Below are 47,978 nucleotides of genomic sequence, written 5' to 3' on the forward strand. Positions count from 1 at the left end.
GGCCCATCTTGGCCAGCAGGGAGGTGATGTGGTTCTTGACCGTCTTCTCGGCGACCCCGAGGCGCTCACCGATCTCCCGGTTGGACAGGCCGTCGCCGATGAGGTCGAGCACCTTGCGCTCGGCGTTGGTCAGGTCGGCGGTGGGGTCGTCGTGGTCGGCCCGGCGACGTGTGACGGTGCGCTCGTCGAGCAGGACGCGACCGGAGGCAACGGCCCGCACGACATCACTGATCTCCGCGCCGTGGACGGTCTTGAGCAGGTAGGCCCGGGCCCCGGCGGCCAGCGCCTCGGCCAGGGCCTCATCGTCGTCGAAGGAGGTCAGCACGATGGGCAGGGCCTGGGGCACCGACTCGCGCAGCTCCTGCATGAGCTCGATGCCCGTGCCATCGGGCAGCTGGAGGTCCACGAGGATGACATCGGGGCGAACCAGCTCGGCCCGACGTACCGCCTCCGCTCGAGAGCCCGCCTCGGCAACGACGTCGAGCCCGTCAGCACGGTCGATGATCTCGGCGATGCCGCGGCGGACGATCTCGTGGTCGTCCACGATCATGACGCGGACGATCTCCGAGGCGGGGGTGTGTGACATGCTCACGACATTACCAGGGGACGGGGACCTACGTCACACGGAGTGCTGCGTTGTGGCGCTGTGCTCGTGGGTTGCGTGGCACGCTGCCGGTGCACCCCGGGCTCTTCCTCACCGGGAGCGGCGCGGTCGGGTCTGGCAACGGGGGCAGTACGTGTGGGAGCGTCCGCCCAGGACCTCGCGGAGCATGCCGGTCCCGCAGCGGCGGCAGTCCTGCCCCTGGCGCCCGTAGGCCCGGAGCTCACGGGCGAAGAAGCCGGAGGCGCCCTCGACATCGACGTAGAGGGCATCGAAACTCGTGCCGCCGGCCTGCAGTGCCCGGCGCATGACCTCGGCCGTGGTCTCAAGGATCCGGGCCACGACTCGGGGGCCGAGCGCCGTCCCCGGACGCAGGCCGTGCACCCCAGCCTCCCACAGGCCCTCGTCGGCATAGATGTTGCCGACGCCGGAGACGAGCCCCTGATCGAGCAGGAGGGTCTTGATGGCGCGCTGTGAGGCGCGCACCTTGCTGACGACCCCGTCGGGCCCCGTTCGCTTCAGGGCGGGATCGAGCAGGTCACGGGCGATATGGGTGGCGTCGGCGGGCAGCAGCGGCTCCGGGCTGCCCATACCGCCGGGGGCTCCGTCGGCGGTGGGAACCAGGTCGACGACGTGCAGACCACCGAGCATGCGCTGGTCGACCAGGTCGAGAACCGCTCCGTCGTCGAGGCCCGGGTCCGGAACGGCTCCACCCCCGCCGTCAGTGCCCGGGTAGGTGCTGAGATGGAGCCGCACACGCAGGTGGCGCGGGGACGTCGACAGGTCCCGCACGTAGCGGGGCTGCTCAGTGACGCTCAGGTCCACCGAGCGCCCGCCGGTCAGCGCATTCGGGTCGGTCCGAAGGGCCGCGCCGCTCACCCGCTCATGGACGGGACCGGAGTCGGCGGCGGGGGCGGTGCCGCGTACGAGCAGCTGGCCGCTCATGCCCAGGTGAGCCGACAGGGCACGCCCATCGTCCAAGGGCAGCCACAGGAACTTTCCCCGCCGGACGACCGCGGTGAGGGTGCGCCCGGTGAGCTGGTCGACGAAGGCCTGCACCCCGCCGTCCTGGCGGCGCAGGGGGCGGGGGTCAAGGACCTCAACACTGGTGACCGTGCGTCTGGCCACGTGCCTGGCGAGCCCGGCACGCACGACCTCCACCTCGGGCAGCTCGGGCATCAGCTCTTCTGCGAGCGCTGGGTGAGCAGGTCGGCACGCAGGGCCTCGTTGACGCCGGGCAGGTCGAGTCCGCCGTCACCGCGGGCGGCCAGGATGGCTGCGTAGGCGGCCTCGGCGGCGTCGTGCTCGGCGATCTTCTTCGAGCTGCCCGTACCCTGCCCCATGACCTCGCCGTCGACGATGGCGCTGGCGGTGAAGACCCGCTGGTGGTCCGGGCCGGTGCCGGTCACCTCGTAGCCGGGGTTGCCGAGCTGGTGGGCGGCGGTGAGCTCCTGCAGACTGGTCTTCCAGTCCAGGCCGGCACCGCGGGTGCGGGCCGAGTCCAGGAAGCGTGAGACGAGCCGGGTGACGACTGTGCGGGTCTCCTCCAGGCCGTGGGTGAGGTAGGTGGCGCCGATGAGGGCCTCGACCGTGTCGGACAGGATGGAGTCCTTGTCACGCCCTCCCGAGAGTGCCTCGCCGTTGCCGAGCTTGATGAACTCCCCCAGCCCCAGGTCACGGGCGACGGCGGCCAAAGCCGGCTCGGAGACCGTGGCTGCGCGCATCTTGGCAAGCTGTCCCTCGGGAACGGACGCATGGGTGCGGTAAAGGTGCTCGGTGACGATGATGCCCAGTACCGAGTCTCCCAGGAACTCCAGACGCTCGTTGGTGGGCAGTCCGCCATTCTCGTGGGCGTAGGAGCGGTGGGTCAGTGCCAGGTCGAGAAGCCCGGCATCAATACCGGACCCCCAGCGGTAAACGAGTGCCTCAGTATCGGTACGGGCGGGCGGGGCGCTACGACGTCGGGACATCAGGCCTGATCCCCCTCCGCGCCCTCCTCGTCTGTGGGCGAGCCCAAGCCGTCCTCCCGATCGGTCCCGGTTCCCAGCAAACCGGCCAGCGCGGACCAGCGCGGATCGAGAACCTCGTGGTGGTGGTCGGCGGGCAGCTCCTCGAGCCGCTGCCCGCAGTCGGGGCACAGACCGGGGCAGTCGGGGCGGCACAGGGGCTGGAAGGGCAGTGTGGGCACCAGGGCGTCGCGCAGGGCGGGCTCGAGGTCCAGGGTGGTCTCCCCGACTGCCAGGAGGTCGGCGGCCTCCTCGTCGCCCTGGGCCCGCTGGGTCTCGATGGCCTCGGGGAAGAGGTAGAGCTCATCGATCCTCACGGTGCGGTTCTCATCGAGGTCGCGCAGGCAGCGCACGCACTCGCCGTGGATGTGGAGGTCGGCGTCGACGCGCGCCAGGACGCCGTCGTCCATGGAGGTCAAGGTGACGTCGAGGGTGAGTTCACTGCCCTCGGGCACGCCGATGATCCCGGTGCCAAGATCGGCGGGGGCGGGGGTACGGATCTGCAGGCTCTTGACCGAGCCGGTGGCGCGAGGAAGGTCGACGATATCGACGACGAGTCCTGACATGGTTTCCTCCACAGCGGGTTGACCGTGCCGCGTCCAGCTGTGACCGCTACGGGCATGGCAATGAATGAGGTGATGGATGAGGTCTCTGCGCGAGCGTACCCCGCAGTTCCAGCAGCCCCGACTCAGCGGGCAGAGGGGTCCACGGACCAGCCGGAGCGGCGACGAACGGGCTCCTGGACCTCCACCGACTGGTCCGTGCCGTCGCCCAGACGCCCGGCCAGGACCTCGCGGCCGGCGCGGATCTGCTCGGTGATCTTGGCGACCTCGGCCTCCAGGGAGGCCAGGGCCCGGTCGGAGTACTCGTCCGCCCCGTGACGCAGGGAGGCGGCCCTGTCCTCGGCGGCCGCCACGATGCTGTCGGCCCGGTCGTTGGCCATGCGCACGATGTTCTCCCCGGCCACCAAGCGCTCGGACTCCTCCTGGGCGTACTGGACGAGCCGCTCGGACTCGGCCCGTCCCTGGGCCAGAACAGCATCGGCATCGGCGACGATCTTCTCAGCGCGGTGAACGGCTGTGGGGACTGCGTCACGGGCTCGCTCGATGAGGTGCCGGGCGGCCTCCCGGTTGACGATCGCGGAGGCACTCATCGGCATGGAGCGGGCATTGGCAATGAGCTCATCGAGCTCATCGAGGATGTGCAGCAGATCGTCTCCGGCATCGCGGCTGGTTGTCACGGTAGGTCCTCTCTGTCTGGTCGGCGCCGACATAGCGGCCTGGCGGGGCTCCAGGCGGGACGGGGCCCGGCACACCGCCCTGCTGGCTGACCTGTCGGCCGGGGCCGCTAGCCGGGCTGCGGCATCTCGGTGGTGAATCGGGTTTTCAGGGCATGGGCGACGGCAGGTGGGACGAGCCCGGAGACGTCCCGGCCATAGCCGGCGACATCCTTGACGAGGGAGGAAGAGATGTGGGCATGGGCGGGAGACGCCGTCAGGAAGACCGTCTCAGGCGCACCTAGATCCCGGTTGAGCAGCGCCATGGGCAGTTCGACATCCAGGTCGCTGCCGTTGCGCAGACCCTTGATGATGGCTCTCGCACCACGCCGGCGGCAGTAGTCGGCCAGGAGACCGGGGACGAGGTCCACCTCGACACCGGGCAGGCGGGAGGTGGAGGCCCGGGCCAGGGACAGGCGTTCCTCGGCATCGAGCAGGTGGCGCCCAACCTTGGCGGCGTTGTGGGCGATCCCGATGACGACGATGTCGAAGAGCGCGGCCGCGCGGGCGGCGATGTCGACGTGCCCCAGGGTGAGAGGGTCGAAGCTTCCGGGGTAGACGGCCAGGCTCATGCGGCCACGCTACTGGCTGGGCGTGCCACAGTGCGGGACGCGCGCCGCGGCGGTCTCCTTCAGGGCCGGCGCAGGCCAACAACGAGCACCTTCCTCCCATGCACCCGTTTAGCGCTCTGCAGCACGCATCTTCTCCCGAGCCCGCCGTCCGCCGGCATCCGGGAGCGGCGCACAGGCGCTGCTATATTCTCCCTCGTGCCCACACGCGTTACCCTCAGTGACGTGGCCGACGCGGTCGGAGTCTCGCCTCAGACCGTCTCCCGCGTGCTCAACCACCACCCATCGGTCCGCCCCGAGACGCGTCAGAAGGTTCTAGCGGCTGTTCAGGCACTGGGTTACGAGCCCAATCTTGCGGCTCGCCTGCTGGCATCGGGCTCCTCTGGAGCCGTCGGGATCCTTCTGACCGCCGGACTGTCCCACGGCATGGCCTCCACCTTCTCCGCAATCGCCAGGGCCGTTCGCGAACGGGGGGACACATTCGTCCTGGCCACTGCTGATGGCGACGCACCGGAATCGGTCAAGGAGGCCCTGGCTCACCTGCACGGCCATCGCGTCGCCGCCATCGTCGTCCTCGCCCAGCGCGCCGACGTCCTCGCCATCCTGTCGTCTCAACGCCACCGAGGCCCCGTCATTGCCATCATCTCCGGTCAGCACGAGTTCTCCACACTGTCAACCGTCTCCATCAACCAGGCGCTGGGAGCCAGGCTGGCGACGGAGCACCTTCTCGCTCAGGGACGCACGCGACCACTCCACGTCACCGGGGACCTGACGTGGCAAGACGCCTCCGAGCGCCTTGCCGCCTACCAGTCGACCTGTTCCGAGGCGGGGATTCCTGGTCGCTGGGTCGGAACCGACTCCTGGACGGGAGAGGCCGGAGCCAAAGTCGCTCGGCGTCTGCTTGAGAGCGGACTGCCCGATGCCATCTTCGCCGGCAACGATGACATCGCCCTGGGTCTGTGTCACGAGCTGCTCGCCGCCGGTGTCCGGATTCCTGACGACGTCGCCGTCATTGGCTTCGACGACATCCCCCTGGCGCGTTGGGCGACCCCGTCCCTGTCCAGCATCACGCAGGACTTCGACGCCCTGGGGCGAGCCTCCCTGAGCCTGACCGATGAGCTCGTCGAGGGCGCCCCTGCGCACAACGTCTCCCTGGAGCCGCGGCTGGTCGTCAGGTCGTCAACAGCCAATTCCTAGGGGCCCGTTGCCGAATACTGTCGGACTCTAGGGTGTCCGCGACGAGCCGAGCACTTCGCCGGGCGGACTCACTGAGTCCTTCATCGTTGTCTCCTCCCACGTAGTACGTGGGACGAGACAACGATGACATTGGAGTCCTCCAGAGCGCCGTCAGGCCGCACTGATGGGCCTTGGCGAGCGCAGTGTGTAGAGTCCGTAGGCGGCCACCACCAGGAAGCACCCGGCAACCGTGACGTAGGACACCGCGGGAGACGTGTGATCCATGATGGCGCTTTGCACCAGGGGCATGGTGGCTCCGCCGATGATGGCCATGACCAGCCCCGCGGCCCCGTACTTGGTGTCCTCCCCCAACCCCATCAGGGCCTCTCCGTAGATGGTGGGAAACAACAGGGAGATGCACGCGGACAGGGAGATGATGGCGAGTACCCCCAGAATGTTCACACTCACCATCGCGAACAGGGACAGGGCGACCCCGAGGGAGCACATGACCAGAAGCAGCTTGCGTGCGTCATACCTGCCCATGAGACCCACCATGAGGAAACGGAAGACCAGGAAGACGATCAGACTGGTCTGAAGCCAGTAACCGGCCACCTTATCCGAGACGCCCAAGGCACTGGTGACGTAGTGCAGGGTGTAGGTCCAGATGCAGGTCTGAGCGGACACGTTGAAGTACTGCGCCACCACCCCGAAGCTGTAGCGCTTGTTTCGAAGCAGGCGCATGAGCCTGCCCGGCCCACCGCTCTCACCCGCTGCGGACTCCACCGGCCGCTCCGCGACCTTGACCCGGCCGATCATGACGGCCAGCAGGATGTAGAGGAGTCCGAGGACGACATAGGGGCCCATCACGGCCTTGAGCTCAGAGCTCTGGGTGGCCAGCAGGGCCTCATGACTCATGGCCGCGCGTTGCTCGGCAGTGGCCGGATTCACCTTGGGCAGGATCAACAGGGCGGCCAGCAGCACCCCGAGGTTGGAACCGATGGGATTGAAGGCCTGCGCGAAGTTGAGACGCCGTGTGGCATTGTGCTCCGGCCCCATGGACATCACGAACGGATTGGCGCTGGTCTCCAGAATGGACAGGCCCGCGGCAAGGGTGAACAGGGCGGTCAGGAATACTGAGTAGGTCATGACGTACGCCGCGGGGATGAACAGAAGCCCACCGGTTCCCGCCAGCACCAGCCCGATCAGGACGCCGCCCTTGTAACCCAGGCGACTGTTGATGAAGGCCGCCGGGATCGCCAGACAGAAGTAGGCCCCGTAGTAGGCCGACTGCACCAGTGAGGACTGCAGGTTCGTCATGGAGAACACGGAGCGGAACACCTTGACCAAGGGATCCGTCATGTTTCCGGCCAGTCCCCAGGCGGCGAAGCAGGAGACCAGCAGGCAGAAGGGCAGCACCATGCCGGGGTACAGGAACCCTCGGTTGGACTGAGTCCCCTGGACGCGGTCCGTCTCAGCCACGGAGTCTTGGACAGCAGTCATCACAGCACGCCCTTCTTGAGGATGAGGTTCCCGTACAGGGCGGTCTCCCCAGTGAGGACGACGGCGTAGACGCTCGGGGTGTAGTCGTAGAAGGCCATGCGCTCAATCGTCTTGACGCTCACGGGACCGGCCTCCTTCTCCGCCTCGTTCCAGATCTGCTCGTAGACGTCCCACACCGGAGGCCGAGGGTCGTCGCCCACGGTCTCCATGAGGGCCACCTGGTAGCTGCTGTACCGGTCCAGGGGCATGAGGGTGAGGATGGACGTGAGCAGGTCGGGGATACCCAGGCCATCCGCTCGCACCGTGGTGGGGTGGAGGTGGTGCCCGGGGAAGTTGGCATCAGCCAGGAGGATCTCATCCCCATGGCCCATCTCGAGCAGGATCTTGACGAGGTCGGGGGACAGGTTGGCGGGAATGTTGCGGAGCATCGTTGCTCCTTTCATGAGGTGGGTGTTCGGATTGGTGATCGGTTTCAGTCGATGAGGTCATTGGTCAGCCGGTAATGACGGTGAGCAGCCGCTCCCGCATGGCGTCGAAAGTGCTGGGGCCCACGATGGAGTCGGTGGGTTCGACGTCGACCAGGGGGACGCTGCGGCGCAGTGCTTCGCTGCGCGAAGCCGGGTCGACGACGCCGGTGGCCTCGAGCTGGGCGAGGATGTTGCCCAGGGCGCTGGCCTCCGGCGTGCCCACGACGACGCGTCGGTTGCAGGCCGCCGCCGTCATCGCCGGAAGGAGGCCGTTGCGCGCTCCCCCTCCCACCAGGTGGATCGGCGAGGCCGGGTCCAGCAGGTCGCCGACGACGTCCTGCAGCCCCTGGGCGTAGGCGGCGTGCGCGCAGGCGAGCGACTCGAGAATGAGCCGGACAGTCTGCGCCGGCCCCTCGGGCTCCACCGTGTAGTGGTCGCGGCACCAGCGGGCGATCTTGGCCGGCATGTCCCCAGGGGTGGCGAAGAGCTCGTCATCGGGGTCGATGACCACTCCGAGCGAGGTGCACTTCCCCGCCGCCTTGACCAGTGCGCCGGTGTTGGGCTCGTCCCAGGAGCGCTGGCACTCCTGGAGCAGCCAGAAGCCGGTGAGGTTGCGCAGGAGCCGGATACCGCCGTCGGTGCGGACCTCGTTGGTCAGCCCTGCCCGCAGCGCCGCCTCGTCCAGGACCGGATGGGGAACGACGGCGCCGATGAGGCTCCAGGACCCCGAGGAGATGAACAGGCGAGTCTCGTCACCCCTCAGCCCGAGCGCGTGGACGGCGCAGGCGGTGTCGTGTCCACCGGGGCGCACGATGGTGATCCCCTCCGGCGTCTTGCCGGCCACGGTGGCGTCGTCGACGAGTGGGGGCATCCACCGCTCGGGGATCCCAGTGGCCTCGAGGACCTGAGGCGCCCAGTGCCTCGCCCCGGGGGAGGCGAGCCCGGTGGTCGAGGCGATCGCCCGCCCCGCCTCGGCCGGGGCACCGAGCCGGAGCGCCACCAGGTCGGGCAGCGGCAGGAAGCGGTCGACCCGATCAACGAGTTCCGGCTCCTGCCTCAGGTCCGCGTAGAGCTGGTAGACCGTGTTGATCTGCTGGGGCAGGATGCCGGTCGCTTGCCAGGCCGCCTGCGGGGGGATGGCCCGGTCAAGGTCCGCGGCCCACCGGGCCATGCGCCCGTCGCGATAGGCCCGTGGGGCGCGCAGCAGGTCGCCCTGAGCGTCGAGGAGGCCGTAGTCGACACCCCAGGTGTCGATGCCGATGCTGTCGGGGGCCCGCCCCAGGCGCTCAGTCGCCTCGACGATGCTCCGACGAGCACCGTCCATGATGCGCTCGAGGTCCCAGGTGAGGGTGCCGTGGTCATCCACCGCCTGGTGGTGGAGCCGGAAGACCTCCTCGGTGCTGATGGCTCCCTGACGGTAGCTTCCCAGAACCGCTCGTACGGAGCTGGATCCGAGATCGAGTGCGAGTGCGTGGTGCTCGTCGGTGCTCGTCATGACGTCGGTCCTTCAGCGGTAGAGGGGACCGAAGGTGGCGCAGGCCCTGAAGTCGGCGCTCTCGGGCTCGGCGGTGCCGAAGGGCACCCAGGCCTTGGGGCGCAGGATCCTCTCACGCTCGACGTTGTGCATGTAGACGGGGATGCGCAGCATCGACGCCAGGGTGATGAGGTCGGCGCCGAAGTGCCCGTAACCGGTGGCCGTGTGGTTGGCGCCCCAGTTGGCCATCCAGTCGTAGACGGAGGTGAAGGCGCCCTGGCCGGTCAGGCGCGGAACGAAGAAGGTCGTCGGCCAGGTCGGGTCGGTGCGGTTGACGATCTGGTCGCGCACGTCGTCGGGCAGCTCCACGGTCCAGCCCTCGGAGATCTGGAGGACGGGCCCCTGACCGGCCACGAAGTTGAGGCGCGTCGCAGTGACGGGCATGCCGCCGGCGGTGGTGAAGTGCGTGGAGAAGCCGCCTCCGGGGAAGTACTCGCGCGTGGCGGCGTGGAAGGTGGAGGCCTTCAGGTCCGCCTCGATGTCCGCGTCGGTGATCTGCCACCAGTGCTTGATGATGGGGTTGCCCTCGCCATCCTTCTCCTGGCCAGTGGCGTTGAGAGTCGTCGCCCCGGAGTTGCGCAGGTCGATGAAGCCGTTCTCGGCGCGTCCCTGGAGCTTGTACCCGGTGACCCGCTCGACGGCCTCGGGGCTCCAGTAGGTGCGCACGTCGCTGAACAGCTGGGGACGGTGGGTCAGAACGGAGTTGAAGAGCATGGCGACGGCGTTGCCGGCGTCGCCCTCCGTGGCGAAGACCTTCTCGGGCCGCTTGCCGTTCCAGTCGAAGGTGCTGTTGAGGAAGGTCTCGAGGATGTCGCCGTTGGGCTTGTAGTCCGTCCACTGGCGCTGCCCCTGGAAGCCCGCCGCGATGGCGTCGTGCCCGTCGGCCTCCTCGACGAAGCCGAGCTCGGCCAGGGCGGGGTTGCCCTCCATGAGGTCGCGACCGATGAGGAGCATCTTGATGCAGTAGTCGAACTGCTCGTCGTACTCCTCCTGAGTGAAGCGGTTGGCCTCGGGGTTGCGGTTCTCCCCGATGGTGAGGTTCTCCCGGGCCCATGCCAGAGCGGTCTCGTACTCCTTGTGGTCGTAGATGCCGTGGGCGATACGGCGGTCGATCTCGATCATGTCGATGTACTCGGCCCGCATGCCCAGGTAGTCGACGAAGAACTGCTCGGGGACGCGGCAGCCGGCGATCCCCATGGAGACGGTCCCGATCGAGAGGTAGCTGCGCCCCCTCATGAGGCCGACGCCCAGGGCGGCGCACGCGTAGCGCAGGATATTCTCAACGACGTCGTCGGTCAGGCCCGAGTGGTCGGCGTCCTGCACGTCGTGGCCGTAGATGCCGAAACAGGGGATGCCCAGCATGTTGTAGGCGGCGGCCGCGGCGGCCAGGGTCACGGCCCCCGGTCGCTCGGTGCCGTTGAAGCCCCAGATGGCGTGCGGGATCGAGGGGTCGAGGTCGAGGACCTCGGTGATGTAGTTCCAGGAGGCGGTGACGGTCAGGTCGGCGCACACGTTCTCGGTGCGGAACTGCTCCTTGCAGCGGTTGGCCTCGGCCACTCCTCCGATCGCGGTCTCGGAGACGACGCAGCGCACCGGGCTTCCGTCGGGGTAGGTCAGGCGGGAGGAGATGAGCTCGGCGACATCCTTGGCCAGCTGAGCGGTCTTGTCCTCGAGCGACTCCCTCACACCACGACGGCGTCCATCGATGAGGGGGCGGATTCCGATGGCGGGGTAGGACGCGGTGGGCATGACAAATTTTCCTTTCACTGGGCGACGATGACCAGGACCCACATCAATGTGAGCGCAAACATAGAATGACCCCAACCAAACGGTCATGTCAAGCATGAAAACGAAAAACCGCAACTATAGACATGAGAGCGCCAACATGAGACGATGCCTTGGCACCACTTCTGACGCAACGGGGCGCGCAGCGGTGCGCCCCGGGGAAAGAGCCCACCATGCTTCTCAACGACGCCCGCCAGCAGATCGCCGATGCCTGCTCCCACCTGTCTGACGACGGCCTGGTCGTAGGAACCGCAGGCAACCTGTCCATCCGGGAGGGGGACCTGCTCGCCATCACCCCTTCGGGGCTGCCCTACCAGGACATGCGCCCCGACCTGGTCGCCGTGGTCGAGTACGCCACCGGCAAGCAGGTCGAGGGACCACTCAAGCCCGCCAGCGAGCTGGACCTGCACCTGACCGCGCTGCGGGCGACCGGACAGATGTCGGTGGTGCACACCCACTCCTACGCTGCCACCACCGTGGCCAGCCTCGAGGGCGTGAGCGCGCTCCCGGCTGTGCACTACTACATCTGCATGTTCGGCGGCAGCGACGTGCGGGTGGCCGACTACGCCATCTACGGCTCCCCGGAGCTGGCCGCCAATGTCGAGAAGGCCCTCGAGGGACGTACCGCGGCTCTCATGAGCAACCACGGCTCCGTGGTGACCGGCCCGGAGCTGGCCGCCACCTACGTCCTGGCCCAGGAGCTGGAGTGGGTCTGTGAGCTCTACCTGCGCACACTCGCCGTCGGCAGCCCCAAGATCCTCTCCGACGAGCAGATCGCGGCGGTCGCGCGCAAGATCCGGGACACCGGCTACGGTCAGCACGCCCCGGTCGAGGAGGGCTGAGCGGCGCAGGTCGGAGGAGACGCGGGTTCCAGGCCGGGTAAGGTCTGCCCCATGACGAGGATCGTGGCCGGAACCGTGGGCGGACGCAGGATCGAGGTGCCCCGGTCCGGGACGCGCCCCACCTCCGAGCGCGTCCGCGAGGCCCTCTTCGCCCGCCTGGACCACCACGGGGTGCTCGACGGCGCTCGGGTGCTGGACCTGTACGCAGGCTCCGGGGCCCTGGGCCTGGAGGCCTCGAGCCGAGGAGCCCGTGACGTCACACTCGTGGACTCCTCGCGCGGCGCGTCGGAGACCTGCCGGCGCAACATCCGGGCACTGGACCTGCCAGGGGTGTCGGCGGTGACCGCGAAGGCGGCCGCCTTCCTGGCCGGCGCAGCGGGTGCCCCGGTGGACCTGGCGCTGCTCGATCCGCCCTATGAACTGAGCGAGGAGGAACTCACCGCGCTCCTCACCCTCCTGGCCCGCAGCGAGGACCCGTGGCTGGCGCCGCACGCCGTCGTCGTCGTCGAGCGCTCGACGCGCTCACCGGAGCCCACCTGGCCGCAGGGGATGCAGCGCTTCGCGGACAAACGGTACGGCGAGACCACGATCTGGTTCGCCGAGCCCGCCTAAGCCCAACCCATCATGCTCTTGCGAGGAAGGCCTGGGACTCCTCGTCGAGACGCTCGACGATCGCAGACGCCAGGGCCCGGTGCTCGCGCAACTGCGGATCGGCGGTCACGATTCGCTCGGCCTCGCGCCTCGCAGTCGCGATAAGACGCGCATCGCGAGTCACCCGCAGCAGGTCCAGACCGGAGGAACGTCCCGACTGCGAGGACCCCAGGACGTCGCCCTCACTGCGCAGGTCCAGGTCGGCCTCGGCCAGGGCGAAGCCGTCCGTGGTGGAGGCGAAGGCCTTGAGGCGGTGGAAGGCGGTGGAGCCAACCTCCGCACCGGTGACCGCCACGCAGACCGACTCCCGACCTCCGCGTCCGACCCGACCGCGCAGCTGATGAAGCTGGGACAGACCGAAGCGGTCGGCATCCAGGATGACCATCATGGACGCCTCGGGCACGTCCACGCCCACCTCGATAACAGTGGTCGCAACCAGGACCGGCGTGGCGCCGGAGGCGAAGTCAGCCATGACGGCAGCCTTGTCCTCGCTGCTCATACGTCCGGTGAGGACCCCGACGTCGAGACCGGCCAGGGCCGGCTCCGCACCCAGCCGTTGCCTCCACTCCTCGACGGCCGCCAGCGGGCGATCCGGACGCCGACCGGTCGCCTCCGGCTCCAGCAGGTCCGAAGCCCACGCGGCGTCCGCATCGGAGTCCTCCGCAGCCTCCCCCTGAAGAGGCTCGTCATCACCGACCTCGATCCGCGGGCAGACGACGTAGACACGCCCACCAGCGGCGATCTCCTTGGCGGCGCGTCGCCAAATGCCTTCCACCCAGGAGGTTCGCGACCAGGGCACCAGGTGCGTGGGGACGGGGCTGCGCCCGGCGGGCAGCTCGTCGAGGACGGAGGTCGCCAGGTCGCCGAAGACCGTCATGGCAATGGTGCGCGGGATCGGGGTAGCGGTCATGACCAGCAGGTGGGGGGTGTGGCGCTGACCTGTGGCCGGGTCGGTGACGCCGCCGCGCTCACGCAGGGCGTCGCGCTGGGCAACGCCGAAACGGTGCTGCTCATCGACGACGACCAGCCCCAGGAAGGGAATCTGCACCGTGTCCGACAGCAGGGCGTGGGTCCCCACGACGATGGCCGGCTCGCCTGCGGCCAGGTCGGCCAGGGTACGGCGGCGCCGGACGGCTGGGGTGGAGCCGGTCAGCAGATGGACCCGGGTGGAGCGTTCGGCGCCATCGAGCATCCCGAGACGGGCCAGGGGGCCGAGAAACGTCTCCAGGGAGGAGTGGTGCTGGGCCGCGAGCACCTCAGTGGGGGCCAGGAGGGCCGCCTGACCTCCGCCTCCGACCACCTGGAGCATGGCGCGCAGGGCCACGAGGGTCTTGCCACTGCCCACGTCACCCTGGAGGAGGCGCTGCATGGGGACGGTACTGGCCAGATCGGCAGCGATCTCCTGGCCGACCCGCACCTGTCCGGCGGTGAGGTCATAGGGCAGGGCGGTGTCGAGGTCGGCTCTCAGGGAGGCAGTCGCCTCCGGCTCCGGCCATGCCACCGCGGTCCGGGTGCTCTCGTGGTGAGCCCGACGCTGGGCCAGGGCCACCTGAAGAACGAGAGCCTCCTCATGGCGCAGCCGGCTCCGGGCGGCCTTCCACTGGCGGGCGTCCTCGGGCCGGTGCACCCAGCGGTAGGCGGTGTAGGCGTCGACAAGACCGGCCGAATGCCGTAGCTCGTCAGGCAGAGGCTCGGGGACATCATCCACCCCCAGCTGATCCAGAACGATCTGTACCGCCTTGGCCACCGACCATGAGGGGAGGGCCTCCGTACCCGGGTAGATGGGCATGGGACGGGCCAGGAGAGCCTCGCGCTCAGCCTCGTCGAGCTCATCGAGGACGTACAGGCGCGGGTTGGACAACTGCTTGCGTCCGCGATGGAGTCCTACCTTGCCGCTCATGAGCACGGTGGTTCCAGGCGCCAACTGGGTCGCGCGGGCGCGCATCTGACCCGCCGCGCCGAACTGGACGACATCCATGGTGGAGACGCCGTCGGTAACGGTGGCCTCCATGAGGGCCGGCGCCCGGCCGGAGCGGGTGCGCCGGGAGGAGGCCCGCACGATCTGGGCCTGGATGGTGGCCTGCTCGCCCTTGACGAGTAAGCGCATGTCGGTCAGGTCTCCCCAGGAGTCGTAGCGCCGAGGCAGGAGACGCAGCAGGTCGGCCCCGGTCTCCACCCCCTGCTTGGCGAGCTGGGCGGCGGTGCGCTTGCCCACGAGCCGGCTCAGCGGGCGCTGCAGGATGCCGACGCCACCACGACGCGGAGCGCAAGGCGAGCGATCAGTCGAACTGGGCACGGTCCCCACCATAATCCGAAGACGCCCCGGGTTCTCCCATACTCCTCAACAGTCGCCGACACGCATCAGTGACGTCACATCCAGCCAGTGGCTGCTCGGGCTACTCGATGGCGATAAGGACGTCGGGATGCTCCTGACCCCCGGCGTGGACGGCGACCTCCACGTCCTCACCGACCACCTGCCCACGAGCACCCACCGCCGCGCTGGCCGCCAGAGCCCCGACGTCACGACCGGCGTTGCGGCCGGTGATGACGGTGAGGAGCTCGTCGGAGGGCCGCAGCGCGGCGGCCACGACACGGGCTACGGCATCGGCATCGGCCTGAGCACCGTTGAGGGCAATGGTGCGCAGGCCTGCAGCGGCGCTCCAGGCGCGGCGGGCCAGCTCTGCCAACTCAGCCTCCTCGACGCGCCCCGCCAGAGCGACGGTGGCCGCCAGGACCCGGGCCTCGTCATCGGTGTCGCACACGAGGAGCTGAATGCCCTCGGCGGCGTATCGCTCCGACTGCGCCCCTGTCTGCATCCCGGCCTGAGCGGTCTCACGGGCACTGCCGCCTGCGCCCCTCGTCGCTCCGACCGGAGGACGGACGGCGGAGACGGCGGAGCGAGCCGCCAGGAACCGGGCGGCATCGTGGGCAGCCTCGGTGCAGGCGGCATCGCAGGGCAGCACGATGACCTGGGAGGCGCCCAGGTCCGCAGCGGCGCGGGCGATACCCTCCCTATCAGGATCGAGGACGACGGCAGCACCGGAACGGGCGAGCTGCTCGATGAGCCCAGGGGCGCGGGTGCAGGCGATGACACCGATCCCTGCCTGTCGCGATCGCGCAACCAGACGCGCCCCCTCCGCTGATACGGAGCGTGGCGCAGCAGCCTGGGAAGGGTGCATGCGTACCGATTTGGCCTTGCGCTTGGCTCGGCGGGCAGCCAGACGCTCAAAAGAGACCACCTGACCTGTGGGGTCGGAGACGATCGACCCCCACGGGGACGGGGGCTCATCGGTGGCGGCCACCAGGGCGGTGGGATGAAGGTGGTGGATGCAGATCTGACGGGCGCTGCCCACACGCGGCAGTGCGGCACGCGGCGTGTCGGTGTGGACGTGGACCTGATAGAGCCCCACCCCCAAGGCGTCAGGGGTGCCGACGACACCCACGGAGTCACCAACGTGTTCCAGGTCGCGACGCAGCTGCCCGGCCTGAACCGCAGTCGCCTCCAGCAGGTACATGACCTCGAACTCGCCGGTGGACATACCCAGGGGCGTAGGACCAACACCGTGCGCCACACCGCCCTCGGCCAGGTCGGCAAGCATCTGGCGGGCGACGGCCGTGTAGGGAGCGTGCTCGTCGGCGTCCTCATGGCCCTCGCGCAGCTCTGGCGCCTCATCCCCGCTGCCGACATCCTGGATCGCTTCGACGGTGTCCGACAAACAGGTCAGCAGCAGCATGAAGGCCGCTCCCCCGGCATCCACTGGGCCGTGTCCCAGGCCAGCGGTCTCCACGACGGACTCCTGAGAGCCGAAGGCGGCGGCAGCGGCGATCACGCTGAGGGTGGCGGGTGAATCGGCAGTCGCCTCCTCCAGCGCGGCCCGGGCGGCCGTGGCAGCGTCCCTGGCCACGGACAGCAGGGTGCCTGCCACCGGGCGGGAGACTGCTGCCCAGGTGGTATCCGCCATGGCCTCGTAGGCGTGGACGAGTTCAACGGGACGCAGACCGGTGGGGTCGGGGGCATCAGCGCAGACATCCGCGAAGGCGGCCAGCGCCTGGGAGACCAGGAGGCCCGAGTTCCCACGAGCACCGCGCACGGCACCGTCGGCTGCGGCGCGGGCGACTTGGGCGGCGTCTGCGGCCCGGCCCAGACGGTGGAGGGCGTCGGAGGCCGAACGCAGGGTGAGCAGGACGTTGGTTCCCGTGTCGGCATCCGGCACCGGGAAGACATTGAGGATATCGACAAGGTCCCGGGTCTGATCGGCGACGATCTCGGCCAGCGCGATCCAACGTCGCACTGCGGCCCCGTGCAGTGCATGGGCGTCAGGGACAGGAGTGGTGGAGCGGTGTCCTTGCGACTGCGCCATTTTCGCCTCCCCTGCGTCCTAGCCACGACCACACCATGCGTCTCACGCTGCGAACGCCTTATGTTCCGCTGCATGATCTGCAAACGTGCTGGCGTTCAGCGAGTCTGATTCACGGCCAGGCCGAGCCCCTGAATTGATTGTGCTTTCAGAGTACCTGCCTGAACACATTCCTCCCACCGGAGTGAGAACCGTCCACAACGGCCTGTTATGGGCGCAAGGAAGCCGATTGAACACCCGAACCACCGACACGCAGGTCAAACTGCGTACCACTGCACCCAACTGAAGCAAACATTCATCATATGGTGAGATCAAACACGTTTACGACCTAACGATTATGCATTTTCCACCCTCTGGACACGCCAACATGTGCCCGACCCCACGCTCCCCCAGCTTGGGAGGGCACCGATCGGTCCGCTATTGTTTCCGGGTTGCCCGGCGCCCCGCGCCTGGGCGGTAGGACCTGACGCCGGGCACCGTCCTGAGCGTTGAAGCATTGAAGATCAGGAGTGAGACCGTGGCTGCTGTGTGCGACGTTTGCGGCAAGGGCCCCATCTTCGGCAAGAGCGTCTCGCACTCCCACGTGCGGACCAACCGCCGGTGGAACCCCAATATCCAGCGTGTGCGTGCCCTCGTCAACGGCGCCCCCAAGCGCCTCAACGTGTGCACGTCCTGCCTCAAGGCCGGTAAGGTGACGCGCAACATCTGAGCGAACCGCCTCGAGCCCTTCGAGCGCGAGGCCGCCGCTGCGCCTGCAGTCGGCGGCCTTTGTCGTGCTTCAGGCCCATTCGAGAAGCGGTGACTCAGGTTCCGGCGAAGTGGTCCCACCCGGCGTACTCGCCAACCGGTTGTCCGCCTACGAGCACACCCGGCCGGTGGTCGAGTCCGTCGGCCCGCGGACTCCGAGGGGCCAGTACCCGCCCCATCACCACGGCGTCTGCCGGTAGATGCTCTGCGCAGTCCGCCGGAACGGTGGCGAGCATCCCGTGATCCTCTCCCCCGGTGAGCAGCCAGTCGCGGGCCAGGGCGCGTGCCGCCTGTCCTCGGCCGCCTGCCACGAGCGCGGCGACCGACTCGAGGAAGGAGGTCTCGGGCAGATTCCCCGGATCATTGAAGTCGATGACGACGCCGCTGGCCCGGGCAATCCGTCCGGCGTCGCGCAGCAATCCGTCCGAGACGTCCATCATGGAGGTGGCTCCGGCATCGGCCAGGGCGGGGCCCGCCGCCAGAGCCGGAGTCGGCGCCCGGAAGGCGGCCAGGCAGTCCCGGACCTGAGGCAGGTCCCAATACTGCTCCGCCGCAGTCCGCTTCCCAGCACTGAGCAGAGCCAGTCCGGCCGCACTGCGCCCGAGAGTACCGGCGTGGACAACGAGGTCGCCGGGACGGGCACCACTTCGCAGGACCGGCGCCCTGCCCTCGAGGTCGCCCAGGACCGTGACGGCCACGACCAGCGACTCCCCGCCACTGAGGTCGCCGCCGACGACGCCGGCCCCGCAGGACTCACAGCCCTGCGCCAGCCCCAGGGCGAAGTCCCGCACCCAGACCACCGGTGTGGCCGGCGGCATGACGAGGCCGACGACGAGCGCAACCGGCCGAGCCCCCATAGCGGCGGCGTCGGCGAGGTTCTGGGCCGCAGCCCTTGCACCGACATCGCGCCCCGAGGACCACTCGGTGCGGAAGTGGTGCCCCTCGACCAGGACGTCGGTGCTCACGGCCGTGCGTGCATCAGGGAAGGACAGGACGGCGCAGTCGTCCCCAGTGGCGATCGGAGCCTGAGGTCCACGCGGCAGGAGCGGGGTGATGACGGCGAGGAGCTCCTCCTCGCTGAGGTCACCGACCTGCGCAGTCTTGCCGCTGGGAAGAGCCGGTTCAGCGGTTGACATCGGTGGAGCGGGACAGGGCCAGCTCAATGAGCTCGGAGACCAAATCGGTGTACTCCAGGCCGGAGACCTGCCACATGTAGGGGTACATGGAGAAGGGAGTGAAGCCGGGCATCGTGTTGATCTCGTTGACCACCGCCTCGCCGGCATCGGTGAGGAAGAAGTCGACTCGGGCCAGCCCCTCACAGCCGACGGCCTCGAACGCCCGGGCGGCGGTGTCCATGATGAGAGACCTCTCCTCGGCGCCGATGCGCGCCGGGCAGACCATGGCGACGGCGTCATGGGCCAGATACTTGGTCTCGAAGTCGTAGAACTCGCCGGCGCCCTGGGAGGTATCCATGGCGATCTCGCCGGGCTCGGCCACGCGAGGGGCGTCTGCGTCGCGTCCCTCGAGGACGGCGACCTCGATCTCACGCCCCACCATGCCGCTCTCCACGAGGACCTTGGGATCGACGGCCCGGGCCGCCTCGATGGCACCGGGAAGCTGCTCGGGGCACTCGACCTTGCTGATACCCAGGGAGGATCCGGCTCGGGCCGGCTTGACGAACAGGGGGTAGCTGAGGGACCGACAGGCCTCCAGGATCGCCTCGGGGTCGCGCTTCCAAGCGTGTGGGCCGACGGCGACGTACGGGGCCGTGGCGATGCCGGCCGCCCCCAGGAGCACCTTGGTGACCTGCTTGTCCATACCCGCGGCACTGGCCATCACCCCGCAGCCGACGTAGGGCAGGCCCATCATCTCCAGCATTCCCTGGATGGTTCCGTCCTCCCCATAAGGCCCGTGCAGCAGCGGCAGGACCACGTCGACCTGGCCGAGCACCTGGGGGCCTGCGGGCGCGGCCACCGTGAGGTCGCCACCTCCCAGCGGGGCGGTGAGGACCCCCCGCCCCAGCCCGTCCGCGGTGATCCGCGCCGGCGGTCGGCTATCGCTCAGTTCGAGGGCGGCCGGGTCGTCCTCAACGAGCAACCACTGGCCCTCACCAGTGATGCCCACAGGGAGGACCTCGTAGCGATCACGGTCGATGGCCGACAGGACCCCGGCGGCGGTGGCGCAGGAGATCGTGTGCTCACCGCTACGGCCGCCGAAGACGACGGCGACACGCACCTTGGAGTTGTCAGGACTGGGAACGGAGGGGCCGGTTTCCTGGAGGTCTGTCATAGGTCCCACGCTACCGCGCGAGGCCCCGTATGCTGATAACACCCTGAGATCCTGAAACAACACGGGGCACCCCGTCGCCCCATCAGAAGGAGGCAACAATGCACCGACGCAGCCCCGTCGTACCACTCACCCTGCTGGCAGGCACGGCCCTGATGCTCAGTGCCTGCACACTGGATACGCCATCATCCACCGCCACCCTCACCGGCTCCTCCACCACCCCTACCGCCGCCAAGACCGGCTCCTCCACCACCGCGACACCGGACGCAGCTCCCGGAGCGACGAGTAGCGCGCCGTCGGGCACCCCGGAGGACAACAGTTCGGAGGCCCCCGACTGGGGTTCCGGCTCCCAGGGCGAACAGGCCGCCGAGGGCAGCACCCTCACGGTCTCCGACCTCAGGGTCGGAAACCACCCGAAGGAGGGCTTCAGCCGGGTGGTGGTGGAGTTCGACGGACAAGGGGCGCCGGGCTGGAACCAGCCGCAGTGGGACGTCCCGGCCTACACCTCGGGCAAGGGAGATCCGATCACGGTTCAAGGGGACCATACGATGGTGGTCCGAGGCACTGGTGTGGCCGCCGTGCCCCCGGACGGGCAGAAGAAGATCGGCCATCGACAGATCACACCCACCGACTACGCAAACGACGGCAGCAGCATCGACTCGGTCTACATCGACCCCGGTTTTGAGGGCGAGTTCCAGGTGGTGCTGGGCACCGACTCTCAGACCTACCGCATCTTCAACCTGTCCAACCCCACACGCCTGGTCATCGACATCGCCCACGACTGAACCAGGACTGAACCCGCCCACGACTAGCCCCTCCGCTCCAGCACCAAGACGGCGTCCGCACGTGGCAGTGGCAGGCGTCCTACCGTCTACGTCTCCGACGGGGCGGCATGCACGCCCTCGGCCTTGCGGGGGCGGGCCAACAGCGCGTCAGTTACCTGGGCAACGCTGGCGGCGCCCTCGACAACGGTGACGACTCCTGCGGTGATCGGCATGTCCACGCCGTGGGACCGGGCCAGGTCGAGGACGGCGCGGGCGGACTTGGCGCCCTCGGCCACGCCCCGAGAGGCCGCGGCGGCTTCAGCCACGCTCATCCCCTGACCGAGGTGGCAGCCGAAGGTCTGATTGCGGCTCAGGGGTGAGGAGCAGGTGGCCACCAGGTCACCCATACCGGCCAGCCCGGAGAAGGTCTCAGGACGGGCGCCGAGCTTCAGGCCCAGGCGGGTGATCTCCACCAGGCCCCGGGTGATGATCGTGGCCTTGGAGTTGTCCCCCAGCCCCCGGCCCGAGGCGGCTCCAACGGCCAGGGCGATGACGTTCTTGACCGCCCCGCACAACTCGACGCCCAGAACGTCGGTGTTCGTGTAGGGGCGGAAGGTACCCGTGGCGCACATGGCGGCGACCCGGGCAGCGACCTGCTCGTCGTCGGCGGCGACCACGGTGGCGGTGGGCTGTCCGGCGGCGATCTCGTCGGCGAGATTGGGCCCGGAGACGACGACGACGCGGGAGCGGTTGATGCCCAGGACCTCGACCAGGACCTCGCTCATTCGCAACCCGGTGCCCAGCTCGACCCCCTTCATGAGGGAGACGGCCACAGCGTCGTCGGCCAAGGCACCACGGAGAGGTTCAAGGACCCCTCGGGCCTCCTGGGAGGGCACGGCCACGACGACGACACCCGCCCCCTTCACGGCCCCGACCAGGTCGGTGGTGGCCGTAACCTCAGGGGGCAGACGGTGGCCGGGGACATAGCGCTCATTGGTACCGGCATTGATCTCGTCGGCCACCTCCTGACGCCGGGCCCAGATCGTCGTCGGGGTGCCGGCCTGGGCCAGGAGGCCGGCGAAGGTGGTGCCCCAGGCGCCCGAGCCGATGACGACCGCCCGATGCGCCGCTGCATGGCCGATACGTCTCGTCCGGTTCACTGTCCGGCCTCCTGACTCTCTCCGGCCTCAGACTCCTGGCCACTCGACTCAGGTAGAGGGTCGGGGCGGCGCACACCGATCCTGCCCTTGCCGGGGTCGCCGTCGTAGTGCATGTCAAAGGGCCGGGGGGCCTTCTCACCCCTGAGCCCCTCCACCAGGACGGTGATGGCCCGCATGATCTCAGCGGTGCAGGCGCGCACGGCCTCGCGGTCCTGAGTGTCCCTACCGAATCGGGACAGATCCATCAACTCGCCGAAGACGACACGCACTTCCTTGCGCGGGAAGGGGTGGAGACGGCGTCCGTAAGTGTCCAGGATCTCATGTGCCCCCCACTGCCCCATGGGCAGGACGGGTGCACCACTGGTCATGGCCAGCCGGGCCGCCCCGGTCTTGGCGACCATCGGCCACTTGAGAGGGTCGCGTGAGAGGGTACCCTCAGGAAAGATCATGATGGCTCCGCCGTCAGCCAGCACGTCACCTGCGGCCTTGAGAGCGGCGGCGGCGTTCTGGGTGCCCCGTTGGACCGGGATCTGGCCGCCGGCCCGCAGGATCGAGCCGAGTACCGGAACCTTGAACAGGGTGGACTTGGCCAGGGAGTAGACCGGCACGTCAGCGTCGACCAGGGCGCGCATGGCCGTGAGCGAGTCAAGATCGGTCAGGTGGTTGGCCACGGCGATGAAGCCGCCCTCACGAGGGATGTTCTCCAGGCCGGTCACCGTCTGCCGGGACACCATCTTGAGGAACGGGATGATCGCCCCGCGTGCGGCGAAGCGGTAGAACGGAGTCATGGGGCGTGTTGAAGGCACGGGTGAACTCTATCCGCTCACGAAGCCCATCCGATCCCGAGCCGCGCCAGACCTCCCTCGCCCCGGTCAAGACCGCGCACGTGCCGACGAGTGACTCAGTCGTCTCAGCTCAGGCAAGGCGGGTGACAGCGGCGTTGAGGGACTCCAGCTTGGACATGAAGTGCTCGTAGCCGCGGTCGATGAGGTTGACGCCCTCGACCCGGCTGGTGCCCTCGGCGGTCAGGGCAGCGATGAGGTGGGAGAAGCCACCGCGCAGGTCGGGGACGACGATATCGGCCCCAGTCAGCGGCGTGGGCCCGGAGACGACCGCGGAGTGGTAGAAGTTGCGCTGGCCGAAGCGGCACTCGGTTCCACCCAGGCACTCGCGGTAGACCTGGATGGTGGCCCCCATCTTGCGAAGGGCGCCGGTGAACCCGAAGCGGTTCTCGTAGACGGTCTCGTGAACGATGGACAGGCCCTGGGCCTGGGTGAGCGCCACGACGAGAGGCTGCTGCCAGTCGGTCATGAATCCGGGGTGGACGTTGGTCTCCACCACGATCGAGCGCAGGTCACCGCCGGGGTGGTAGAAGCGGATGCCCTCGTCAGTGACGTCGAAGGCGCCCCCCACCTTGCGGAAGGTGTTGAGGAAGGTGGTCATGTGGCTCTGGTGGGCTCCGCGCACGAACACGTCCCCACGAGTGGCCAGTGCGGCCGAGGCCCAGGAGGCGGCCTCGATGCGGTCGGGCAGGGCCGAGTGGGTGTAGCCGCACAGCTCGTCGACACCTTCAACGTGGATGGTGCGGTCGGTGTCCACCGAGATGATGGCGCCCATCTTCTGCAGGACGTCAACCAGGTCCATGATCTCCGGCTCGACAGCCGCGCCCCGCAACTCGGTCAGCCCGCGGGCGCGCACGGCGGTGAGCAGGGTCTGCTCAGTAGCTCCGACTGAGGGGTAGGGCAACTCGATGACCGTGCCGTTGAGGCCGGCGGGGGCGGTCAACCGGATGCCCTGGGCCTGCTTGTCGACGATGGCGCCGAACTGGCGCAGGATCTCCAGGTGGAAGTCGATGGGGCGGTCGCCGATGCGACACCCGCCCAGGTCGGGGATGAAGGCCTCCCCCAGGCGGTGCAGGAGCGGGCCGCAGAACAGGATCGGAATGCGCGAGGAGCCGGCGTGCGCGTCGATATCGGCCATGTGTGCGGACCCGACCTTGGAGGAGTCCAGCTGGAGGACGCCCTCACGCTGGTCGTAGTCGATGCTCACACCGTGCAGGCTCAGCAGCCCCGAGACCACGTCGACATCCCGGATGAGGGGAACGTTGCGCAGAACCGAGGGGGATGACCCCAGCAGGGCCGCCACCATCGCCTTGGGAACCAGGTTCTTGGCTCCGCGGACGGTGATCTCACCAGTCAGCGGGCGACCGCCCTCGACCTGGAGCAGACCGTCGACCATGCGCACCTCCATGACGTCATCTGGGCATGCCGTGCGCGTTGAGCCGGGTACCCATCCTCGCGCGGGCGCGCAAGGCCGTCCCAGCATAAGCGCAGCGGAGGGGCTCCCAGTGCCGTTTTCCTGCCCGCATCAGGTGGCCTTCGACTCACAGTAAGTCTCGATCAATATGCAAGGATGTCACATCAAACCCGATGAAAACCGATGAATACGGCCGGTACCCGCCCCGGACTCGGCCACCCCGGCCGCCCTCAAGGCCGGGGCATGTCCACAGCTCGGGCCGGAACAACCTCCTGGGCGGGCAGATGCCTGGCCGGCTGGGTGCGCGGCTTGAAGGCGGGGCGGGCCTCCTCGTAGTCACGGATGGCGTCCTCCTGGGTGAGGGTCAGGGAGATGTCATCGAGCCCCTCCATGAGGATCCAGCGCACATAGTCATCAATGGTGAAGGCGCAGCGGAACGCTCCGGCCTCGACCGTACGGTTCTCCAGGTCCACCGTCACCTCGGTGCCCGGCTCGGTCTCGAGGATCTTCCACAGCTGCTCGCAGTCCTCCTGGGTCACGACCCCGGCCACCAGTCCCTGCTTGCCGGCGTTGCCGCGGAAGATGTCAGCGAAGCGGGGAGCCAGGACAACCTTGAACCCGTAGTCCTTGAGCGCCCACACGGCGTGCTCCCGCGAGGAGCCCGTGCCGAAATCAGGACCTGCAACGAGCACCGAGGCCCGTTTGTAAGCGTCCTGATTGAGGATGAAGTCGGGCTCACCGGCCCGCCAGGAGGCGAACAGGGCGTCGTCGAAGCCCGTACGGGTGATGCGTTTGAGGTAGACCGCCGGGATGATCTGGTCGGTGTCGACGGCGCTGCGCCGCAACGGGGCACCGATGCCTGTGTGTCGGATGAACTTGTCCACAGTCTCTGAGCTCCTTGCCTCTGTCTGGTCGTCTTCGTGCACAGGGCCCGGACGCTACAGGCCGGTCGTCGGGTGCACGGTGGCCGCCGGCTGCGGCACCGCCGAGACCACTGGGATGTCGACAGCATCCAGCGCCCGGTCGTCGCCGACGCAGTCCACGGGGCGCGGAGGCAGGTCCCCCGGTGCCGACAGGGCCCCGCGCACGGCGGTGGCCGCTGCGACGACGGGTGAGACAAGGTGGGTGCGTCCGCCCTTACCCTGACGCCCTTCGAAATTGCGGTTGGAGGTGGAGGCGGCACGCTCCCCGGCGGAGAGCTTGTCGGGGTTCATGGCCAGACACATGGAGCATCCGGCGTTGCGCCACTCGGCCCCGAAACTCGTGAAGACCCGGTCCAACCCCTCGGCCTCGGCCTGAAGGCGCACCCGGGCGGAGGCGGGCACCACGAGCATACGCAACCCGTCGGCCTTCTTGCGTCCGCGCACCACCTCTGCGGCGGCCCGTAGGTCCTCGATACGGCCGTTGGTGCACGAGCCGATGAAGACGGTGTCGACCTTGATGTCGCGCAGGGGCGTTCCCGGAACGAGATCCATGTACTCCAGGGCCCGCTCAGCGGCCAGCCGCTCGGTGGCATCGGCGATGCTCTCGGGGTCAGGGACGGCGGCGGACAGCGGTAGGCCCTGTCCAGGGTTGGTGCCCCAGGTGACGAAGGGCTCGATGTCCTTGGCCTCGAGTACCACCTCGGTGTCGAAGACGGCGTCGGGGTCGGTGCGCAGACCGGACCAGTACTCCACGGCGGCGTCCCAGTCCTCGCCGACGGGTGCGTGAGGGAGGCCCCTGAGATAGTCGAAGGTGGTCTGGTCAGGGGCGATCATGCCGGCTCGGGCCCCGCCCTCGATACTCATGTTGCAGACCGTCATGCGGGCCTCCATCGAGAGCTGCTCGATGGCGCGGCCGCGGTACTCGATAACGTGCCCCTGAGCCCCATTGGTGCCGATCTTGGCGATGATGGCCAGGATGATGTCCTTGGCCCCACTGCCCGAGGGCAGGTCGCCGTCAATGGTGACGCTCATTGTCTTGAAGGGAGCGATGGGCAGGGTCTGAGTGGCCAGGACGTGCTCGACCTGAGAGGTACCGATACCGAAGGCGAGCGCCCCGAAGGCGCCATGGGTGGAGGTGTGGGAGTCGCCGCAGACCACGGTCATACCGGGCTGGGTCAGCCCCAGCTGCGGACCGACGGCGTGGACGATGCCCTGGTCGGCATCCCCCAGTGGGTGCAGACGTACCCCGAACTCGGTGCAGTTGGCGCGTAAGGCCTCGATCTGGGCACGGCTGGTGACGTCGGCGATGGGGAGGTCGATATCGAGGGTGGGAGTGTTGTGGTCCTCGGTGGCGATGGTCAGGTCAGTACGGCGAACCCTGCGTCCGGCCAGACGCAGTCCCTCGAAGGCCTGGGGGCTGGTGACCTCGTGAACCAGGTGGAGGTCGATGTACAGCAGGTCGGGGGCGCCATCGCTACCCTTGGACACCACATGATCACGCCAGACCTTCTCGGCGAGAGTCATTCCCATCGACTTCATCCTCTCAGAAACAGCTGATCGCAACCACGCCGGCCTCACAAGCCCGCGAGACGCCGTGCAGACCGCAAGAGGCGGCCGCGCCTCCTCTGACGCCGCAGGTTCTTACCCGGCCCCAGGATGCTGACACGGTGCCGCTTCCGGGGCCGACCCTAACTTGAAATCTCATACCTTGAAATGTCAGTATCAGAGTATGGACGGCTCCTTAGACAACGATAGCAGCGGCGTCGGCGTGATCGACAAGGCGGCCCTGGTGATGAGCGCACTGGAGTCGGGACCTGCGACTCTGGCCCAGCTCGTGTCCACCACCCATCTTGCCCGCCCCACGGCACACCGCATCGCGGTCGCCCTGGAGTTCCACCGCCTGGTCACCCGCGACTCCCAGGGGCGCTTCATCCTGGGCCCCAGGCTCACCGAGCTGGCCTGCGCCGCGGGCGAGGATCATCTCCTGGCCGCCGCCGGACCAGTGCTGGCGGCTCTGCGCGACAAGACCCACGAGTCCGCACAACTCTACCGCCGTCAGGGTGACGTGCGCATCTGCGTGGCCAATGCCGAGCGCCCCATCGGGCTACGTGACTCCATCCCCGTGGGCGCCACCATGTCCATGCAAGGCGGTTCCGCCGCCCAGGTGCTGCTCGCCTGGGAGGAGCCCGACCGCCTGCACCGCGGTCTGACGGGCGCGCGCTTCACCGCCACCATGCTCTCGGCGGTCCGACGTCGGGGCTGGGCCCAGTCGGTCGGGGAGCGGGAACCCGGAGTTGCTTCGGTCTCGGCGCCGGTGCGTGGGCCGGGGGGCAAGGTCGTAGCGGCAATCTCAATCTCCGGGCCCATCGAGCGCATGGGCCGTCAACCAGGCCGCACCCATGGACACGTGGTCGTGGCGGCAGCACGCCGCCTGTCCGAGGTTCTGCGCAACAACGACGAGAGCTGACTCCCGTCCCCGTGCGGGCCGGAGGACGGCACAGAGCACCACCGAGACCGGAGCGAGGCCGGAGAGGACCTCGATAGACTCCCAGTATGCGACGCACCCTGCTGGTCACCAACGACTTTCCCCCCGTTGTGGGCGGCATCCAGTCCTACCTGGACGATTACACCCAGCGCCTGCCCCCCGCCGACCTCACCGTCCTGGCATCCACCCCGCCCGAGGGCCTCCAGGCCGCCGAGACCTTCGACCGCAGGGCACCCTTCGACGTGGTGCGTATGCCCACCCATATGCTCCTACCAACCCCGGACGTGCGCAGGCGCATGCAGCAACTGATTCGCGATCGAGGCATCGAGACCGTGTGGTTCGGCGCCGCCGCACCGCTCGGCCTGCTGGGCCGCGCAGCGAAGCGGGCCGGCGCGACCCGCGTGATCGCCACCACTCACGGACATGAGGTCGGTTGGGGGATGATACCGGGCGCCCGCCAGGCACTGCACCGGATCCTCCGCGACGCCGACGTGGTCACCTACATCTCTGACTACACGCTGGGCAGGCTCCGCCCCCATATGCCGCACGGTCAACAGGTACTCCGTCTCCCCAGCGGCATCGACGTCGAGCGTTTCCGTCCCGACGCCGAGGCCCGCTCGGCCCTACGGGCCCGTTACGGCCTGGGTGAGGCCCCGACCGTCGTGTGCGTCTCACGGCTCGTGGCACGCAAGGGCCAGGACTCGCTGATCGAGGCCTGGCCCCGGGTGATCGAGCACCTCCCCGGAGCCAGACTGGTAATCGTGGGCTGGGGCTCCTACGCCAAGAGGTTGGCCATGCTCCGCCGCACCTCGCCGACACGAGGATCGATCACCCTCACCGGCGAAGTGACTGTCGCCGAACTACCCGGTCATGTCGCGATGGGTGATGTCTTCGCCATGCCATGCCGTACGCGGAGAGGCGGTCTCGACGTCGAGGGGCTGGGCATCGTTTTCCTCGAGGCCTCGGCCACGGGGCTGCCCGTCATCGCCGGTACAAGTGGTGGTGCACCCGAAACGGTGGTCGAGGGGACCACCGGCGATATCGTCGACGGTCGCGACCAGGACGCCCTGGTGACAGCGCTGGTCCGCCAGCTGTCGGACCCGGCGCTGAGAGCTCGGATGGGGGCTGCGGGGCGAACGCTGATGCAGGAGCGATGGACGTGGCCCCCCCTGGTTGCGGGTCTCATCAGAGCGATCGACGCACGGTAATCGACGCGCGACCCAGCGAGGACACGATGAGACTCGGGAGGTCAGCAGTGGTCGAGACCAGTGAGACGGTTAGGCACTGTGCGAGGCACGCCCGACACGCAGCTGGGCGATCGCGGTCTCGAAATCCTCCAAGGAACTGAAGTCGGAGTAGACGGAGGCGAAACGCAAGTAGGCGACCTCGTCGAGGTCGCGCAGCGGCCCGAGGATCGCCAGACCCACGTCGTGGGACTCCACGAGGGCCTGTCCGGTCGCCCGGATCGACTCCTCCACCTTGTGGGCCAGCAGGGCAAGATCGTCATCGGAGACAGGACGGCCCTGGCAGGCGCGCCGCACCCCGACCATCACCTTGTCACGACTGAAGGGCTCAACAGCACCGGAGCGTTTACGGACCGACAGACTGGCAGTCTCCAGGGTGGTGAAGCGGCGCCCGCACTGCTGGCACTCACGACGACGACGGATCGAGGTACCGTCCTCCGCAGTCCGGGAGTCCACCACGCGCGAGCCGTCGTGACGGCAGAAGGGGCAGTGCACGCCTGCGACCTCCGATCTCACAGAACTACCCATCGGTCCATCGGAGAGTAAACGCCCGGCGGGCCACCCCGCAAGCCTGCCTCACAGTACGACCCGCATATCAACAGACCCTCAGCCGACTGGGACCTCAAGGGTCTGCCCAGAGTGGACAGCGGCGCTCTGCAGGCCGTTGAGACTCACAATCCGAGCCACCATTGCGGGGACGTCTGAGGTCCCGCTCGCTGCGGCGATCTCCCACAGGGACTGGCCGGGACGGACCACGGTGGTAGTTGTCCCCACGGCCCCCTGAGCGAGCATTGCTGTGGAGCTCGGAGCAAGCAGACCTACCAGACCTCCCAGCATGAGTCCGCAACAGATGAGCACGATCGCGGCGATAACAACGAGGAGCCCACCGCGATAGCGACGCAGGTCGGCTCCGAAACGCAGGCCCCGTTCCTGCCGTCCCCGGGACGGACCAGCACTGGCATCCGCCCGACTCTTCAGCGGTGCACCATCACGACGGACAGTACTCTCACGCAGTCTGGCCGCCCGTACAGCCGGGTGCTGCGGCGCCAGTCTCTCCAGCTCCGGCCGATGACCACGCAGGACGGCGGGACGGGAAGGACGACGCACCGGCAGTACCGGCAGTGCCGGCGACATGGTGTCGTGGGTCACCGCGGGGCGAGACATATCGTCATCGACCGCACGGAGAGTCGGAGCCTCCGGGACGAAGCCGGCAGTCACCAGCCGCAGGCGAGGCCGAGAGGAGGCCCTCACAACAGCCTGCTCACCGGAACGCCCAGGCACCTGCCCGGTGGTACGTCCACGGGTTCGGGTCCGAGACGCCGGACGAGGCAAGGACGGGATGGCGATGACGCTCACAACTACCTCCTGAACACATGTTCGACGAACGTTTGTTCGACACACTAGCGCCCAAACGGCGACACGTCCAGCATTTCTTCGAACATGTGTTTGAATCGCGGTCGTCTCACCGTTAGGCTTGTTGCATCCAAGACGATCACAGACCACCGACATCTATTCCGCGCCCTTAACACCTGCGGGTCCGAGGGCTGTCCGGCAGGAAGAGGCAGGACCATGAGCAGCACGGCACAACGGGGCACCTCACCGGCATCGGTCCCGCGCACCGGCGCAGACGCCTCCGAAGCCGTCACCGCGGCCATCGACAACCTCGACAAGCGCGCTCGGGCGGTCTACGAGGCGGTCCGCGAGGCCATCGCCGCCCATGGCTATCCGCCCTCGCTGCGGGAGATCGGTGAGCAGGTGGGTCTGACCAGTCCCTCCTCCGTCAAGCACCAGCTGGACAAGCTCGAGCGCCTGGGGCTGGTGCGCCGAGACCCCAATCGCCCTCGGGCGATGGAGGTCGTCGCCGGCAGCACTGACGCTCGCGCAGATGTCGCCGGCGCCACCGCACTCGTCGCCTCGCCCGAAGCCCCTCGGATCGCGGGCGTTGAGGACGGAGACGCAGTCGCTGTGCCGTTGGTGGGACGCATCGCGGCCGGAGCTCCGATCCTGGCCGAACAAGACGTCACCGACGTCGTGGCCCTGCCGCGGCGCCTCACCGGCGAGGGAGAGCTCTTCATGCTGGAGGTGCATGGGGACTCGATGATCGAGGCTGCCATCTGCGACGGCGACTGGGTCGTCGTGCGCTCGCAGCCTGACGCGGCCAACGGCGAGATCGTGGCCGCCATGGTTGAGGACGTCGATGGCACCTCAGCGACGGTCAAGGTGCTCTCGCGTCGCGACGGCCACCAGTGGCTGCTCCCCCGCAACTCCAACTACGCGCCGATCGACGGCGACCATGCCACGATCATGGGCAAGGTGGTCACGGTACTGCGGTCGTTGTAGAGCCCGTTGTAGAACTCATTGTCCGCCCCACTCGTGGCCAAACCCGGTTCGATACACGGTGAGGGCCCGCCCGGTGACCGGGGCGGGCCCTCAGCGACTGACTGGGAGTAGGACTCGGATAGAGCTCAGTAGCCCAGACCGCGCGCAACCTCGCGCAGGTGGTCGGCGGAGGCGGTCAGGCGCTCCTTCTCATCGGCGGTCAGGGGCAGCTCGAGGCGACGCCCAGCCCCCTCACGACCCACGATCGTGGGAACGGCCATGCACACATCAGAGATGCCATGCCAGTCCTCCAGCAGCGGTGAGACGGTGAGCACCCGCTGCTCGTCATTGAGGACGGCACCGATGATGCGCTGGACAGCCAGTCCAACGGCGTAGTTGGTCGCACCCTTGCCCTCGATGATGCGGTAGGCGGAGCGGACCACGTCATGGGCGATGCGCTCACGCTTGGCCTCGTCGAACACGCCGCCGTCGAGGGTGGCGCCCCACTGGGTGATCGGTACGCCACCGATCTCGGTGGAGGACCACAGGGGAACCTCGGAGTCGCCGTGCTCACCGGCGATGTAACCGTGGATGTTCTGGACGGCCGTACCGGTCTCCAGCGAGATGAGGTACCGCATGCGGGCCGTGTCCAGTACTGTTCCGGAGCCGAATACCTGGTTCTCGGGCAGACCGGTGATCTTCTTGGCACAGTAGGTCACCACGTCCACCGGGTTGGCCACGAGGACGAAGATGGCGTTAGGGGCGACCTCCACCAGCTTGGGAAGGATCTTCTCCATGATGCCCACGGTGGCGCCGGCGAGCTCGAGACGGGACTGGCCGGGCTTCTGCTTAGCACCGGCGGTGATGGCGATGACGTCCGCGTCGCGGCAGATCTCGGGATCGTCGGAGCCTGAGACGGAGCCGGCGGAGGTGAACTGGATTCCCTGGGCGATGTCGAGGGCCTCGGCCTCGACCTTCTCCTTGACGATGTCCTGCAGAACGACCTCGCGGGCAACGCCCTTGGTCACGCAGGCGTAGGCGAGGGTGGAGCCGACGGCCCCGGCTCCGATGACGGCGACCTTGGAGGGACGGCCGGAACGGTTGGTGGGGTAGGAGCCTTCAGCGGTAGTAGTGATGTGGTCTGACACGTTCTTCTCCTCAATGGGATCTGCTGGGCAGGACCGCAGGGGCACAAGCACCCGCTCACTCCAAGCCTACGTGCCGATCCTACTGAGGGGCACATACCTAAGGGCCCAGCCGGCAGGTTCACTCCTCTCCCGGAGCACCGGAGTGTGCGGACAGACGTCTCAGAGCGGCCCGGACCACGTCGGGCTTCGTCGTCGGCCATAGAGCGGGCATCGAGCGGGCGAGGAATCCTCCGTAGCGGGCGGTGCGCAGGCGCGAGTCGAGGACAGCCACCACGCCGCGGTCCTGGCTGCGACGGATGAGGCGGCCAGAGCCCTGTGCGAGCAGCAGGGCTGCGTGGGTGGCGGACACGCTCATGAACCCGTTGCCTCCGGCGGCAGTGACGGCGTCGGTGCGGGCCTGGGCGAGCGGGTCATCGGGGCGGGGGAAGGGGATGCGGTCGATGACGACGAGCCGGCAGGTACGTCCGGGTACATCCACGCCCTGCCACAGTGACAGGGTGCCCACCAGGCAGGCTGCCTCATCGTCGGCGAAGGCCTGCACCAGGGTGGGTAGCTGATCGTCCCCCTGAGCGTATACGGGCAGGTCGGTGGCTCCGCGCAGCACCTCGGCGGCCTCCTGGGCTGCCCGCTTGGAGGAGAACAGGCCCAGCATGCCACCTCCGGAGGCCTCGACCAGCGCGAGCATCTCATCCAGGGCGGCCTCGGAGATGCCGGCACCGGGGCGGGGCAGGTGGGCTGCCACGTAGAGGATGCCCTGGCGGGGGTAGTCGAAAGGAGAGCCGACGTCAACGCCTCTCCACGGCTGCTCCGCCAGGGACAGTCCCAGGGAGCGGGCCATGGGCTCGAAGCTGTCCCCCAGGGCGAGAGTCGCCGACGTCATGACGCTGGCGCGGCCGTCAAGCAGGTGGTTCGCCACAGATCCGGCAACCTCGATGGGGGCCAGGAGGAGTCGTGGGGGCTCGGCACCCATGCGGGGACGCTCGATCCAGGCGACGTCGCGGCCCTGGGCCACCGAGTCCGAGGTCATGCGGTCCAGGGCGTCGACCAGGTCCGCGATGGCGGTGCGAGCGACCGCCAGGCCTCCGGCGGCCTCACTGGAGCGGTCACGACCCACGGCGCGGGCCTGGTCGCGCACGTCGGAGGCGACCTGGCGGGCGGCGCCGGCCAGAACCACGAGCGCGTCGTGCAGGGCGGTGGGCAGAGACGCCCCCAGCCTGCCGTCGGGCAGCTCGGCCAGCGCGAGCTGGAGGGTCTGGCCGGCGGACTCCAGCTCGCTGACCAGCACGGAGGCATGCTTGCGGGCGGTGGCGACTGTACGCGCCACGGCGGCCGCCGACAGGGCGATGGTGCCCTGGGAGCGGATGCGGTCGGCCAGTTCATGGGCCTCGTCGACAATGAGGACCTGGTGGTCGGGAAGGACGCCGGGGTTGCCGGCGACAACCACGCCGAGCATGGCGTGGTTGGTCACCACGAGATCGGCCCGGGAGGCGGCGGCGCGCGCCAGATCGGGGAAGCACTCGGACTTCAGGGGGCAGGACTGCCCCAGACACTCGGCCCGGGAGACGGCTACCTGGGCCCAGGCGCGCTGGGAGACGCCGGGGACGAGGTCGTCACGGTCACCGGAGTCCGTCCTGGCCGCCCACTCGCGCAGGCGGACCACCTGCTCCCCCAGGCTCGCGTCGACCCCGTGCCCGGCGGCCGGTTGGGCGATGGCATCACCGACGCCGAAGAGCGCGGCCTCGTCCTCGTCCTGCGGATAGCCGCCGTTCAGGCGGTGTCGGCACAGATAGTTCTGCCAGCCCTTGAGCAGAGCCACCTCGGGGCGGGTGCCGGTGACCTGCTCGACGGCGTCAGCAGCCAGGGGTGCGTCCTTGGTGAGGATCTGCCGCTGAAGGGCCAGGGTGGCGGTGGAGACCACGACCCGGTGACCGGCCTGTACGGCGTGGGCCATGGCGGGGATCAGGTAGCCCAGCGACTTCCCCGTTCCGGTACCGGCCTGCACCAGGAGGTGAGTGCCGTCGGCCACCGACCGGGCGACCTCACGCACCATGGTGCTCTGCCCCAGGCGGGGGCTGCCGCCCATGGCACGCACCGCGGTGTCCAGGATGTCCAGGACCTTCCTGTCACTGGGGCCGTCGGGGCCAGGCCGGTTCGGCCGGCCCGGCTCGGTTCGGGTCACGGTGGGCTCAGCCGACTGAGGCGCCGGCGGCGTCCTCGATCTCGACCGCCAGGGCGGCACCGACGCGGGCCACGATGCGGGTTCCCGTCTCGACGTAGTCGACGGTGTCGATCTCGCCCTCGGCGTGGACCCTGGAGACGAGGTCTCCGCGGGAGTAGGGCACGACGACGTCGATACTCACCTGAGGCCGGGGCAGCATCTGCTCGACGCGGGCTCGGAGCTCCTCGATTCCCTTCCCTGTACGGGCAGAGACCGTCACCGCTTCGGGAAGGCGGGTGCGCAGTGCCGCCAGGGTGACGGCGTCGGCGAGGTCGGTCTTGTTGAGGACGATGAGCTCGGGCACGTCCAGGGCTCCGGGGATCTCGGACAGGACGGTGCGTACGGCCGCCACCTGGCTGAGGGGGTCGGGGTGAGCAGCGTCGACGACGTGAAGCACGAGATCGGCTCCGGCCACCTCCTCCAGAGTGGAGCGGAAGGCCTCGATGAGCTCGTGGGGCAGGTTGCGCACGAAGCCGACGGTGTCGGTGAGGGTGTAGGTGCGCCCCTCGGAGGTCTCGGCCCGCCGCACGGTGGGGTCGAGCGTGGCGAACAGGGCGTCCTCGACCATGAGGCCGGCCTCGGTGAGCCGGTTCATGAGGGAGGACTTGCCGGCATTGGTGTAGCCGGCGATCGCAACCGACGGGATGGCACCGCGTCGGCGCGAGCCGCGCTTGGTCTCACGGGAGGGGGCCATGGCCTGGATCTCTCGGCGCAGGCGGGCCATGCGCTGGCGGATACGACGCCGGTCGAGCTCGATCTTGGTCTCACCGGGGCCGCGTGATCCGATGCCCTGGCCGGCGGCCACGCGACCTCCGGCCTGACGGGACATGGACTCGCCCCATCCGCGCAGGCGCGGCAGGAGGTACTCGAGCTGGGCGAGCTCGACCTGGGCCTTGCCCTCACGGGACTTGGCGTGCTGGGCGAAGATGTCCAGGATGAGGGCGGTGCGGTCGACGACCTTCACGCCGACGACGTCCTCCAGGGCGCGTCGCTGGGAGGGGGCGAGCTCGCCGTCGACGATGACCGTGTCGGCTCCAGCGGCGGCCACCGCATCGGCCAGCTCGTGAGCCTTGCCGCTGCCCAGGTAGGTGGCCGGGTCGGGGTGGTCGCGCCTCTGGATGAGGGCGTCGAGGACCTGGCTGCCGGCGGTCTCGGCCAGGGCGGCCAGCTCGCGCAGGGAGGTGCCGGCGTCCTGGAAGTCGCGCTCCCGAAGACCGCTGCCGCCCGGCGAGGAGCCATGAGGGCGGGGCAGCTCCAGGCCGACCAGGACGACCTTCTCCAGGCGGACCTGACGGTACTCGACCTCGCTGACGTCCTCCAGCTCGGTGGACAGTCCGGCCACGCGGCGGCGCGCGGCGCGGGCCTCGCGCTCGAGGACGCCGTCGTCGGCGCCGTCCTGGTAGCCGGTCGCCCGCTCCTCGTGCTGGGCGGCAGTGGAGGCCAGGGCGGTTCCGGTTCGGGAGAGGACCCGAGCGACGACATCGCGCACATCGCGACCTTCTTGAACGTCGCAGACGTCGTCGGGGATGGAGGGAGTACTGCAGTGGTGCTGGGTCACAAAAAGTCCTTCGTCGTATGCCTGCGCCCCTTCGATGGGGCGCGATAACTCGTCTGGGGGCGGCTTCTACCGCCGGTTCAGCGCATACGAAGGATCCACATGGGGGCGATGCTACTGCCCACGGGCCTGCGAGGCCACCCGAGCGCTCAGGCGGCGCGTCGGGCCAGCAGCGGGGTGAGGAGGAGCCCCACGGCGAGCAAGACGAGTGTCGGCCACAGCCGGTCCGTCTCGACACCGGATGCCGTGGGGGCGACGAAGGCCGTGGCGACCGTCCCCAGAACAGCACCGCCGGCCGCACCGGCGATCGTCACGGCGGTGGCGGCCTGGGCGTGAGTGATGCCGTCGGGCTCGGCGGGATCGGTGACGATGCGGTTCATGGTGTCCAGGTGGGTCAGGCCCATGCCGATGCTGGCCACGCCGTAGCCCACGGGCAGCCCCCACCAGTCCGCCTTCTCCAGGACCGCGACCACCATGATCATGGTTCCGACCACGAAGAAGACCGCGGCCAGCGTGGTGCGACGCCGGTAGGCCTGCGGCTCACGCGCCGGACGTGCCCCGCAGGCGATCGCGACGACCGACCAGCCGATGCCGCCTGCGGTGAGCGCCCAGCCGGTCTGGGTCGGGGTCAGGCCCAGGACGTCGTGGGCGCTGGGGGCCACCAGGTAGTCCAGGGTCAGGAAGAAGGCGCACACCCACAGCAGGGTGGCGATGCCCGCGCGCCGGCCGGCCGCCAGGCACAGGGTCCCATCCGGCAGGACGCGCGAGCAGGACCAGAGCACCAGCGCGGTGCCGACGACGACGCCGGGCCAGAACCAGGGGCTGGAGGCGCGCAACGCCCCGATGATCGCCACACCTGCGGCCATGGCCCCGGCGGGCAGCCACGGGACCGTCTCATCGCGATCCGTCTCCTCGTCCAGCCTGAGGTCGCGGATCTGACCGGCCATGACGGCACGGGCCGCGAGGAGTACGGGCAGGTAGACCACGAGGGCCCAGCGCCAGCCCCAGGAGGCGCTGACACCGGAGGCGTAGACGGGGCCGGCCAGGGCCGCCACGACCCACATGCCCGATCCTCCCGCCAGGCACAGCCGCCTCCAGGCGTCGGGCAGGCCGGTGACCATGACCCCCATGGTCGCTGTCGCGAGCGCCCCGGCGGCCAGGCCCCGCAGGATCTCCCCGAGGACGTAGACCTCGACGTTCGGGGCGAGGACTCCGACGACGGCGCCGGACACCAGCAGAGTGGTCAGCACCGTCATCAACCGAGCGGGACGCCAGCGGGTGAGCATGGCCCCGCCCAGGGGCATCGTGAGGAAGGCGGGGACCTGGGCCGCAGCCGTCACCAGTCCGTAGGCGTTACGGGCGCCCATCTCGGTGGCCAGCAGCGGCAGGACCGTCTGGTTGAGGTAGACCTGCATGCCCGCCAGCAGCTCGACGACGAGTACCGCCAGCGCCAGATGCCCCGTCCTTGAGCCGAGGAGCGCTCCGAGCGACGGCCCCGGAGGCGCCTCCCGTTGGCTTCTCCGATGTGCTACCGGACCTTCCGACACGGGGTCGGATGGTAGCGGAGACATCGTCATCACATCAGGCTACCCGCCTCGATACAACCGCTGTGCGGCGTTCCAGCCACCGCCGCACCACCATGAAGACAGTTCCGGCAAGCGCAGCGTGCACAAGGGTGAGCCCGGCCACCTCGGGCGTGGCGAACTCGATCCCGACCCCGGAGTCGATCCAGCCAAGACCGCCCAGAAGCACGCGGTTGATGGTGAGAAACGTGAGATGGAAGGCGATCGCAGAGGTGAGCGCACCCGGTAGTGGGATCCGTCGGGCCGCAACCAGTGTGAGGCCGAAGACGAACAGCAAAGCTATGTAGAAAAAGGGGTCGTTACCGCTCGGCGCCAGAGAGAAGCCCGTCGTTCCGCCCCCTAGAACGAGCGTTGACGTCATTCGAATCAGATTGCTCAACGCCGTACCGAGGCAGAAGAGAACCGTGATCGTCATGGTGGCCGCGAGCGGGCCCCAGCTTTCCCGTAGAGTCGACCACCCGTAGCCGCGCAGCGCGATCTCCTCCGGCAATGCCTCGTACAGCAGCAGGACGACCGCGTTGACTGCGAGGAAGGTTGCGAGCGCCGCCGGTTCGAGGTGATCGAGCCGGGCCCAGCCGATCAAGAACACGGGTGTCCACACAACAGCCCCGGTCCCGACACCGACGGCCACCCCGGTCGCGGCCGCGGCGGGCCAGTGACGTGATAGGCCCATCCCGGCGAGAGTCCTGCGGTCGAGGAGGCGACGACAAGCCACGATCGCGGGAACGACGAACAATGCGACCAGAACTGCCTGAGACACGCGAATGAATGCAGGTCCGGCCTCAGTCCTGGATCCGACAGCCTGTGCGATCGCTATCGAAAGATTCAGCCCCAACGTCCAGATTACCCAGCCGCTGAGCGCCTTTGCGAGAGCCCTGTATCGGCTCATGACAACATCCCTCTCCTACCGTCCGCCCCCTATGGAAACACGATCGTATTACCATAAAGCCGCGTCTCGCAAGATCGGCACTCCTCGCCTGGCAAGGGGGTAGCGGACTGATGACCGCCTTGGTTTCCTCCCTCTGTCGACGAGCAGAGCCCGGGTAGCCTGGTGGGCGTGAGCGAGCACTACTTCACCGCCTCCCCCGCGGTCGAGGCCGAGGAACGCGCCCACCGCTTCATGATCCGCGGCGTGGAGCACGCGGTGGTCACGGCCTCGGGAGTCTTCAGCGCCGACCGTCTCGACAAGGGAACCCAGGTCCTCCTCGACCACGTCCCCGATCCGCCCGAGACCGGAACCCTCCTCGACCTGGGCTGCGGCTGGGGTCCGATCACGCTGGCCCTGGCCGAGGCCGCTCCCGGGGCCACGGTCCTGGCGGCCGATGTCAATGAGCGCTCGCTGGCCCTGACCGCCCGCAACGCCGAGGTCGCCGGCCTGGACAACGTGCGCACCTGCCCGGCCCAGGCACTGTTGGCCGAGCTGCGTCAGACCTCGACGCCGGTGGATCTCATCTGGTCCAACCCGCCGGTGCGCATCGGTAAGGAAGCCCTGCACGAACTCCTGCTGTCCTGGTTGCAACTGCTGTCAGCCGACGGCGAGGCCTGGCTGGTGGTGCTCAAGAACCTGGGCGCCGACTCTCTGGCGACATGGCTGACCGGTCAGGGCTGGGACGTCAGCCGGCAGGCGTCGTCGAAGGGCTTCCGCGTGCTGCGGGTGCGCCATCAGCAGGACAGAGCAGAGGACTGAATCGTCTGCTCATGGTCTAAGGCGACTACCGACGTCGTCGGGCGGCCAGGCGCAGGTCGATGGCGGCTACCGCGGCCGATACGGCAATGGCACAGACGACGGCCAGCAGTCCCGCCTGGGCGGCTGCGTCCCACCCCGAGGAGCGTGAGATGCGGAAGGTCAGGCCCGTGATGGCGGCGATGCCGATGGAGGTGCCGATGCGCTCACCAGTCTGGAGGATACCGCCGGCGGCCCCGGCATAGTCCAGGGGGACGTCGGCCAGAGAGAGGGTCTGGTTCGGGGAGACCACGAGCCCCTGGCCCACGCCGAGCACGAGGAGCGTAAGCGTCAGCCACCAGGGGCTCCAGCCGGCGTGCGAGTGCATGTGGATGATGCCGATGCTTGCGAGCAGCCCGGCCATGCCCACAGCCATGCCTCCGAGCACCATGACACGTCCCACCCGGATGACGCGGCGGCCGGCGACGGCGGCAGCAACCGATCCCGCCAGGGCGGCCGGGACTCCGACGAGTCCGCTGGCCAGAGCGGTCGAGCCCAGGCCGGCCTGAACGTACTGGGCCACAATGATCCACACCGAGGTGTAGCCCAGGAAATAGACGGCGATGGCTAGGCTCCCGTAGGCGAAGGACGGGATGGCCAGGAGGCTGAGGTCCACCATGGGGGCACCGCCCCGGGCGCGGTAGCGCCTCTCCCAGGCCACCCAGGCGCCGATGACACCGATGCCCACCGCCCCCAGGCCCCAGACCCAGGCACCGGCCGAGACCTCCATGAAGGGGATCATGACCAGTAGCGTGCCCGTGGCGAGCAAAACCATACCCACCGGGTCGAGGTCGATCCTGCTCCGACGGGAAGCCCCTCCCCCGCCCGTCTCCCCTCCGTCATGCTCACCGTCACGGCCCGGGTCGTCCTGACGGTGCCAGGAGGAGGCCGGCAGGCAGCGACGCGCGGCCCAGATGCCGAGCAGAACGAAGGGAATATTGATGAGGAAGGAGGCGCGCCAGCCCCTGTCGTCTCCGAGCCAGCCAATGAGCCCACCACTGATCACCGGACCGACCGCCACCGAGACCCCGATGACGGCACCGAAGGCTCCGAAGGCCCGCCCTCTGGCCTCACCGATGTAGTACTGCTGGATCATGCCGGCCACTTGCGGGTTGAGCAGTCCAGAGCCGATCCCCATGACCAGGCGGGCCAGGTTGAGGGTGACGACGTCGGGGGCGAGCCCCGAGGCCAGTGACCCGCCCCCGAACAGAAGCATGCCGATGACGAAGATCCGGCCTCTACCCATGACGTCGCCGGCCCTGCCGGCGGGGACGAGGACGACCCCGAAGACGAGGGCGTAGCCGGAGACGACGAGCTGGAGGCCTGCGGTGCCGGCGCCGAGGTCCTGGGAGACCGCCGGGAGGATGACGTTGACCGAGGAGACGGCCAGCAGCGAGACGAAGGCGGGGATGAGCAGCGTCGGCAGGAGCCCTTTGCGGTCGGGAACAGCAGTGTCGGAGGCTGGGGGATGAGAGTTGGACACGTCGAGAGGCTATCGCGCCCCCGGCCGCTCAGAGCTGTGAGGCCGCGGCGTGCTCGACGTCGTGCTGGACCTGGCTGGGCTCCTCCGGTGCTGGTGTGACCCAGGCCCCGGAGCGGACGTCGACGGCGATCCCGATGCCCAGGGCGATGAGCGCCGGCAGGATCCATCCGGTCGAGTCGTTCCACAGACCGGTGCGTGTCAGCAACCTGCTGGGCCCGTCCCAGCCGGCGGCGGTGATGGCGGAGACGGAGCCGAAAACCCCGGCCGTGATGACGCACCACCGGTAGGCCGCCTTAAGCCGTCCGGGGGCCAGGGCGTCGACGAGCGTCACGGCGACCAGGGCGATGGCGAAGGGGTAGAGGAGGTTCAGCAACGGTCCCGCGATCTTGAGGATGACGCTCAGGCCCAAGTTGGCCAGGATGAAGGAGACGATGGCACAGGCGGCGAGCTGCCGGTTGAAAGAGACCGCCGGCCAGGCGGTGTAGGCGTAGCCGGCCCAGGAGGCCAGCAGTCCCACCGCGGTCGTCAGGCAGGCCAGGATGACGATGGCGGCGAAGATGATGACCCCGAAGGTCCCCAACGTCGAAGAGGCCGCGTTGCGCAGTAGCTCGGTGCCGTCCTTGGTGCTGGTGGTGATCTCCCCGCTGGTGCGGGTTCCCAGCACAGCCAAGCCGATGTAGACCAGGCCCAGCAGCGCCGCGGCGATGCCTCCGGACAGGATGGTGCCACGCACCAGCCTCTTGGGGGACGTCAGTCCGCGCTCACGCAGGGAGGTGATGACCACGATGCCGAAGACACTGGCAGCCAGCACGTCCATGGTGAGGTATCCCTGGGTCAGCCCATTGGTCAAGGGCGCGCTCGCGTAGGGCTCGATGGCCTCGCGCTGCACCCCTCGAGCCATGAGGACGGAGGCCCCGCACAGCAGGGTCAGTAGGGCCAGCAGCGCGGGCGTGAGCCAGCGGCCAACGCGGTCGGCCAGGCGGCGCGGGCGAAGGGCGATGCCGAAGGCAACGCCCATGAAGACCGTCACGTGCGACAACAGGGCCAGGCGGGAGTCGTGGAAGCCCCACAGCTCAAGAACAGGACGGGTCGCCAGCTCGTAGGCGACCGTGGTCACCCGGGCGATGGCGTAGAGCGGACCGATCGTCAGATAGACCGCCAGCGGCATGACCAGGCCAAATCGGGGCCCCACCCGGCGGGCCAGGCCGAGGATGCCCTCACCGGAGGTGGAGACGGCCACCACGGTGATGAGGGGCATGAGCACCCCCGTGGCAATGAAGCCCGCCATCACAGGGATGAAGGACCTGCCCGAGGCGGCCCCCAGCAGGGGCGGGAAGATGAGATTGCCGGCCCCGAAGAACAGGGCGAAGAGCATCAGACCGGTGGGCAGGATGGTGCCGACGGCGGAGCGGCTGGATGTCTGGGACATAGCGGTGATTGGTTTCTCTTCTCGGATGCGGCGTCAGTGCGACGTCCGGGAACTGCTGGGTGGCGGATCTTCAGGCTGTCAGGCGATGGTGACATGTCCGGTGACGGTGGCCGGTCCGGTCAGCAGCACGGTGCTGTCCCCGGCCAAGGGATCAACGCCCACGTGCACCCCGATCTCTCCTCCGGGTAGGAGGAGCCGGTAGTCCTCAGGAGCGCCCGGGCCGGTCCATGCGTGAAGAGCGACGGCGACGGCGCAGCAGCCTGTTCCACAGGATAGGGTCTCACCCACTCCACGCTCCAGAACACGCATGCGGGCGATGCCGACCGGCGCCCGGGTGTCGGGATCGATCTCCTCCCCCAGCGGCACAACCAGCTCAAGGTTGGTGCCGGCCTCAGGAGGAGGGTCGTAGACGACCGGGGCGGCGGAGTCGGTCAGCCCGGCGAAGGTGGCCGCCTCAAGCTCGCTCTCCTCCCCCAGAGCGACGACGGTGTGGGGGTCGGGGATCTCCATGCTCAGAGCGGCACGCTCACCCCTCAGGCCGGGGACGACAACGGTGGTGTCCCAGCCCTCATCCTGCGCCTGACAGGGGCGGGTGAGGCGGACCGCCCCCATGTCCACGGTCCACAGGTCTCCCATGCGGGTGATGGTGCGTGCCCCGCCGCGCGTGCCGATGGTGATGGACTCGCCGTCTGCGATGGGACGCAGGCCCTCAGCATCCAGGACGTGGGCGAACAGGCGGGTGGCGTTACCGCACGTCTCGGCCACGGATCCGTCGGCGTTGTAGTGGTCCATGAACCACTCGGCCTCGGGCACGGCCGCGGCGAAGGCCCCGGCTCCGGGCAGGGAGGTGGTCCGCACGATGCGCACGAATCCGTCGGCACCGATGCCGCTACGGCGGTCGCAGACCGCTGCGATGTCGGCGCCGCTGACAGCGACCTCGCAGCTGGGGTCGACCAGCATGAGGAAGTCGTTGAGGGTCGCGTGGCCCTTGATAAGCTCACGACCACGAAGACCTGTCGAGTGCGGCATGGCCCCTAGCCTAAGCGACGCCGCCGACGGCGAGAACGAGCTGCCATGCCTGCCTGGTCACCCGGGAGCGCTCCGCGTCGGTGCAACGACCGTCCTCGGTGAGCTCGACGTCGATCCAGCGCACTCGCGGGTCGCGGCGGAACCACTTGATCTGGCGGGAGGCGAGCTGGCGGGTGGCCAGGGCAGTGGAGGCAGTGGCCTCGGGCACGTCCATGGTCCCATCGATGACCGCGAGCGCCTGGGCGTAGCCGATGGCGCGCGGAGCGGTCTCCCCTTCTCGGATGCCCTGGTCGATGAGGGTCTCGACCTCCTCCACGAGACCGCGTTCGAACATGGCGTGGGCGCGGGCATTGATGCGCAGATCCAGGAGCCGGCGCTCGCAGCGCAGGGCGATGTGGACGGTGGGGACCACGTCCTCATAGCGGGGCAGGGATGCGGAGAAGGGACGCCCGGTGATCTCGATGACCTCCAGCGCGCGCACGATCCTGCGGGTGTTGGAGGCCTCGATCTGCTCGGCCGCCACGGGGTCGAAGGCGGCGAGCTCGGCGTGGAGGGCGGAAGCACCCTCTTGCTCGGCGCGTTCGGTCAAGCGGGTGCGGACAGCCGGATCCGTGCCGGGGAAGTCGAGCCCATCGGTCAGGGCCCGCACGTACAGACCGGAGCCACCGGCGATGATCACCAGGTTTCCCCGGGACTCGACGCCCTCGATGTCGCTGCGGGCGACCCGTTGGAAAGCGGCCACGGAGGCCCGGTCCCTGACGGAGAGGACATCGATCTGGTGGTGGGGGACGCGGACCCGCTCGACCAGGGAGGGCTTGGCGGTGCCGATGTCCATCCCCCGGTAGAGCAGGGAGGCATCGGCGTTGATGATCTCGGCGCCGTCGGACAGCCCACCAGCCTGCGCCTGGTCGGCGAGAGCGAGGGCGAGGTCGGACTTGCCGGTGGCGGTGGGACCCACCACGGCGACCCGCGCCAGCCGAGGAGTACTGGAAGCCGTTGGGCTCACGGTGCTCAGATCTCCGGCAGGAGGGGACCCACCAGGCTGAGCGCCTGGGTGCAGGCGGACAGCGCTGTATCGAGGTGGAGGCGCAGCTGGGCGTCGGTGACCCCGGCGGACAGGTCGGTGAGGTAGGTGGCCCGTACCAGTGGCCCGATGGGGGTGTCGACGACACCGACTGTGGGGAAGAACTTGTCGCGGTTCCAGTCGTTGACGCTGGCGGCGATCTCACCGCGCTGGGAGGCGGGGGCGGTCTCCTCCCAGTCGCCGGAGACCAGGAGCCAGCCATCATGGCCCTCAGGGATCTCGATGACGAAGGGGAAGGAGTCCCAGGTGCCCAGGAGGCAGGGGTGCTCACGGTCGTCGGCCAGCTGGACCTTGTACTCCATGGGGCCGGTGAGCATGGACTCGATCCTCGCCAAGGTCAGCGCCTTGATCGTCTCATCAGGCGTGTCACGCGTCTCTGAGGGGGGATTGTCCGGCCGGAGTGATCTGCTCGACCAGGTGCGTGAGGCGCCAGGGTCCTGCGCCGACGCGATTGCCCCAGCCGACCCCGATCTGTCCGATGGGCCCGCGGCCTCCGCTGTGTCGGTGACTCCCACCGAGTCCGGCGAGGCTGCCGATGGCTCGTCCTGACAACTCTGCACACGGCCCGGCCGGTCGCTTGTCAGGCGGCCTCCCTGCTGGTCCAGCGCCCGCACGTCCCACTCCTTGCCCAGGAGCCGTGCGATGAAGTCGGTGAGACGTTGCAGTCGCGGCATCAGGGCTCCAGGCTTCCGCGCAGCTCATCGGGGAACTGCTCCTCGGCCTCGTGCATGAGGGCGACGATGAGACGGCACCCGCCGAAGACGAAGTCCTCGAGCTGCCGGTCGGTCATCCCCGCCTCGAGAGGGTAGGTGTACTCGCCGTGAAGACGCACGACTCCGCCGTCGGCGACGGTGAGGTAGGCCTTGGGGCCGATACGGGTGGTGTTCCAGTCCTCGACCAGGGCGCGCAGCTGGGCCAGGTGCTCGGTGTCGGCGATACGGTGCCAGATCCCGCGCATCTGGACAGCCCTGGTGTCCTGAAAGATGGCGTGGACGGTGACGTAGCGCCACGGGATACCGATGTCGCCCTCGTCGTCGATGAAGTAGCGCAGCCCCAATCGCTTGACGCACTCGTGGATACGGTCGACGTCCACGGGCCTGGGGACCGTGGCGGCGGCAGCAGAGCTGGCGTCGAAGCTGGGCATGCTTCCCAGCCTAGCGGGGCAAGCGGTCTGCTCCCCACCGCATCCCGCCCCGCTCCACCGTCAGCGCAAAACAGACGGGGCCCTAGACGGGGGCGCCCACCCGCAGAGTGGGCAGGCCCAGGCTCACCGGGGCGGTGTCGGGCTCAGGCGTGGCGCAGGCCTCGGCCTGACGGCGCTCCCAGGCGTCCCCGGCGCGGGTGCGCCGCACCTGGAACAGGGCGGGGCCGTCGTCGAGCCAGAGGCGATCACCGGGCTTGAGCGCCTCGTTAGCGGCTGTGGCGACCGGGTCCGGCTCCCGCCCGCAGCGGGCGGAGTCGGCAATGAGGTTATGGGGGGCACCATGGGTGACGCGCACACTCACCATGTCACCGGGACGCGGGGCCCCGCCGGCGTAGTCATCCTCGGCCAGGCCTTCAGGCAGGGCGACGTGCACGAGCCGGTTGTCGGCGGCGCGCCCGGAGATGCGGGCGGTGGCCGAGTCCCGACGCCCCTCGCCCTCGGCGACGAGCACCTCCACGACGCGTCCCTCCTGGCGCTCGTTCTCCTCGCGGGTGATGCGGCGCACAAGCGCGTCGAGCCGCCGGTAGCGGTCCTTGACGACCTCGAGCGGGACCTGGTCGTCGCGGTCGGCGGCGGGGGTGCCGGGGCGCGGGGAGTACTCGAAGGTGTAGGCCGAGGCGAAGCAGGCCTGCTCGACGACGTCGAGGGTGGCCTGGAAGTCCTCCTCGGTCTCGCCGGGGAAGCCGACGATGATGTCGGTGGTGATGGCGGCCTCGGGCATGACGGCCCGGACCTTGTCCAGGATGCCGAGGAAGCGCTGGGCGCGGTAGGAGCGGCGCATGGCACGCAGCACCCGATCCGAGCCGGACTGCAGGGGCATGTGGAGGCTGGGCATGACGGCCTCGGTGTCCGCCATGGCCTCGATGACGTCATCGGTGAAGGCGGCCGGGTGGGGACTGGTGAAGCGCACGCGCTCGATGCCCTCGACTCCGCCGGCCGCTCGCAGCAGCTTGGCGAAGGCTCCGCGGTCGCCGAAGCCGACTCCGTAGGAGTTGACGTTCTGTCCCAGGAGGGTCACCTCGATGGTCCCCTGGGCTGCGACGGCCTCGACCTCGGCCAGGACGTCGCCGGGGCGGCGGTCGCGCTGCTTGCCGCGCAGGGAGGGCACGATGCAGAAGGTGCAGGTGTTGTTGCAGCCAACCGCGATGGAGACCCAGGCCGCGTAGGCGGACTCGCGGCGGGTGGGCAGGGTGGAGGGGAAGACCTTGAGGGTCTCCTCGAGCTCGACGGCGGCCGCCGAGTTGTGCCGGGCGCGCTCGAGCAGGGCGGGTAGGACGTCGAGGTTGTGGGTGCCGAAGACGACATCGACCCAGGGGGCGCGCTCGACGATCCCCTCCCCCATCTGCTGGGCCAGGCACCCGGCCACGGCGATCTGCATTCCGGGACGCGCGCGCTTGACGGCGGCGAGCTGGCCCAGGTTGCCGAAGAGCCGGGTGGCGGCGTTCTCGCGCACGGAGCAGGTGTTGATGATGACGACGTCGGCACCGCCGTCACCGGCGTCGGTGGCGCGGGCGGCCGCCTCGGGCACGTCCTCGACGTGCAAGTAGCCGGCCCCTTCCAGCAGGCCCGCCATGCGCTCGGAGTCGTGGACGTTCATCTGGCAGCCGAGCGTGCGCACGTGGTAAGTGCGCGGCAGGGCGCCGCGGGCGTCAAGAGCGGGGGCGGTGGTGGCGAGCGTGGTCATCGCCGAGCAGTGTAGGTGGCGGTGGGGCCCTGCCCCAGCCCTGACGGACCGTCGTGACCAGATGCACGCCGGGGCGGGGCCACGAGCCCTGATGAGTAGCGGAGAGGCCCGCCTCAGGACTTCTTGCGCGAGGCGATCTTGGCGTCGTTGCGGGTTGCCTGGGCGAAGGCCGCGCCCGGAGCCGCCACGGACCCGAAGGAGGCCAGGTCACGGCGGAAGACGACGGCGGCGAACCAGTCCATCATGATGCGCACCTTCCGGTTGAGAGTGGGCATCGCGTAGACGTGGTAACCGCGGTGAGCGGTCCAGGCGGTGAAGCCGCGCAGGTTCTGACCCATGATGCGGGCCACGCCCTTGCCGATGCCCAGGGAGGCCACGGTGCCCAGGTTCTCGTGGGCGTAGACGGCCAGCTGCGGTACGCCCTGCCCACTTGGTCCGTCACCCTCGGCCCGCCCGGTCAGGGTGGCCACGAGGTTGTCGGCGAGAATGGCGGCCTGGCGCACGGCGTGCTGGGCGGTGGGGGCGCAGGTGGCCTGCGGGTCCTCGCTGGTGAGGTCGGGGACGGCGGCACAGTCGCCGGCGGCCCAGGCCCCGGGGACGACTTCGCCGTCGCGGGCCACCTGAAGGGTGGGCAGAGTGGTGACGCGGCCACGCGCCTCGACGGGCAGGTCGGACTCGCTCAGGACGGGGGCGGCCTTAACGCCGGCGGTCCACACGATGGTGTCGGCATCGAACTCAGTGCCGTCGGACAGGACAACGTGCCCGTCGACGCAGGAGTTGAGGAAGGTGTTGAGTCGCACGTCGATGCCGCGCTCGCGCAGCTGCTCCAGGCCATAGCCGGAGAGCTCCTCGGTCAGCTCGGGCAGGATGCGGCGCGAGCCCTCCACGA

Annotated in this window: 43 protein-coding genes (1 of these 43 only partly in view); 9 read left to right on the top strand and 34 right to left on the bottom strand. The window is 69.0% G+C overall.

Annotated features, from left to right (window positions below; translation table 11 throughout):
- The 6 genes from RWR81_RS01935 to coaD form a co-directional block, all read right to left on the bottom strand.
- Positions 1-586, bottom strand: partial view of a response regulator transcription factor gene (locus RWR81_RS01935; RefSeq protein WP_314453607.1) — the 5' portion only. Its footprint begins 68 nt before the window's first position; only the first 586 of its 654 coding nucleotides appear in the window; the start codon lies at positions 584-586; the stop codon falls past the left edge of the window.
- Positions 587-694: 108 nt separating this feature from the next.
- A complete protein-coding gene (mutM, locus tag RWR81_RS01940; protein ID WP_314453610.1) occupies positions 695-1,780 on the bottom strand; it encodes a bifunctional DNA-formamidopyrimidine glycosylase/DNA-(apurinic or apyrimidinic site) lyase in 1,086 nt (361 codons plus the stop codon).
- Complete coding sequence (rnc, locus tag RWR81_RS01945) at positions 1,780-2,571, bottom strand: ribonuclease III (RefSeq protein WP_314453613.1); 792 nt, start codon at positions 2,569-2,571, stop codon at positions 1,780-1,782. Before rnc ends, mutM begins: the two co-directional genes overlap by 1 nt.
- Positions 2,571-3,173 (bottom strand): DUF177 domain-containing protein, encoded by a 603-nt coding sequence (locus RWR81_RS01950; RefSeq protein ID WP_314453617.1) that lies wholly within the window; start codon positions 3,171-3,173, stop codon positions 2,571-2,573. The genes rnc and RWR81_RS01950 overlap by 1 nt, the downstream gene beginning before the upstream one ends.
- A 122-nt stretch (positions 3,174-3,295) precedes the next feature.
- Positions 3,296-3,847, bottom strand: a complete 552-nt coding sequence (locus RWR81_RS01955; protein ID WP_314453620.1) for an ATPase — start codon at positions 3,845-3,847, stop codon at positions 3,296-3,298.
- Between the two features lie 107 nt (positions 3,848-3,954).
- The gene (coaD, locus tag RWR81_RS01960) at positions 3,955-4,455 is read right to left on the bottom strand and encodes a pantetheine-phosphate adenylyltransferase (RefSeq protein ID WP_314453624.1); all 501 of its coding nucleotides are present in this window, start codon (positions 4,453-4,455) and stop codon (positions 3,955-3,957) included.
- Between the two features lie 195 nt (positions 4,456-4,650).
- On the opposite strand from coaD, the gene RWR81_RS01965 reads away from it, so the two are divergent.
- The gene (locus RWR81_RS01965) at positions 4,651-5,649 is read left to right on the top strand and encodes a LacI family DNA-binding transcriptional regulator (RefSeq protein ID WP_314453627.1); all 999 of its coding nucleotides are present in this window, start codon (positions 4,651-4,653) and stop codon (positions 5,647-5,649) included.
- Between the two features lie 150 nt (positions 5,650-5,799).
- On the opposite strand, the gene fucP is transcribed toward RWR81_RS01965, so the two are convergent.
- The 4 genes from fucP to RWR81_RS01985 all read right to left on the bottom strand — a co-directional run bounded on the left by fucP (position 5,800) and on the right by RWR81_RS01985 (position 10,878).
- Entirely contained in the window at positions 5,800-7,128 is a 1,329-nt protein-coding gene (gene fucP / locus RWR81_RS01970) for an L-fucose:H+ symporter permease (protein ID WP_314453630.1), read from the bottom strand.
- Complete coding sequence (locus RWR81_RS01975; protein ID WP_314453632.1) at positions 7,128-7,556, bottom strand: RbsD/FucU domain-containing protein; 429 nt, start codon at positions 7,554-7,556, stop codon at positions 7,128-7,130. The genes fucP and RWR81_RS01975 overlap by 1 nt, the downstream gene beginning before the upstream one ends.
- A 64-nt stretch (positions 7,557-7,620) precedes the next feature.
- The gene (locus tag RWR81_RS01980; protein ID WP_314453634.1) at positions 7,621-9,090 is read right to left on the bottom strand and encodes an FGGY-family carbohydrate kinase; all 1,470 of its coding nucleotides are present in this window, start codon (positions 9,088-9,090) and stop codon (positions 7,621-7,623) included.
- 12 nt (positions 9,091-9,102) lie between these two features.
- Positions 9,103-10,878, bottom strand: a complete 1,776-nt coding sequence (locus RWR81_RS01985; protein ID WP_314453637.1) for an L-fucose isomerase — start codon at positions 10,876-10,878, stop codon at positions 9,103-9,105.
- A 209-nt stretch (positions 10,879-11,087) separates the two neighbouring features.
- Here RWR81_RS01985 and RWR81_RS01990 point away from each other — a divergent pair, with 209 nt between their 5' ends.
- Entirely contained in the window at positions 11,088-11,756 is a 669-nt protein-coding gene (locus tag RWR81_RS01990) for a class II aldolase/adducin family protein (RefSeq protein WP_314453640.1), read from the top strand.
- 51 nt (positions 11,757-11,807) lie between these two features.
- Positions 11,808-12,368: a 16S rRNA (guanine(966)-N(2))-methyltransferase RsmD gene (gene rsmD / locus RWR81_RS01995; protein WP_314453642.1), complete on the top strand. Its 561-nt coding sequence runs from the start codon at positions 11,808-11,810 to the stop codon at positions 12,366-12,368.
- A 10-nt stretch (positions 12,369-12,378) separates the two neighbouring features.
- On the opposite strand, the gene RWR81_RS02000 is transcribed toward rsmD, so the two are convergent.
- Together RWR81_RS02000 and RWR81_RS02005 are read right to left on the bottom strand one after the other, a co-directional pair.
- Positions 12,379-14,634, bottom strand: a complete 2,256-nt coding sequence (locus RWR81_RS02000; RefSeq protein ID WP_314453722.1) for an ATP-dependent DNA helicase RecG — start codon at positions 14,632-14,634, stop codon at positions 12,379-12,381.
- A gap of 169 nt (positions 14,635-14,803) precedes the next feature.
- Positions 14,804-16,768 carry a DAK2 domain-containing protein gene (locus tag RWR81_RS02005; RefSeq protein WP_314453645.1) on the bottom strand — a complete coding sequence of 655 codons (1,965 nt, stop codon included), beginning with the start codon at positions 16,766-16,768 and terminating at the stop codon, positions 14,804-14,806.
- Between the two features lie 514 nt (positions 16,769-17,282).
- On the opposite strand from RWR81_RS02005, the gene rpmB reads away from it, so the two are divergent.
- The gene (rpmB, locus tag RWR81_RS02010) at positions 17,283-17,474 is read left to right on the top strand and encodes a 50S ribosomal protein L28 (protein WP_003785965.1); all 192 of its coding nucleotides are present in this window, start codon (positions 17,283-17,285) and stop codon (positions 17,472-17,474) included.
- Positions 17,475-17,568: 94 nt separating this feature from the next.
- Here the strand turns inward: rpmB and RWR81_RS02015 are convergent, their stop codons facing one another.
- Positions 17,569-18,648, bottom strand: a complete 1,080-nt coding sequence (locus RWR81_RS02015) for a thiamine-phosphate kinase (protein WP_314453648.1) — start codon at positions 18,646-18,648, stop codon at positions 17,569-17,571.
- A complete protein-coding gene (locus RWR81_RS02020; RefSeq protein ID WP_314453651.1) occupies positions 18,635-19,801 on the bottom strand; it encodes a D-alanine--D-alanine ligase family protein in 1,167 nt (388 codons plus the stop codon). The genes RWR81_RS02015 and RWR81_RS02020 overlap by 14 nt, the downstream gene beginning before the upstream one ends.
- 98 nt (positions 19,802-19,899) lie before the next feature.
- Here RWR81_RS02020 and RWR81_RS02025 point away from each other — a divergent pair, with 98 nt between their 5' ends.
- Positions 19,900-20,583, top strand: a complete 684-nt coding sequence (locus RWR81_RS02025) for an AMIN domain-containing protein (RefSeq protein ID WP_314453654.1) — start codon at positions 19,900-19,902, stop codon at positions 20,581-20,583.
- 86 nt (positions 20,584-20,669) lie between these two features.
- Here the strand turns inward: RWR81_RS02025 and RWR81_RS02030 are convergent, their stop codons facing one another.
- From RWR81_RS02030 to leuC, 5 genes are all read right to left on the bottom strand, one after another.
- Positions 20,670-21,722 carry an NAD(P)H-dependent glycerol-3-phosphate dehydrogenase gene (locus RWR81_RS02030; protein WP_314453657.1) on the bottom strand — a complete coding sequence of 351 codons (1,053 nt, stop codon included), beginning with the start codon at positions 21,720-21,722 and terminating at the stop codon, positions 20,670-20,672.
- The gene (locus RWR81_RS02035; RefSeq protein ID WP_314453725.1) at positions 21,719-22,510 is read right to left on the bottom strand and encodes a lysophospholipid acyltransferase family protein; all 792 of its coding nucleotides are present in this window, start codon (positions 22,508-22,510) and stop codon (positions 21,719-21,721) included. The genes RWR81_RS02030 and RWR81_RS02035 overlap by 4 nt, the downstream gene beginning before the upstream one ends.
- Positions 22,511-22,637: 127 nt before the next feature.
- Entirely contained in the window at positions 22,638-23,960 is a 1,323-nt protein-coding gene (gene murA, locus RWR81_RS02040; protein ID WP_314453660.1) for a UDP-N-acetylglucosamine 1-carboxyvinyltransferase, read from the bottom strand.
- Between the two features lie 248 nt (positions 23,961-24,208).
- Positions 24,209-24,862: a 3-isopropylmalate dehydratase small subunit gene (gene leuD, locus RWR81_RS02045; protein WP_314453663.1), complete on the bottom strand. Its 654-nt coding sequence runs from the start codon at positions 24,860-24,862 to the stop codon at positions 24,209-24,211.
- Between the two features lie 54 nt (positions 24,863-24,916).
- Positions 24,917-26,431: a 3-isopropylmalate dehydratase large subunit gene (leuC, locus tag RWR81_RS02050; RefSeq protein ID WP_314453666.1), complete on the bottom strand. Its 1,515-nt coding sequence runs from the start codon at positions 26,429-26,431 to the stop codon at positions 24,917-24,919.
- 199 nt (positions 26,432-26,630) lie between these two features.
- On the opposite strand from leuC, the gene RWR81_RS02055 reads away from it, so the two are divergent.
- Both RWR81_RS02055 and RWR81_RS02060 read left to right on the top strand, forming a co-directional pair.
- Positions 26,631-27,368 (top strand): IclR family transcriptional regulator, encoded by a 738-nt coding sequence (locus RWR81_RS02055; protein WP_314453668.1) that lies wholly within the window; start codon positions 26,631-26,633, stop codon positions 27,366-27,368.
- Positions 27,369-27,454: 86 nt separating this feature from the next.
- Positions 27,455-28,594: a glycosyltransferase family 4 protein gene (locus tag RWR81_RS02060; RefSeq protein WP_314453670.1), complete on the top strand. Its 1,140-nt coding sequence runs from the start codon at positions 27,455-27,457 to the stop codon at positions 28,592-28,594.
- 69 nt (positions 28,595-28,663) lie between these two features.
- Here the strand turns inward: RWR81_RS02060 and nrdR are convergent, their stop codons facing one another.
- Both nrdR and RWR81_RS02070 read right to left on the bottom strand, forming a co-directional pair.
- Complete coding sequence (nrdR, locus tag RWR81_RS02065; protein ID WP_314453671.1) at positions 28,664-29,158, bottom strand: transcriptional regulator NrdR; 495 nt, start codon at positions 29,156-29,158, stop codon at positions 28,664-28,666.
- A gap of 78 nt (positions 29,159-29,236) precedes the next feature.
- Entirely contained in the window at positions 29,237-29,986 is a 750-nt protein-coding gene (locus RWR81_RS02070) for a LysM peptidoglycan-binding domain-containing protein (RefSeq protein WP_314453672.1), read from the bottom strand.
- A gap of 213 nt (positions 29,987-30,199) precedes the next feature.
- On the opposite strand from RWR81_RS02070, the gene lexA reads away from it, so the two are divergent.
- Positions 30,200-30,970 (top strand): transcriptional repressor LexA, encoded by a 771-nt coding sequence (lexA, locus tag RWR81_RS02075; RefSeq protein ID WP_314453674.1) that lies wholly within the window; start codon positions 30,200-30,202, stop codon positions 30,968-30,970.
- Positions 30,971-31,095: 125 nt separating this feature from the next.
- Here the strand turns inward: lexA and RWR81_RS02080 are convergent, their stop codons facing one another.
- The 5 genes from RWR81_RS02080 to RWR81_RS02100 all read right to left on the bottom strand — a co-directional run bounded on the left by RWR81_RS02080 (position 31,096) and on the right by RWR81_RS02100 (position 38,342).
- The gene (locus RWR81_RS02080) at positions 31,096-32,097 is read right to left on the bottom strand and encodes an L-lactate dehydrogenase (protein ID WP_314453675.1); all 1,002 of its coding nucleotides are present in this window, start codon (positions 32,095-32,097) and stop codon (positions 31,096-31,098) included.
- A 118-nt stretch (positions 32,098-32,215) separates the two neighbouring features.
- Entirely contained in the window at positions 32,216-34,276 is a 2,061-nt protein-coding gene (locus tag RWR81_RS02085; RefSeq protein WP_314453678.1) for an ATP-dependent DNA helicase, read from the bottom strand.
- A 7-nt stretch (positions 34,277-34,283) separates the two neighbouring features.
- Positions 34,284-35,873 (bottom strand): GTPase HflX, encoded by a 1,590-nt coding sequence (hflX, locus tag RWR81_RS02090; protein WP_314453679.1) that lies wholly within the window; start codon positions 35,871-35,873, stop codon positions 34,284-34,286.
- Positions 35,874-36,019: 146 nt separating this feature from the next.
- Entirely contained in the window at positions 36,020-37,441 is a 1,422-nt protein-coding gene (locus tag RWR81_RS02095; protein WP_399497841.1) for an MFS transporter, read from the bottom strand.
- Positions 37,442-37,451: 10 nt separating this feature from the next.
- Positions 37,452-38,342, bottom strand: a complete 891-nt coding sequence (locus tag RWR81_RS02100; RefSeq protein ID WP_314453685.1) for a hypothetical protein — start codon at positions 38,340-38,342, stop codon at positions 37,452-37,454.
- A 168-nt stretch (positions 38,343-38,510) separates the two neighbouring features.
- On the opposite strand from RWR81_RS02100, the gene RWR81_RS02105 reads away from it, so the two are divergent.
- Positions 38,511-39,140, top strand: coding sequence for a methyltransferase (locus tag RWR81_RS02105; RefSeq protein ID WP_314453687.1), 630 nt, complete (start codon positions 38,511-38,513; stop codon positions 39,138-39,140).
- Positions 39,141-39,165: 25 nt separating this feature from the next.
- Here the strand turns inward: RWR81_RS02105 and RWR81_RS02110 are convergent, their stop codons facing one another.
- The 8 genes from RWR81_RS02110 to RWR81_RS02145 all read right to left on the bottom strand — a co-directional run.
- Positions 39,166-40,659: an MFS transporter gene (locus RWR81_RS02110; protein ID WP_314453690.1), complete on the bottom strand. Its 1,494-nt coding sequence runs from the start codon at positions 40,657-40,659 to the stop codon at positions 39,166-39,168.
- Positions 40,660-40,687: 28 nt separating this feature from the next.
- A complete protein-coding gene (gene brnQ, locus RWR81_RS02115) occupies positions 40,688-42,088 on the bottom strand; it encodes a branched-chain amino acid transport system II carrier protein (protein ID WP_314453693.1) in 1,401 nt (466 codons plus the stop codon).
- Between the two features lie 78 nt (positions 42,089-42,166).
- A complete protein-coding gene (locus RWR81_RS02120) occupies positions 42,167-43,117 on the bottom strand; it encodes a diaminopimelate epimerase (protein WP_314453697.1) in 951 nt (316 codons plus the stop codon).
- 10 nt (positions 43,118-43,127) lie between these two features.
- On the bottom strand, positions 43,128-44,123 hold the full coding sequence (gene miaA, locus RWR81_RS02125; protein ID WP_314453699.1) for a tRNA (adenosine(37)-N6)-dimethylallyltransferase MiaA: 996 nt from the start codon (positions 44,121-44,123) through the stop codon (positions 43,128-43,130).
- Positions 44,124-44,128: 5 nt separating this feature from the next.
- Positions 44,129-44,875: a YbjN domain-containing protein gene (locus RWR81_RS02130; protein WP_314453702.1), complete on the bottom strand. Its 747-nt coding sequence runs from the start codon at positions 44,873-44,875 to the stop codon at positions 44,129-44,131.
- Entirely contained in the window at positions 44,875-45,345 is a 471-nt protein-coding gene (locus RWR81_RS02135) for a YbjN domain-containing protein (RefSeq protein WP_009398566.1), read from the bottom strand. Before RWR81_RS02135 ends, RWR81_RS02130 begins: the two co-directional genes overlap by 1 nt.
- 82 nt (positions 45,346-45,427) lie before the next feature.
- A complete protein-coding gene (miaB, locus tag RWR81_RS02140; RefSeq protein WP_314453705.1) occupies positions 45,428-47,089 on the bottom strand; it encodes a tRNA (N6-isopentenyl adenosine(37)-C2)-methylthiotransferase MiaB in 1,662 nt (553 codons plus the stop codon).
- Positions 47,090-47,202: 113 nt separating this feature from the next.
- Positions 47,203-47,978: FAD-dependent oxidoreductase (locus RWR81_RS02145; protein WP_314453708.1), on the bottom strand; the 776-nt coding region annotated here is incomplete at its 5' end.

The organism is uncultured Actinomyces sp. (genome assembly GCF_963526355.1).
In the GTDB taxonomy this organism is placed as follows: domain Bacteria; phylum Actinomycetota; class Actinomycetes; order Actinomycetales; family Actinomycetaceae; genus Actinomyces.

Coding starts and splice junctions, on each gene's coding strand:
- mutM (WP_314453610.1), bottom strand. CDS start 1,780: ATGCCCGAGCTGCCCGAGGTGGAGGTCGTGCGTGCCGGGCTCGCCAGG.
- rnc (WP_314453613.1), bottom strand. CDS start 2,571: ATGTCCCGACGTCGTAGCGCCCCGCCCGCCCGTACCGATACTGAGGCA.
- RWR81_RS01950 (WP_314453617.1), bottom strand. CDS start 3,173: ATGTCAGGACTCGTCGTCGATATCGTCGACCTTCCTCGCGCCACCGGC.
- coaD (WP_314453624.1), bottom strand. CDS start 4,455: ATGAGCCTGGCCGTCTACCCCGGAAGCTTCGACCCTCTCACCCTGGGG.
- fucP (WP_314453630.1), bottom strand. CDS start 7,128: ATGACTGCTGTCCAAGACTCCGTGGCTGAGACGGACCGCGTCCAGGGG.
- RWR81_RS01975 (WP_314453632.1), bottom strand. CDS start 7,556: ATGCTCCGCAACATTCCCGCCAACCTGTCCCCCGACCTCGTCAAGATC.
- RWR81_RS01980 (WP_314453634.1), bottom strand. CDS start 9,090: ATGACGAGCACCGACGAGCACCACGCACTCGCACTCGATCTCGGATCC.
- RWR81_RS01985 (WP_314453637.1), bottom strand. CDS start 10,878: ATGCCCACCGCGTCCTACCCCGCCATCGGAATCCGCCCCCTCATCGAT.
- RWR81_RS01990 (WP_314453640.1), top strand. CDS start 11,088: ATGCTTCTCAACGACGCCCGCCAGCAGATCGCCGATGCCTGCTCCCAC.
- rsmD (WP_314453642.1), top strand. CDS start 11,808: ATGACGAGGATCGTGGCCGGAACCGTGGGCGGACGCAGGATCGAGGTG.
- RWR81_RS02005 (WP_314453645.1), bottom strand. CDS start 16,768: ATGGCGCAGTCGCAAGGACACCGCTCCACCACTCCTGTCCCTGACGCC.
- RWR81_RS02015 (WP_314453648.1), bottom strand. CDS start 18,648: ATGTCAACCGCTGAACCGGCTCTTCCCAGCGGCAAGACTGCGCAGGTC.
- RWR81_RS02020 (WP_314453651.1), bottom strand. CDS start 19,801: ATGACAGACCTCCAGGAAACCGGCCCCTCCGTTCCCAGTCCTGACAAC.
- RWR81_RS02025 (WP_314453654.1), top strand. CDS start 19,900: ATGCACCGACGCAGCCCCGTCGTACCACTCACCCTGCTGGCAGGCACG.
- RWR81_RS02035 (WP_314453725.1), bottom strand. CDS start 22,510: ATGACTCCGTTCTACCGCTTCGCCGCACGCGGGGCGATCATCCCGTTC.
- murA (WP_314453660.1), bottom strand. CDS start 23,960: ATGGTCGACGGTCTGCTCCAGGTCGAGGGCGGTCGCCCGCTGACTGGT.
- leuC (WP_314453666.1), bottom strand. CDS start 26,431: ATGGGAATGACTCTCGCCGAGAAGGTCTGGCGTGATCATGTGGTGTCC.
- RWR81_RS02055 (WP_314453668.1), top strand. CDS start 26,631: ATGGACGGCTCCTTAGACAACGATAGCAGCGGCGTCGGCGTGATCGAC.
- RWR81_RS02060 (WP_314453670.1), top strand. CDS start 27,455: ATGCGACGCACCCTGCTGGTCACCAACGACTTTCCCCCCGTTGTGGGC.
- nrdR (WP_314453671.1), bottom strand. CDS start 29,158: ATGGGTAGTTCTGTGAGATCGGAGGTCGCAGGCGTGCACTGCCCCTTC.
- lexA (WP_314453674.1), top strand. CDS start 30,200: ATGAGCAGCACGGCACAACGGGGCACCTCACCGGCATCGGTCCCGCGC.
- RWR81_RS02095 (WP_399497841.1), bottom strand. CDS start 37,441: ATGTCTCCGCTACCATCCGACCCCGTGTCGGAAGGTCCGGTAGCACAT.
- RWR81_RS02100 (WP_314453685.1), bottom strand. CDS start 38,342: ATGAGCCGATACAGGGCTCTCGCAAAGGCGCTCAGCGGCTGGGTAATC.
- brnQ (WP_314453693.1), bottom strand. CDS start 42,088: ATGTCCCAGACATCCAGCCGCTCCGCCGTCGGCACCATCCTGCCCACC.
- RWR81_RS02120 (WP_314453697.1), bottom strand. CDS start 43,117: ATGCCGCACTCGACAGGTCTTCGTGGTCGTGAGCTTATCAAGGGCCAC.
- RWR81_RS02130 (WP_314453702.1), bottom strand. CDS start 44,875: ATGCCGCGACTGCAACGTCTCACCGACTTCATCGCACGGCTCCTGGGC.
- RWR81_RS02135 (WP_009398566.1), bottom strand. CDS start 45,345: ATGCCCAGCTTCGACGCCAGCTCTGCTGCCGCCGCCACGGTCCCCAGG.
- miaB (WP_314453705.1), bottom strand. CDS start 47,089: ATGACCACGCTCGCCACCACCGCCCCCGCTCTTGACGCCCGCGGCGCC.